Raw genomic sequence first — 40,600 nt, 5'->3', positions numbered from 1 at the left:
CAAGCTGCCCGCGCCCGAGGCGTACCGGCCGCCGCCCAAGCGCAAGCCGGTCCGTCCGTCCACGCCTCCGCGCGCACCGGGCAGGCGCACCGCGCAACTTCCGATCGTCGACGAACGTCGTATGGCTGGACGTTCCGCTCCTCCCTCGGAGTACCGTCGCCGCGAATCGCGGCGCACACAGGGCCGTTCTGAGCAAGGCCGTTCGACCCGTGGTCGCGGGCGATACAACTGATTGATTCAACCAATTCCGGAGGCAAGTCTTGACCGGGCACCCTGCCCCCAGTGGTCCGTGCGTCGTGGTCGCAGGTGGTGGCACCGCGGGACACATCGAGCCGGCACTGGCGCTGGCCGACGCGGTCATGCGGCTGCGACCGGACGCACGCGTCGTCGCGCTCGGCACCGAGCGCGGCTTGGAAAGCAAGATCGTGCCGGCCCGCGGGTACCCGCTGGAGCTGATCCCGCCGGTGCCGATGCCGCGCAAGCCCACCCTCGACCTGTTGAAGCTCCCGCTGAACGTGCGCGGAGCGGTGAAGCAGACGCGTGAGATCCTGGAGCGCGTCGGCGCGGACGTCGTCGTCGGATTCGGCGGCTACGTGGCGCTGCCCGCGTACCTGGCCGCGCGTGGCCGCGTGCCGATCGTGGTGCACGAGGCGAACGCCAAGGCCGGTCTCGCGAACAAGGTCGGCGCCAAGTTCGCGGAGTACGTCGCCGCGGCGGTGCCGGACTCCGGCCTGGCCGACGCGCAGATCATCGGCATCCCGCTGCGCCAGTCGATCACGACGCTGAACCGTGCCGCGTTGCGCGACGAGGCCCGCCGGTTCTTCGGCCTGGACCCGCACGCGCCGACGCTGCTGGTGTTCGGTGGTTCGCAGGGCGCGCGCTCGATCAACGAGGCGGTGGCACCCGTTGCCGCTGAGTTCGCCCGCGCGGGCATCGGCGTGCTGCACGCGCACGGCCCGAAGAACGCCCTTGCCGTGCAACAGGTTCCGGGCGCGCCCGCGTACGTGCCGGTGCCGTACCTGGAGCGGATGGACCTCGCGTACGCCGCCGCGGACGCCGTGCTGTGCCGCTCCGGCGCGATGACCGTCGCCGAGGTGTCGGCCGTCGGTCTGCCCGCTGTGTTCGTGCCGCTTCCGCACGGCAACGGCGAGCAGGCCCTCAACGCCGGCCCTGTCGTCTCCGCCGGTGGTGGCCTGCTGGTGCCGGACGAGGAGCTGACGCCGGAGAAGGTGGCGTCGCTCGTGGTGCCGCTGATGGCTGATCGTGGCCGGTTGGCCGCGATGTCGCAGGCGACGCTGGGCACCGGCCGTCGTGAGGCCGACGAAATTCTCGCGCACGCCGTGCTGGAGGTGATCAAGAAGTGAGTCTCGAACGCGTTCATCTCGTCGGCATCGGTGGTGCCGGCATGAGCGGCATCGCCAGGATTCTTCTCGCGCGTGGTGCGCAGGTGTCCGGATCAGACGCCAAGGACTCGCGGACCGTGCTGGCCCTGCGCGCTCAGGGCGCGCAGATCGCCGTCGGGCACGACGCCGCGAACCTCGACCAGTTGGCGGGCGGTCCGACCGAGGTCGTGGTGTCGACCGCGATCAAGGAGTCGAACCTGGAGTACTCGGCGGCTCGTGAGCGCGGCATCACGGTGCTGCGCCGTGCCGAGGCACTCGCGGCGTTGATGGAAGACCACCGCGTCGTGTGTGTTGCCGGTACGCACGGCAAGACGTCGACCACGTCGATGCTGACCGTCGCGTTGCAGCACTGCAGGCTCGACCCGTCGTTCGCGATCGGTGGTGACCTGAACGAGTCCGGCGCCAACGCGCACCAGGGCACCGGTGGCGTGTTCGTGGCCGAGGCGGACGAGTCCGACGGCTCGTTCCTGTTCTTCTCGCCGTCGGTCGCCGTCGTGACGAACGTCGAGGCGGACCACCTCGACCACCACGGCACGGTAGAGGCTTACACGGCTGTTTTCGACTCGTTCCTGGAGCGGATCGCGCCGGGTGGCGTGCTGGTGTCCTGTATGGACGATCCCGGTGCGGCTCGGCTGATCGCCGAGGCTCGTGCCCGCGGGATCCGGGTGCGCGAGTACGGGCGCACCGCCACGGACGCGCGGATCGTCGACTACAAGCCGTTCGAGAGCGGTGGGCTCGCGTCCGTCGAGATCGACGGTGTGGCGGTCGAGGTCCGGGTCGCGGTGCCGGGCGAGCACATGGCGTTGAACGCCGTTGCCGCGCTTTTGGCAGGCATGGAGCTGGGCGCGGACCAGGCCGGGATGCTCGAAGGCCTGGCGGCTTTCGGTGGCGTGCGGCGGCGGTTCGAGTTCAAGGGCCGTGCCGGTGGCGTGTCCGTCTACGACGACTACGCACACCACCCGACCGAGGTCGACGCACAGCTACGTGCCGCACGTCCGGTCGCGGCCGCTGGTCGTGTCGTCGTGGTGTTCCAGCCACATCTGTATTCGCGCACCCGCACGTTCGCCACCGAGTTCGCCGCCGCGTTGTCGCTGGCGGACGAGGTCGTGGTTCTGGACGTCTACGGCGCGCGTGAAGAGCCGCAGCCCGGTGTGACCGGTGCGCTGGTCGCGGACCAGGTCACGGCTTCCGTGCACTACGAGCCGTCGTTCGACCGCGTGCCCGCGCTGGTCGCCGGGCTGGTCAAGGAGGGTGACCTGGTGGTGACCATGGGTGCGGGTGACGTCACGATGCTCGGTCCCGAGATCGTCAGCGCGCTGTCATGAGCGCCCCGGTTCGTGGAAGGTCCACGCGAGTTCGCCCCGCGAACCGGAGACCGAAGAGCGCTGAGTACCGGGCGCGGCGCAGGGTGATCCTGCGCCGCCGTCTGGTTGCTCTGCTGGCATTGCTTTCCGTGGTGGGCCTCACCTACAGCGTGTTCTTCACGCCGTTGCTGGGCGTCCGCCGAGTGGACGTCCGCGGCTCCGTGGTGCTGACCGAGGACGAGATTCGCTCGACCGCGGCGATCGAACCCGGATCTCCGTTGGTGCGCCTGGACCTTAAGGGCATCCACGACCGCGTCGCCGCCCTGCCGCGCGTCGCCGCGGTCGAGGTCGAACGCCAGCTCCCCGGCACGGTCCGGTTGCTGATCACCGAACGCGTCCCGGTCGGCTCGGTGAAGCTGCCCGACGGCTTCCACCTGGTCGACGCCACCGGCAAGGACTACGCGGTCCTGCCGACGGCGGCGCCGGGCGTGCCCGAACTCGTGCTCGTCGCTCCGTCGTCCGCGGACCCGGCCACTCGCGCCGTGGTCGGGGTCGTGAACGAGCTGCCGGAAAAGCTGCGGCCCGACGTGGTCGTGTCGGCGACGTCCGGTGCGATGTGAAGGTCATGCTGACCGGGAACCGCGTGGTGAAGTGGGGCAGCTCCGACGACACTCCGCGCAAGGCGGCCGTGTTGATGGTGCTGCTGACTCGCCCAGGCCTGGTCTTCGACGTGTCTTCTCCGGACCTGGCCACGGTTTCCTAGTCGTTCGGCCTCAGCCGCGCCATCGCCACCCGCACGAACAGGCTGCCCAGCCTGCTCGTCACGAGTTCCAACACGATCGCCTCGATGACGAGCGAACGCACGGACGCGGGTGCGGGTGCCAAGACGGGCCTCCTCGTGGTGAACGACTACCGTGCTCATCGGACTGATCCGCGCGGCATTAGCCGTATTGGTCGTTGTCACCCGAAGGAAGTACTCATGGCGGACCACGTCGTGGTGGTGGGCGCCGGTCTTGCCGGACTGTCGGCCGCGTTGCACCTGCAGGGCACCGGTCGCCGGGTCACCGTGCTCGAAAAGGCTGATGTCCCAGGCGGTCGCGCCGGGACGGTCCAGGTCGGCGGGCTCACCGCGGACAGCGGGCCGACGGTGCTGACGATGCCGGAGCACCTCGACGAGGCGTTCGGGGCCGTGGGGGAGCGGCTGGCGGACTGGCTGACGCTCGACAGGGTCGATCCGGCCTACCACGCACGGTTCGCGGACGGGTCGCGCATGGCGGTGCACACCGATGCCGAGGCCATGGAGGCCGAGGTCCGCACCGTGGGCGGCGCAAGGGAAGCGGCCGGGTACCGCGAGCTGCGGCGGTGGCTGGGTGAGCTGTACGCGGTGCAGCGCGAGCACTTCATCGGGGCGAACTTCGACTCGCCGTTCGGCCTGGTGAGGCCGGAGCTCGTGACGCTGGCGAAGCTGGGTGGGTTCGGGCGGCTGGAACCTCAGCTGCGGCGGTTTCTGCGCGACGAGCGGTTGATCAGGCTGTTTTCGTTCCAGGCGTTGTACGCGGGGGTGCCGCCGCAGCAGGCCCTCGCGGCGTATGCGGTCATCGCGTACATGGACACCATCGCCGGTGTGTACTACCCGCGCGGTGGGATGCACGCGGTGCCTCAGGCTTTGAGCAGAGCGGCTGAGAAGCACGGTGCGGAGTTCCGTTATGGCGCAACGGTCACGCGGCTGGAGTGGCGTGGTGCGCGCGTGACGGCCGTGCACACGGCCGAGGAGCGCATCGAGTGTGACGCCGTGGTGCTGGCGTGTGAGCTGCCGGACGCGTATCGGTTGCTCGGAAAGAGCCCGCGGCGGCCGCTCGGGCACCGCTGGTCGCCGTCGGCGGTCGTGTTGCACGCGGCGACGAACCGCACGTGGGACCTGGGGCACCACAACATCCTGTTCGGGGCGGCGTGGCGGAGCACGTTCGACGAGATCGTCCACAAGGGACGGTTGATGGCGGACCCGTCGTTGCTCGTCACGCACGCGCAGGACGGGCTGCACTACGTGCTGGCGCCTTGCCCGAACCTGAAGACCGGGCCGATGGACTGGCGGCGGATCGGGCCGAGGTACCGCGACGAGCTCGTGCGGACGTTGGAGGCCCGTGGGCTGGACGGATTCGGTGCGGCTGTCGAGGACGAGGTGCTCGTCACGCCGGTCGACTGGGGCAACGCGGCGGGGACGCCGTTCGGGCTCGCGCACACCTTTGCGCAGACGGGACCGTTCCGGCCGCGCAACGTCGTGCACGGCGCCGAGAACGTGGCGTTGGCCGGCGCGGGGACCACACCGGGCGTCGGAGTGCCGCCGGTGCTGATCTCCGGGCGGCTCGCGGCCCAGCGGATAAATTCGGTGCGGTGATATCGGCGTTCATGCAGGCTGCGCCGCATGACACGAGATGTACCGCCCTTGGTCGCCGATGAGCGTGCGACGTACACGGCCATGCTGGACTACCTGCGTGCGACGATCGAGCTCAAGATCGACGGCCTCTCCGACGACGACGCGGTCCGCGCGGTGCTGCCGTCGAAGCTGACGACGGCGGCCGGTGTGGTCAAGCACGTGCGGTGGACCGAGCACCACTGGTTCGAGGTCGTGCTGGCCGGACGGGAGTCGCGCGCGCCCTACACGATGGAGGACCCCGACGCGGACTGGCGCGTTGAGGAAGGCGAGACGCTCGCCGGGTTCCTGGCGGACTACCGGCGGCAGTGCTCGGTGAGCCGGGAGATCCTCGCCGGTGTCGAGCTGGATGCCGAGGTGCCGTTCCGGGGTGACCGGACGGTCTCCGTGCGATGGGTGCTCGCGCACCTCATCGAGGAGACCGCCCGGCACGCCGGTCATCTGGACGTGGTCAGGGAACTGCTGGACGGAACGACCGGCGACTAGGCCGGCAGCAGCTCCCAGAGCTGCCAGGTGTAGCTCTGGCGCGGGTACAGGAACACCCACCCGGAACCCGGCGTGAGGAGCTGGTCGCCGGCGGCCTGCCGGATGCGGGCGGCGCCGGTCCTGGTCGGTTCGATCGACCACTGCTGCCGGACGTTGTCCGGTGCGCAGTCCGACACCACTTCGAGGTCCATGGGCTGAGTCTCACGGACGGCGACGCACTTGTCGTTGACGACGCTGCGGAAGGCCGTCCGGCCGTCACCGAGTTCGACTCGCTGGAACTTCTGTTCCGGCGTGTCTGCACACGGCACCGGCACGAGCCGGGTGCCGCTCGTCAGGCTGATGCAGCCGTGCTCGACGAAGTTGACCGCGCGGATGCGCACGACCTGACCTGCGGTGTCCGCAGGCGGCGGCGTCGTCCCGACGTTGCGCACCTGCCAAAGCTGCTCGTCGTGCTCCCGGAAGGACGGGTACCACGCGTCGCGCCTGCCGTCCGACCAGGTGAAACCGGTGAGGTACCTGTCGCCGTCCCCGAACTTGATGCGCACGGCGCCGGACGCGTGCGGCAGCACCGCGGCGAACTCGTCGACGCCTTGGTCGTCGCAGTAGTACGCGGCGAACATCTCGCTCAGGCACTCCCTGCTGGCGAGGTTGCGCAGCAGTTGTCTGCCCCCGTCCACCGGAATGACTTCCCAGCGCTGGCTGCTGGCGCCGCTGCACGCGACGACCACAGGGCTGGCGTGCGGCTCCTGCCCGGCTTGCAGGCATTCGCCGTACGCGACGTTCTTGATCTCGACGATGTCGTTCCCGGTCGCGGCGCTCGCGGGCGCCACCGTCACTGCCCCCAGAGCGATCGCGGCCAGCGCGACGCTCAGCATCTTCATCCCCATCTACCGACGGTAGCGAGAGATCACCGGAACATGGTGTGGAACTGACGAAGGTATGGGCGAGACGATCTCTGATTCGAGGTCCGACTACGCTTGTGGTGCACCGTGCTCGGCACCGTGCGTACTGCTTGACTGCACGACCGGGGAGTAGTAGCGCACAGTGTTGGGACCCTACGGCGTGGCTGCTGGACCGACGCACCGCCGGTGCTTACCGTCCAGCAGGAACATATGGGGTTGACATAACTTTGAACCTCGATGAGAGGTTGAGAGTTTCAATCCGGGTGCATCACCACCCAGCACCACAGCACGGACCACGATCAGGAAGGCGGATCCGATGACGCCCCCGCACAACTACCTCGCGGTGATCAAGGTCGTCGGCATCGGTGGTGGCGGCGTCAACGCCGTCAACCGCATGATCGAGGTCGGGCTCAAGGGCGTCGAGTTCATCGCGGTGAACACCGACGCACAGGCCTTGCTGATGTCTGATGCCGACGTCAAGCTCGACATCGGCCGCGAGCTCACCCGCGGTCTCGGTGCCGGCGCCAACCCCGAGGTCGGGCACAGGGCCGCCGAAGACCACCGCGAGGAGATCGAGGAGGTCCTCAAGGGGGCCGACATGGTCTTCGTGACCGCCGGCGAGGGCGGCGGCACGGGCACCGGCGGCGCGCCGGTGGTGGCCTCGATCGCCCGCAAGCTCGGCGCACTCACCATCGGCGTCGTGACGCGCCCGTTCTCGTTCGAGGGCAAGCGCCGCGCCAAGCAGGCCGAGGACGGCATCCAGGCGCTGCGCAACGAGTGCGACACGCTGATCGTCATCCCCAACGACCGGCTGCTCCAGCTGGGTGACATCGGTGTCAGCCTGATGGACGCGTTCCGGTCCGCTGACGAGGTGCTGCTGTCCGGTGTCCAGGGCATCACCGACCTGATCACGACCCCCGGTCTGATCAACCTGGACTTCGCCGACGTCAAGTCGGTCATGTCCGGCGCGGGCTCGGCGTTGATGGGCATCGGCTCGGCGCGCGGCGAGGGCAGAGCGGTTCAGGCCGCGCAGAAGGCGATCAACTCGCCGCTGCTGGAGGCCTCGATGGAGGGCGCGCACGGCGTGCTGCTCTCGATCGCCGGTGGCTCCGACCTGGGCCTTTTCGAGATCAACGAGTCTGCCTCGCTGGTCCAGGAGGCCGCGCACCCGGACGCGAACATCATCTTCGGTACGGTCATCGATGACTCTTTGGGCGACGAGGTCCGGGTCACGGTGATCGCGGCGGGTTTTGACAGTGGCGGCCCGACCCACAAGAAGCTCGAGCCAACGGCGCTGTCCTCGCCGCCTCGGACCGCTACCGGGCCCATCGCCACGGCCACGGCCGCGCCTGCGCACGTGCCTCAGGCTCAGCCGGCTCCGGTTGCTCAGCCTGTGGCCCAGCAGCAGCCTGTTGCTCCGCAGCCGGTGGCGCAGCCTGAGGCTCGGCCTGTTCATCCGCCTACCTCGGTGCCGCCGCAGCCTTCGCCTTCGCATGGGAACGGGTACGTGCCCTCGGTTCCTCGGCCGTTGTCTCAGAACGGGTCGTTGCCTTCTCGGCCGGTGCCGGTCACGGAGGACCCGGATGATGAGGTGGACGTGCCGCCGTTCATGCGGCGGTGAGGGTGGGGCTCGGCTCTGGTTGAGCTCGGCTTTGGCTGAGTTTTCCTCGGTCTGAGCCTGATGGTCTCTTGGCTTTGTGATCTTGTCGGACCCCCTGAGTAGCGTTTGGGCTCAGGGGGTTCTTGTTTTGAGGGGACGCCTGGGGGAGCTTGCGCTGGGGGCGCGTCGGTTTGGTGGGTTGTCTCCCTGGTGCGTTGGCGGCTGTCCGGTTTCGTGTCCGTAGGTGGTTGGGGTGCGTTGTCACCTTGCGGGTGCGTGCTTTTCCTGAGGGCTCTGCCCTCAGACTCCCGACACTCCCAAAAGAGCCCTCCAGCGCCGTTCGTGGGTTGATGGCACGCCTGTTGGTTTTGGCGGCTTGCGGTTGCGTTGGTGGTTGCGGCTGCGGTGTGGCTCCCCCGTCTATCGCACCAGAGGCAGCCACACCCGAGGAGGAGGGTCAAGTCGACGAAAAGCGTGTCGACTTGACCCTCCTCCTCGGGCGCGGCTAAAGCGTCGGAGCGCTAGACGGGGGAGCCACACCGCCAGAGTCGTATGGGGGCGGACTGCTCGGCTGCGCCATCGCGGAGTGCTCGGCTTCGCCATCGCGTGGGCGGACTGCTCGGCTGCGCCATCGCCGCTCGCCGTTGGTTTCGCCGGGATCCGGCGCGGGGGACTTATCCCAGGTTCTTACAGGTGGGCGGCGGCAGCGGGTTCAGCGGGCTGCACGGCCAGCCTGGCGGCGTCGTCGTGGTCGTCGTGGGTGCCGCCGGTGGGGTGGCGGGTTCGGGTTCGTCGCGGCCGGGGGTGGGGTGGTCTTCTTCGGGGTTTGTTGCTGCGTGCTCGGCGTCGAGCTGTCTGAGCTCGGCGGGGCGCTGCTGTCGGGGGTGGAGCTCTCGGGCGAGCTCGGTGGGGTGCCGGGCGTGGACGTGATCCAGCTGGACGACGGGGTCCGGCTCAGCGGTTCGTCGTCGTTCACGCCGTGGATCGCCATGCCTACCAGCACTCCGAGCAACGCGGACCCGAGCACGGCGGAACCACCCGCGGCCCACAGTGCGCGCACAGCAGTCTCCTCAATGCTCACGGTTGGAAGTCAGGCGATCACGCTCCCGGCAGATTACCGGGTAGACCGGTCGCAGGAGAACGCTCACCTGCATGCCTTATCGGCTCTTTGACGGCCCCGGTTGAGTGATCGCTGTCACTGATCTGTGATCCGGGCGAGTACCAAACTGGCCCCGGAAAGGCCTGCCACCAGCACGGTTCCGGTCAGATGCCACGTCGGAGCGTCACCCGTGCAGGTGAACACCTCGGTGAAGCGTTCCGAGGAGCAGGTTACGAACGGGACCGACGACAGGGCGATGGAGGAGGCCGCTACGCCGCCGAGCAGTGCGGAGCCGAACGTGCGCATGAGCGGGAACGCGGCGTTGGCTGTGCCTACTGCTGCGATGGCGAAGAGGAGCGGGACTGGTCTGGGGAACAGGCCCGTCAGGGCGCAGCCGATCATCAGGACTCCGAGCACGGCCTGGCCGATCCTCGCCTGTGTCGCCACGGCAGGACCCTAACAACTCCGTAAGCTCTTTTCGGGCCGGTTTGGACCAGTATTTTCGGTATGCCGCTTCGCCGATTCCTGATCCCCGTCGCTGTTGTGCTGGTCGTCGCGCTCGGGGTCGGGTTGTACCTGTTCCAGCCGTGGCGCCTGCTCACGGTCAGGGAAACGCACGACCCGCTGCTCGTGCCCGCCGCGCCGACTTCCACGTCGGCTTCCGCTCCTACTTCCACGTCGGTCTCAGCGCCTGTGGAAACGGCCAAAGAGGTCGCGACGGGCGAGTGGCGCTCTCTTGAGCATGCGACCACCGGTAAGGCGAGCCTCATCAAACTTCCCGGTGGCGGACATTCGGTCCAGTTCGCCTCGCTGGACACCAGTGATGGCCCTGACCTGTACGTTTACCTCTCGCCGCATCCGTCGAGCTCGTCGGAGAAGACCTTTGGTCAGGGATTCACCAGTCTTGGCAAGCTGAAGGGAAATCGTGGCGACCAGGTGTACGAAATTCCCTCCGGCGTGGATGTCTCCGCCATTCGGAGCGTCGTGATCTGGTGCCAGAGGTTCGCTGCGGGCTTCGCCGTAGCACCGCTGGAACAAGCCTGAAACATCGCGCCAGGCCTGCTCTCTTCGCACTATTGACTTTCCTGGTCTAGACCACATAGCGTTAACGGAACGGACACAACATCGTCCCTTGCCGATGGGCGTGCGGAAGCCCTGTTGGCGAGGAGCACGGCTCACTGGGTGGGCCCACTCCGGCGGTGACGCGGCTCCAACTCTCCCCGGAGCCGCGTCACCGCCGGCGGCGTTTTAGTGTGGTTCGTGCACACCCGGACCGTGGCGATCCACTACGTGCGCGCCGCACTGCGCGCGTGCCCGGAGCCGTCCGTGGTCCTTGCCGGCGCGGGCATTCCGGCGAGCCTTCTCGCCGACGACCGCGCCCGCGTGACACCCGCGCAGTACACGAAGTTCATCCAGACGCTCTGGGAAGTTCTCGACGACGAGTTCATGGGCTTCGGGCCTCGCCCGTCGAAACGCGGCACGTTCGCGATGATGTGCCTGCTCGCCGTCCACTGCCCGGACCTCGAATCGGCGCTGAGACGCGGCCTCGCCTTCTACTCGCTCTTCGACGAGCCGTTGCACCTGTCGCTCGACGACGGCCGTTTCTCGCTCGAGATCCCCGGCGACCCCGACCATTTCCTGACCGAGTCGCTTCTCGTGCTCTGGCACCGCTTCTCGTCGTGGCTCATCGGCCGCCGCATCCCGCTGCAGGGAGCCGAGTTCGCCTACCAGGAACCCGCTCACGCCGCCGAGTACCACCTGATCTTCGGTTGTCCGCTGACCTTCGACGCGCCCGCCACCACGATCTTGTTCGACCCGAAGTTCCTGCGCATGCCGGTCGTGCAGGACGAGGCGGCGTTGCGCAGGTTCCTGCGATACTCGCCAGCGGAGTTGTTGTCGCGGCGGGACCACGGCGCGGACACGGCAGGGCACGTGCGACGGCTGCTCGGGCGCGGTGTCCACCGGACTGGAGGCCGTGGCCGCTCAGCTGGGGGTGTCCGCGCCGACCTTGCGCAGGAGGCTCGCCGCGGAGGGGACGTCGTTCCGCGAGGTGCGGGAGCAGTTGCTGCGCGACCAGGCGGTGGCCTCGCTGGTGCGGGGCGGGGAGTCGGTGGAGGAGTTGGCGCTGCGCCTCGGGTTCTCCGAGGCGAGCGCCTTCCACCGGGCTTTCAAGCGGTGGACCGGGTCCTCGCCCGGTTCCTACCGCGCCTGACTCAGAACCTGTCGCGCTCCCGCAGCGAGGCCGGCGGGCGGAACCGCTCCCCGTACGTGTCGGCGAGGTAGTCCGCGCGCTCGACGAACGCCTGCACGCCGTAGGAGTTGATGAACTGCAACGTGCCACCGCTCCACGGCGCGAAGCCGAACCCGAAGATCGAGCCGATGTTCGCGTCCGCCACCGACGTCAGCACGCCCTCGTCCAGGCACCGCACGGTTTCCAGCGACTGCACGAACAGCAGCCGGTCCCGCACGTCCTGTTCGGAGACGCCCGCGTCGGCCTTCGCGTAACGAGTCGTCAGATCGGGCCACAGGAACTTCTTCGAACCGTCCGAGGGGTACTCGTAGAAGCCTGCGCCGCCGGACTTTCCGGTGCGTCCCAACGACACCATCTCGCGGATCAGGTCGTAGGCAGCGCTTTCCGAGACCAGCGACGGGTCGTCGGCGAGCGTCTGGTCGTGGATCTTCAGCTGCAGCGACAGCGTCACCTCGTCCGACACGGCCAGCGGTCCGACCGCCATGCCGGCCTTGCGAGCCACGTTCTCGATGAGAGCGGGAGCCACGCCCTCGGCCAGCATCGTGATCGCCTCGATCACGTACGTGCCGAAGGTACGCGAGGTGTAGAAGCCGCGCGAGTCGTTGACCACGATCGGCGTCTTCCCGATCTGCCGCACGTAGTCCAGCGCGCGCTGCAGCGTCTCCTCCGACGTCTTCTCGCCGCGGATGATCTCCACCAGCCGCATCTTCGGCACGGGCGAGAAGAAGTGCAGCCCGATGAACCGTTCCGGCGCCGACACCGCGGAAGCCAGCCCGGTGATCGGCAACGTCGAGGTGTTGGACGCGATCACCGCGTCGGGCAACGCCTGCGCTTCCGCCGCGGGCAGAACCTTGTTCTTCAGCTCGCGGTTCTCGAACACGGCCTCGATGATCAGGTCGCAGCCCTCGAGGTCGTCGTCGGAGTCCGTCGGGGTGATTCCGGAGAGGCCCTGAGCGCCCTTCTGCGCCGACTCCAGGGTCACGTCCTTCAGGACCACCTCGATGCCGGCTTTCGCTGACACCTCGGCGATTCCAGCGCCCATCATGCCCGCGCCCAGCACGCCCAGCTTGGCGACCTTGCGGCCTGAAGCGGACGCGCGGCCGTTGACCTCGTTGAGGTTGAACCAGAACGCCGTGATCATGTTCTTGGAAACCTGACCGGAGGCCAGTTCCACGAAGTAGCGGCCCTCGATCTTCAACGCCGTGTCGAAGTCGACGTAGGCACCCTCGACCGCCGTCGCCATGATCTTCTCCGGCGCCGGGTACGCGCCGTGCGACTTCTTGCTCAGCACGGCGGGCGCCGCGGCGAGAAGGCCGTAGCTGTTGGGGTCACCGAACTTCAGGTCCGGCACCCCGGCGCCCTGGACGTCCCACGGCTGCACCGGCTCCGGGTTCGCCAGGATCCACGCGCGGGCCTCGGAGATCAGCTCCTCGCGCGTCTCGACGACCTGGTGCACGATCCCGGCCTGCAGAGCGCGCTCCGGTCGCAGCTGCTTGCCCTCCATGAGCAACGGCAACGCCTTCTGCACGCCCAGCAGCCGCACCATGCGCGTGACGCCACCGCCGCCGGGCAGCAGGCCCAGCGTGGCCTCGGGCAGGCCGACGCGGATGCTGTTGTCGTTCAACACGATCCTGCGGTGCGAGGCCAGCGCGATCTCGAAGCCGCCGCCCAGCGCCGAACCGTTGATCGCCGCCACGACCGGCTTGCCGAGCTTCTCCAGGCGCCGCAGCTGGGACTTGAGCTCCTCGACGCCTTCCAGCGCCTGGGAAGCGTTCTCCGGGGTGATCGCGATCAGCACGTTCAGGTCGCCGCCGGCGAAGAACGTCTTCTTGGCGGACGTGATGATCACACCGGTGATCTCGTCGCCCTCGAGCCGGGAGACCGCCTCGCCCATGAGCTCCTGGTACTCGGTGTTCATGACGTTGGCGGAGCCGGACATGTCCATCGTCAGGGTGACGATGCCGTCCGCGTCCTTGTCGTAGTGGAAAGGCATCTCTCAGACCCTCTCGATGATCGTCGCGATACCCATGCCGCCACCCACGCACAGCGTGGCCAGGCCGCGGCGCAGGTCCCGGCGCTCCAGCTCGTCCAGCAGCGTGCCGAGGATCATGCAGCCGGTGGCGCCCAGCGGGTGGCCCAGCGCGATCGCGCCGCCGTTGACGTTGACCTTGTCCTCGGGGATGTCCATGTCCCGCAGGAACTTCAGCACGACGGACGAGAACGCCTCGTTGACCTCGAACAGGTCGATGTCCTCGACCGAGAGCCCAGCCTTGTCCAACGCCTTGCGCGCGGAGGGCGCGGGCCCGGTCAGCATGATCGTCGGCTCGGTTCCGACCACCGCGACGGAAACGATCCGGGCACGAGGTGTCAGGCCCAAAGCCTGTCCAGCCGCCGCGGACCCGATCAGCATCGCGGCGGCACCGTCGACGATCTGCGACGAGTTGCCGGGCGTATGCACGTGGTCGATGCGCTCGACGGTGGGGTAGCGGTCGATCGCGACGGTGTCATAGCCGAGGTCGCCGTGGAACTGGAAGCTCGGCTTCAACCTGCCGAGTGATTCCACGGTGGACTCGGGACGGACCGTCTCGTCTTCCTTCAGGACGACAGTGCCGTTCTGGTCGATCACCGGCACGACGGACCGCTCGAACCGGCCGTCCTTCAGCGCCTCGAAGGCACGGGCGTGCGATCGGGCGGCCCACGCGTCGACGTCCGTGCGCGAGAAGCCTTCCATCGTCGCGATCAGGTCGGCGGAAACGCCCTGCGGCACGAACGACAGGTCGAAGTTGGTCGCCGGGTCGATCGCCCACGCGCCACCGTCGGATCCCATCGGCACGCGCGACATCGACTCGACGCCGCCCGCCACCACCAGGTCCTCGAACCCGGACGCGACCTTGGCGGCGGCGAGGTTCACCGACTCCAGGCCGGACGCGCAGAACCGGTTGAGCTGCACACCGGCAGGGCGCTGGTCCCAGCCCGCGGCCAGCACCGCCGTGCGGGCGATGTCGCCGCCCTGCTCGCCGAGCGGTGACACCACGCCGAACACGACGTCGTCCACCGCGGAGGTGTCGAGGGAGTTGCGTTCGGACAGCGCGCGCAGCACACCGGCGCCAGCTCGACGGGCCTGACGCTGTGCAGCGACCCGCGCTTGCCCTTGCCGCGCGGCGTGCGCACCGCGTCGAAGATCAAGGCTTCGCTCATGACACCCACGCTAGGCCCGCTCTCTCAAGCTGGCCATGACCGTGAAGGGTGACCGATTAGCTCACCACGAACTCCATGTGCTCGGGTTCTGCCGAGTCGACGAACCCGAGACGCTTGTAGAGCCGCCGAGCAGGCACGTTGTCCTCCCAGACCCGCAGCCGCACGACCTTCCACCCGTGCTCGGCCGCCCACTCCAGCACGGCCTTGACCAGTGCTTCACCGACGCCGCGGCCGCGATGGGAGTCCCGCACCCACATCGAGTAGAGGTAGAGGCCCGCCGGGTGCGACATGGCGCCGACCAGACCGACCGGGCCGGGGTCGAGCGCGACGAGCTTCAGGCCGCCTTCGAGGCGTTCACGCCACTCGTCCTCGCCGTACTCCTGCTCGCGGGCCAGCGTCGAACCGAACTCGGCGGGGTCCGCTGCCAGCGCTTCCAGCCGGACGTCGCGCCAGAGCCGCCACTCGTCGGAGGTCACCTGGTGGATCTGCACACCGAGCAGTCTGGACGATCAAGGTGGTTTTTTCGCTCAGTTTTTCGGGTGACGGCCTGGCGCGCCGGTCATGGCGTGGATCACCTTCCGGTGGTTTCGTGGACCGCATGGCAGACCGTCGATCGCGGTGGATGGACAGCGACCTGGACCAGTTGCGCCAGCTCGCCCGCACGTTCATGGAGAAGGAGGTCACGCCGCACCAGGAACGCTTCGCCGAGCAGAAGCAGGTCGACCGCGACCTGTGGCGTCGCGCGGGTGACGTCGGGCTGCTGTGCCTGAGCATCCCCGAGGAATACGGGGGCGGCGGCGGCACGTTCGCACACGAGGCCGTGCTGCTCGAGGAGCAGGCGCGCGCCGGCGACAGCTCGTGGGGCAACAGCGTCCACAGCGGCATCGTCGCTCACTACCTCAACTCCTACGGCTCCGAGGACCAGAAGCGGCGCTGGCTGCCCAAGCTCGCGTCAGGCGAGTACGTCGGCGCGATCGCCATGACCGAACCCGGCGCCGGCTCCGACCTGCAGGGCATCCGAACGAGGGCCGTCAGGGACGGCGACGAGTACGTCATCAACGGCTCGAAGACGTTCATCACGAACGGCCTGCACGCCGACCTGGTGATCGTCGTCGCGAAGACCGACCCCGCTCAGGGCGCGCAGGGCATCTCGTTGATCGTCGCCGAGAGCAGTGGATCCGAGAACGACTTCCGGCGCGGCCGCGTGCTCGACAAGGTCGGCATGAAGGGACAGGACACCGCCGAGCTGTTCTTCGACGACGTCCGGGTGCCCGTCGCGAACCTCCTCGGCGACCAGGAGGGCCTCGGGTTCGTCCAGCTCATGCAGCAGCTGCCGCAGGAACGCCTGATCATCGGCGTCTGCTCGGTCGCGGGCATCGAGGCCGCCGTCGACGTGACGCTGAAGTACGTGAAGGAGCGCACGGCGTTCGGCAAGGAGCTGATGAAGTTCCAGAACACCAGGTTCAAGCTCGCCGAGTGCGCTACCGAGGCGGCCGTGACCAGGGCGTTCATCGACGAGTGCATCGAGAAGCACCTGCGCGGCGAGCTGGACGTGCCGACCGCGGCGATGGCGAAGTGGTGGGCCAGCGACCGGCTGGGCAAGGTCGTCGACGAGTGCGTGCAGCTCTTCGGCGGCTACGGCTACATGAACGAGTACCCGATCGCACGTGCCTGGTCCGACGCCCGCGTGCAGCGGATCTTCGGCGGCACGAACGAGATCATGAAGGAAATCATCGCGAGGTCCCTGTGACGGGGCCGCTGGCAGGACTGAAGGTCGTCGAGCTCGCCGGCCTCGCACCCGCGCCGTTCGGCTGCATGGTGCTCGCCGACCTCGGCGCGGACGTGATCCAGGTGCACAAACCGGGGAGCCGCTCGACGGTCCCCGGTGACTTCCTCGGTCGCAACCGGCGTTCGGTCGCGATCGACACCCGCAAGCCGGAGGGCGCTGAGCTGGTGTTGCGGCTGGTCGAACGCTCGGACGTGCTGGTGGAGGGCTTCCGGCCGGGCGTCACGGAGCGGCTGGGCATCGGTCCGGCGCAGTGCCTCGCCCGCAACCCGCGCCTTGTATATGGACGCATGACCGGCTGGGGGCAGGACGGGCCGCTCGCCGACCGCGCCGGCCACGACATCAACTACATCGCCGTCGCGGGTGCGCTGGACCCCGTTGGACGTGCCGGTGGGCCGCCGGTCTTCCCGTTGAACCTCCTCGGCGACTTCGGCGGGGGAGGGCTGATGCTGGCCGTCGGCGTGCTCGCCGCACTGTATGAACGTGAGCGCTCCGGGCGTGGCCAGGTGGTCGACGCGGCGATGGTCGACGGGGCGGCGCTGCTGACGACGTTCCTGCACGGCATGAAGCAGGCGGGCATGTGGCGGGGCGGGCGCGGCGAGAACATGCTCGACGGCGGAGTGCCGTTCTACGACGTCTACGAGGCCGCGGACGGGCGGTTCGTGGCCGTGGGCGCGCTGGAGGAGAAGTTCTACGCCGACCTGGTGCGCGTGCTGGGTCTCGAGGACGCGCCGTCACGCAACGACCCGGCGAACTGGCCTGAGCTGCGGGAACGCATCGCGGCGGCGGTGAAGACCCGCAAGCGTGACGAGTGGGCGGACCTCGCGAAGGACACGGACGCGTGCCTGGCGCCCGTGCTGACACCCGAAGAGGCGGCGAGGCACCCGTACAACGCGGCGCGTGCCACCTTCGTGGACGTCTCCGGCTCGCTGCACCCGGCGCCGGCTCCCCGGTTCGACCGCACCCCGACGACGGTTCCGACGCCTCCGGTTCCGGCGGGGGTGAACACCGGGGAAGTGCTTGCCGACATGGGTGTGGCGGACGCCCAGATTATGGAACTGCGGCGGTCAGGAGTAATTGGATGAATGCTCGGGTGCGCATTAATTGCGCCACGACGGCGTGACAGAGTGTGATGCCGGAGGTGCGGCATCCGGGTGAGGCCCGGTGCAACAGTGTCTGGTCCAAGCTGTGGGATGCGAGGGAGTCCGTGTTCACCTCGTGCCCAGGACATCGGCGCTGGACAGAGACCTCTTTAGCCGCCATTCGGGTGACATTCCCCGTCATGTAGGCGTGTGCCGCTGGTGGATCCTGGCACCAGTTGGGCGTGGTCGTTGTTCATCGCATGGGTGAATGAGGGACCATGACGGGTGACATGGGCGGTCCGCCGCCTCACCTGTGAGCGACATGGACGGAGAGGTACCTGTGAACCTCAAGAAGGTGCTAGTGCTGGCGGGCGTCGCGCTGGTGCTGTTCCTCCTGATCACCCAGCCCGAGCAGTCCGCTGCCGCGGTCCAGCAGGTGCTCGGCTGGCTGCGTCAGGGCGCGGAGTCGATCATCACCTTCGTCAGGAGCCTCTTCGGGACGGCGGCCCCCGTCGCCTCGTGACTCTCGGTGATGTTCGGCCATTCGCGTTGGACCGGACGGGTGGAAAGAGGCCGATCACGCACTGGTAACGGGTGTTCTGGGGATTCAGGGTCTGGCGATTGTCGGACCTACCGAATACCTTCCGCTGCAATGGCCGATCCCCGACCGAACGAGGAGGCATGGATGGTCGAGGACTCCGGGGTCCACGAGCTGTTGCAGCAGTGGGCGGCTGAACGGTCTGATGACGCAGAGATGCAGGAGGTGAACCGGATCAAGAACGCGTGGCTCGCGGAGGCTCCCCCCTCGGCGCCTGGCATCCCCGTGCAGCGGGGAGGCAACAAGGGCGGGTCGCGTGGCTTGGTCAAGGTCGACTCGGCGGATCCGGCCTACGTGGCCGCGATGCGCAAGCGGGCGCCGGAGGCACCCGAGGCACTGCTCGCCGCCGCGGCGAGCTACTGGCAGCTGGTTGGCGATGTCGCAGAGGCCGAGCAGTGGTGGGACGCGGGCATCAGCCCGTTGGACCAGCGTGCGCTCGACTACCGCGCGGCGGGCCTGACTCCTGCCGATCTCGGGAGGCGCCTGGGACCGATGACGGTTCTCCAGCACCTTCGCCGCGGTTCTGCCGCGGCCTGGTGCGTCGCACGTCTGCAGAGGCAGCGCCGGGACGGCGTGGCATAGGAAGGTGGACGGGCTCTCGGAGGCGGGAGCCCCGTACCCACCAAGTAGTCTGGAGGCCGTGCGCGGCCTCCTTACACCTCAGCGAGTGTTGATCGGGTTTGCATGCCTGGTCGCACTGATCGCCTGTTGCGGACTCGCGTACTGGCAGTGGCAGCGCTTCGAGTCCGCCAGCGGCACGTTCCAGAATCTCGGTTACGTGCTCCAGTGGCCGCTCTTCGGCCTCTTCCCCGCCTTCATGGTGTGGCGCTTTCGCCGCTTGGCGCGCCAGAACCGTGACGAGGCTCTCGCACCGGAGCCGGTTGCGCCCGCGCCCAAGCCGGTGACTACCGTTGACGCCGTCAAACCCGCGCCCGTTGAGCATTTCGACGACGAAGAAGACGCGGAGCTCGCGGCCTACAACCGCATGCTCGCGGAGCTCAACGCGCGGGACGGTCGTTGAACGAAGGCGGGCAGATGAAGGGTGCGTTGACCCGGTTCCGGGTCATGGCTTACGTGGTCGGTGTCTTCCTCCTGCTCCTGGTCGTGGCCATGGTGCTCAAGTACGCCGCGGACATGGGCCAGATGATGAAGGTCGTCGGTCCGATCCACGGCTTCCTCTACGCCATCTACCTGGTGTTTTCCGTAGACCTGGCGCTGAAGCTGCGCTGGTCGATCAAGGGCACCGCCCTCGTGCTGCTCGCCGGCACGGTCCCGTTCCTGTCGTTCTGGGCGGAGCGCAAGGTGGTCGAGAAGACTGCGCAGGGCGTGCCGCTGTGACGTTTGGCCTGCTAGCGTCTGGGGCTACCAACTGAACACGGCCGTCGATGTCGCGCGGAAGAGACCTCTCTCGAAGAGGCGCCGAAGGAGCAACTCCTCCCCGGAATCTCTCAGGCACAGATACCGCACGACGAAGGCAACTCTGGAAAGCAGGCGTTCGCGCCTCGCCCACGGTGCAAGCCGCGCTCTGCGCGGCGAAGCTCTCAGGCTCATGACAGAGGGGGAGGCTGCTCTGGAAGAGGAGTCTCCGATGGACCGTGTCATTCTGCTGTTGCCTCAGCCGGCCTCGTCCGGCTCTTCGGCGCACCCTGGAGGAGCGTTCTGATGTCCCGCCTCACGCCTCTGAACGCCGAGCACGAGCAGCTCGGCGCGATGTTCACCGACTTCGCGGGCTGGCGGATGCCGCTGCGCTACTCGAGCGAGCTCGCCGAGCACCACGCGGTGCGCACGACCGCGGGCCTGTTCGATCTCACGCACATGGGTGAGATCGTCCTGACCGGACCTCAGGCCGGCGAGGCGCTCGACCACGCCCTGGTTGGCCACATCTCCGCGCTGGCCGTCGGCAAGGCGCGCTACACGATGATCACCCAGGCCGACGGCGGCGTGATCGACGACCTGATCGTGTACCGCCTGGGCGACCAGGAGTTCATGGTCGTCGCGAACGCTTCCAACGCCGCCGTGGTCGCCGAGGCTCTCGTCGAGCGCGCTGCCGGCTTCGACACCGTCGTCACGGACAAGTCGACCGACTACGCGTTGATCGCGATCCAGGGCCCGAAGTCGGTCGAGATCCTTTCCGGTCTGACCGACACCGACCTCTCGACGGTCAAGTACTACGCCTCCTACCCGTCCACGGTGGCCGGCGTCGACGCGCTGCTGGCGCGCACCGGCTACACCGGCGAGGAGGGCTTCGAGCTCTTCGTCGCTCCTGCCGACGCATCGGCGGTCTGGGAGGCGTTGCTGTCCGCGGGACAGGCGCACGAGCTCAAGCCGTGCGGTCTCGGCTGCCGCGACACGTTGCGTCTCGAAGCCGGAATGCCCTTGTACGGCAACGAACTCACGACTTCGTTGACGCCGTACCACGCGAACCTCGGCCGCGTCGTGAAGCTCGACAAGCCGGGCGACTTCGTGGGCCGCGACGCGCTGACGAAGGTGGCGGAGTCCGGTGTGGACTCGGTCCTGGTTGGACTGAAGACCCCTGAGCGTCGCGCCCCGCGCCACGGTTACGCGGTGCTGAACGGTGACGAGGTCGTCGGCGAGGTCACCTCGGGCGCCCTGTCGCCGACCCTCGGTTACTCAGTCGCCATGGCGTACGTGTCGAAGGCCAGCTCCGAGCCGGGTACCCCACTGCTGGTGGACGTCCGCGGCAAGAAGCAGCCGGTCGAGGTCGTCGCACTTCCGTTCTACAAGCGCGCCAAGTAGGGAGTTCTTCCAGATGTCCGACCAGTTCAACGCCTCCCTCGCGGAGTACGACCCCGAGGTCGCCGAGGCCGTTGCCGCCGAGCTGGCGCGCCAGCAGGGCACCCTCGAGATGATCGCCTCGGAGAACTTCACGCCCGTGTCGGTTCTGCAGGCGCAGGGCTCTGTGCTCACGAACAAGTACGCCGAGGGCTACCCCGGCCGCCGCTACTACGGTGGCTGCGAGCACGTCGACGTCGTGGAGCGCCTGGCCATCGAGCGCATCAAGTCGCTCTTCGGCGCGGGCTTCGCGAACGTCCAGCCGCACTCGGGCGCGCAGGCCAACGCCGCGGCGATGTTCGCGCTGCTGCAGCCCGGCGACACGATCCTGGGCCTGGACCTCGCGCACGGCGGCCACCTGACGCACGGCATGCGCATCAACTTCTCCGGCAAGCTCTACAACGTCGTGCCGTACCACGTTTCCGATGGCGACGGCCGCGTGGACATGGCCGAGGTCGAGCGCCTTGCTCAGGAGCACCGCCCCAAGCTGATCGTCGCCGGCTGGTCCGCCTACCCGCGCCAGCTGGACTTCGCCGAGTTCCGCCGCATCGCGGACTCGGTCGAGGCCTACCTGATGGTCGACATGGCCCACTTCGCCGGCCTCGTGGCCGCCGGCCTGCACCCGTCGCCCGTCCCGCACGCGCACGTCACGACGACCACGACGCACAAGACCCTTGGCGGGCCTCGGGGTGGCGTGATCCTGTCGAACGAGGCGGACATCGCCAAGAAGATCAACTCGGCGGTGTTCCCCGGTCAGCAGGGTGGCCCGCTGGAGCACGTGATCGCGGCCAAGGCCGTGGCGTTCAAGCACGCCGCCTCGCCGGAGTTCGCCGACCGTCAGCGTCGCACGCTGGAAGGCGCCCGCATCCTCGCCGACCGGCTGTCGCAGCCAGACGTGTCGGCTGGTGGCGTGAAGGTCCTGACCGGTGGCACGGACGTGCACCTGGTGCTGGTCGACCTGGTCAACTCGGAGCTCGACGGCAAGCAGGCCGAGGACGTGCTGCACCAGATCGGCATCACGGTCAACCGCAACGCCGTGCCGAACGACCCGCGCCCGCCGATGGTGACGTCGGGTCTGCGCATCGGCACGCCGGCGCTGGCCACGCGCGGGTTCGGCGAGGTGGACTTCATCGAGGTCTCCGACGTCATCGCCGAGGCCCTGAAGCCGGGTGCGGCGCTCGACGAGCTGCGCTCCCGCGTCGAGGTGCTTGCAGCCAAGCACCCGCTGTACTCGACGCTCTGAGCGTGAACTGAAAGGGGCGCCACCGGAATTCCGGTGGCGCCCCTTCGTTTTGTGACCCTGGAGCGAAACGACGGGAACCCCGGCCCCTTCCCCAGGGCCGGGGTCTCACCGTGTCAGGGTGTTGTGTGTCTCAGATGGACCGTCCTAACGGGATGCTTTGGGGTTACGCCGCCGGTGCCGTGACGCCAGGGGGCAGGCACTCCACGTTGCGCTTGCCGTCGGGCTGGATCACGAACCAGGTGCCGCCGACACCCTGGCCCTTCCAGGCACCCGGCTTCGGGTCCTGCGAGTAGGCGTACAGCGCCCAGCCGTCGATGGCGACCTGCTTCTTGCCGTCCGCGCGGGTGATCAGCGAGACGAGCTTCGCGTCAATGCCCTCGACCTGCGGGACCGTGTCCGACAGCAGTGGCGGCCACGTCACGGCGCACTGGTTGTTGCAGTTCGACTTGCCTTCCGGCTTCGGCGTGTCCTTGTCGAAGCGGTACATGGTGCGGCCGTCGCCGTCTTGGACGACCAGGCCCATCTTGTCGACCGGCTTGCCGACCAGCTTCAACGAGCTGACCGGAGCGGCCGCGGGAGGCTGTGCTGCCGGGGCAGGTGTTTCCGGTGCCTGCTGCTGAACAGGGGTTTCGGGCGCCTGAGCGGGCTCCTGGAGTACCGGGGGCTGACCCACGTCGCCGTAGTCGCCGAGAACGCCCAGGTCGGTTTCGGTCTGTGCCACCGGCTTCGAGTTGTTCGTGCCACTTCCCGTGGCGCTCCAGACACCCAGACCCAGCACAACTGCCAGCCCCGCGGCGAGCCCGATGGCAATGCGGTTACGTCGGATCACACTCATGTCCTCCTTGTTCCGTCGTTCGCTCTATCGAGGCCATACGGGCGCGGTTGCGTCTCGGTTCAGAAACGAACCGAACCCGCTGCCGTCTCGAACGTCTGGCGGAGCCAGGTCACACAGGAGGTGCGGGGTGATCGTTGCTGGTCAGCTGGCAGGAATGGCCGAGCGGGTACTGGGGTTCGCCGCTGCAGATCGGAATTCGGGCGTGGAGCGGGAGCGTGGCAGGGCCGCAGGACGGCACCATGCTCGTGGTCCGGTCCCGGGACGCGGTGAGGCGGCTCGCCTGGAGCCCGAACGAGTTGGGTCCAGCGCGCGCGTACGTGAGCGGTCTTTCCCGGATCTGGCGGCTCGTTCGGCGCGGTGTGACCTGCCGGCCTCGGATCTCGGAGGTCGTGACACTTGCATTGCAACTGAAAGTGGTGGGTGAGCTGGTGACCCGATGAGCTTCCTGATCAGCTTGGTGACGGTCGTCCTGCTGCTCAGCGGCCTGTTCTTGTACGCGGACGCCCGCAAGCGCTATGACCTGATCGACTCCGCGTGGGCCCTGGTTCGCCGTGATCACGGTGGTCACGTTGCTGTTCGCGGAGGGCGAACCAACTCGGCGGTGGCTGGTGGCGGCGCTGACGGTGATCTGGGGCGTACGCCTGGGTGTGCACATCTTCGTGCGCAACGCTGGCAAGGACGAAGATCCGCGATACCAGGACATTTTGAGGCGTGCCAAGGGAAATCCGCGTCTGCGGATGTATCGCGTCTACCTGATCCAGGCCGCGCTGATGTGGATCGTGTCGCTGCCGGTGCAGGCCGCGCAGCATCTTTCGGTCCCGTTCGGGGTGCTAGATTGGGTGGGCACTGGCGTGTGGATGGTCGGCTTCGCTTTCGAGGCCGTTGGTGATTGGCAGCTCTCCCGGTTCCGGGCGGATCCGGCGAACGAGGGCGCTGTGATGGATCGCGGACTTTGGCGCTACACAAGGCATCCGAACTACTTCGGTGACGCCGTCGTGTGGTGGGGCCTGTTCCTGTTCGCGCTGCATTCGTGGCAGGCCGCGCTCACGATCATCGGTCCGGTGATCATGACGTGGCTGCTCGCGAAGGGCACCGGCAAGCCGTTGCTCGAGAAGGACATCGTGTCGCGCCGGCCTGGTTATGCCGAGTACGTGCGGCGTACCAGTGGGTTCGTTCCCCTGCCTCCGCGAAGTCGCGTGGGCTAGAGGCACGGTCCTCCGCGCACGTCCGGTGTCGCCTCCGCAACCTTCGTCGGGTCTGTATCGCGCCAGGCAGTGCACGTCACAGCACCCGTGCCGCACACGTGCGCGGGTTAGTGTTGGCGGGTGGGCAACGACATCTCCTTCCCGCGCCAACAGGCGCGCACACAGCGGTTCACCGTCGGCGCACCGAGGACCTTCGCGGTGTCGTCGGACGGGGCACGTGTCTTCTTCCTGCGTCCGGCCACGGCCACAAGCCGTGCGAACGGACTCTGGGAGCTGAACACGGCCACCGGCGTCGAAAGGCTGATCGCCGACCCGGCGACGCTGCTGACCGATCCGGAGGACCTGCCCGCGGAGGAGAAGGCACGCCGCGAGCGCACGCGTGAGTCCGGCGCGGGCATCGTCGGTTACACACTCTCGAAGGACGCTTCGGTCGCCTCGTTCGCTCTGTCCGGCCGTCTGTTCGTGGCCGACCTGACGAACGGCGCGGTCCGTGAGCTGCCCACCCAGGGTGGCGTCATCGACCCGCGCGTCGACCCGACGGGTGAGCGTGTGGCGTACGTTACGCGCGGCACGTTGCGGGTGGTCGAGCTGGACTCGGGCGAGGACACCGCCGTCGCCGTCCCGGACGGCGAGGACGTGACGTTCGGCCTGGCCGAGTTCATCGCGGCCGAGGAGATGTCGCGCTACCGCGGCTACTGGTGGGAGCCGGGCGGCAAGCGCCTCATCGCCGCGCGCGTGAACAACGCCCCGGTGCAGCGCTGGTACATCGCCGACCCGGCGAACCCCGGCACGGCGGCCACCGAGATCGCCTACCCGGCGGCGGGTACGACCAACGCCACGGTGTCGCTGCACGTGGTGTCGCTGGACGGCACCTTCGTGCCGGTGCTGCTGGAGTTCGACTACCTCAACGACGTGCACTGGTCGTCCGGTGGCGCCCCGCTGATCACCACGCAGACCCGTGACCAGCGCACGCGCCGGATCTACTCGCTGGCCCCCGACACCGGTTCTGTCACCGAGCTCGCCGTCGAGACCGACCCGACGTGGCTCGAGGTCACCGACGGCGCTCCGGCGTGGACTCCGGACGGCCGCCTCGTGCGGATCGTGGGCGAGGGCGACGAGTACGCGCTCCAGGTCGGCGACGACGTCCTGACGGCCGGCCTCCAGGTGCGCAGGGTGCTCGACATCGCCGACGACTCGATCCTGGTCTCGGCCTCGGCCGGCGACCCAACTCAGGTGCACGTCTACTCGGTCGGTGGCACCGTCGAGAAGCTGTCCACTGAGGACGGTGTGCATTCCGCGATTCGCGGCGGTGACACGGTTGTCCTCGTATCGGCCACTTTGGACAGGTTCGGCGCGCGCGTCACCATCGGCGACCACGAGATCGAGTCGTGGGCGGAGACTCCGGTGCTCAAGGCGTCCCCGCGGCTGCTGACCCTGGGCGAGCGCTCGATCCGTGCCGCGCTGCTGCTGCCGTCCGACCACGTGCCGGGCACCAAGCTGCCCGTGCTGATGGATCCGTACGGCGGCCCGCACGCGCAGCGGGTCCTGTCGTCCCAGAACTCCTTCCTGGCGTCGCAGTGGCTCGCCGACCAGGGCTTCGCGGTCATCGTCGCCGACGGACGCGGCACCCCTGGCCGCGGTCTCGCCTGGGAACGCGCGATCGCGTACGACTTCGCCGGCCCCACCTTGGAAGACCAGGTCGACGCCCTGCACGCGGCCGCGGCCGTCGAGCCCGACCTCGACCTGACCCGCGTCGCGATCCGCGGCTGGTCCTACGGCGGCTACCTGTCGGCTTTGGCCGTGCTGCGGCGCCCTGACGTCTTCCACGCGGGCATCGCCGGCGCCCCGGTCACCGACTGGCGCCTCTACGACACCCACTACACCGAGCGCTATCTCGGCCACCCCGACGACAAGCCCGAGGTCTACGACTCGAACTCGCTCATCGCCGACGCGGACAAGCTCTCCCGCCCGCTGATGATCATCCACGGCCTGGCCGACGACAACGTGGTGGCCGCGCACACCCTGCGCCTCTCCAGCGCCCTGCTCGCCGCCGGTCGCCCCCACACCGTGCTGCCGCTCTCGGGTGTTACGCACATGACCCCGCAGGAACAGGTGGCCGAGAACCTGCTCCTCCTGCAGGTCGACTTCCTCAAGCAGTCGCTGAGCTGAGATCACCCTGGCGCCAGCCCCGTTGCGGGGCTGGCCCCGGTGATTCAGGTAGGGCTCCCCGGCACGCTTCAATGCCATGGGGAGAACAGTCAAGTGGGCTACCGGTCTTGTACGTGCTCTCGGGCCTGCTGCACGTGGGCGTGTGATGGCGAATTCGCGCCCCGAGGCAGGCCCCACCCTCCCAGGGGGCAGACCGGCCAGCGTCTTCAGCTTATTCGCGAAATCGCCGTGTCAAGCCGCCACCGGCCGATCTGTGGACAACTCAGTCGGCGGCTCGGGTTGTCCACAGATCGCCGAACGGCGGCTTGACACGGTGTTTGCGCGTCTAAATTGAGGTTCTGCGGCCGTGGTGGTCAGCCCCCGGGAGGGTGGGGCCGTGCCCTCCACGCGACTCGATCATCGGGCTGGCCGCCACGCCCTGCGCCGCCATCGCCAGGAGACAGCGAAAGGGGCGCCTCCCCTGGAAACGGGAAGCGCCCCTCTCAAAATCGAACCCTCAGGCCAGCGACTGCCGTACCCGGTAGGGCGGAATGCTGTTGCCCAGCAACGCCAGGTCGTCGATCGACTCCGGCTGGTACCCGGCCGTCTTCAACCGCTCGACCATCAGCGCGGTCGGGTCCTCGACGACGTCCGCGCGGCCGAACAGGTATGCCCACTCGTGCTCGTCCGAGCCGTAGTACGCCACGGTGTCGAACACCTCGTTGAACCGCTGCCAGGAGCGGATCAGCGTGGTGTTGCGCCACATCGTCTGGCAGCCGGACTGGTTGACGACGACGCCGCCGGGACGCAGCAGGGCCTTGCACATGCGCAGGAAGTCGGCGCCGTACAAGCGGTTCTGCTGAGCCTCCTCCTCGCGCTCGTCGGGCAGGTCCACCAGCACGATGTCGTACTTCTCCGACGTCGTACGGATGTACTCGAACCCGTCGATGTACTGCACGCGGATCGGGCCGTCGCCCTTCTCGGCGAGTGCCAGCTCCTCGAGCGTGTACCCGTACGGCAGGTGCTCGGCGCATAGCTTGACGGCCTGCTCGTCGATGTCGATGTGGTCGACGACGGTCGCGCCGTGCTGAACGGCCATCTGGCACACGACACCCTCGGAGGAGCCGATGACCAACACGCGCTCGACGGTGTCGGCCAGCAGGAGCGCCGGCACCATCAGGGCCTCGTGGTAGGTCAGCTGGCTGAACTCCGTCGACTGGCGGTCGTCGTCGCAGAACAGCGACACGCCCTGGGCCGTGCGGGCGATCACCAGGTGCTGGAAGTCGGTCTTGGTGTCGACCAGCACCTCGTCCACGCGCCAGTGGCGGGTCATGCCCTCGGCGAGCGGCTCGTTGATGGTGTTCACGCGGCGTGCTCCTTGATGCCACGAGTGACGACGTCCGTGCTCACGTGAGCGGCGCCCAGGGCGTCAGCGAGTAGCTGGACGGCTAGCGCGGGCTTCGCACGAGTACCGCAGGTGAACACGTCGACGAACACCGAACCCACTTCGGGATAGGTATGGATCGACGCATGGGACTCCGACAGCAAAGCCAGCACGGTGACTCCTTGAGGTTCGAACTTCTTGGAGATCACCTCCAGCACCGTTGCGTCGGCCTGCGTGAGAACCTCACCAAGGGCGTGCCGGAGGAACTGCTCGTCGTCGAGCAGATCCGCGCTCACACCCGAGAGCTCTGCAAGTACGTGCTGTCCCGCGAACAAACCGACGGTCTCCTCGGTCTGACAGGGCGCTTCGGACATCAATCACTCCAAACTATGTGAATTACGACGGACTTAGATGCAGTACGTGGCCAACGGCGGGAAGCCGTTGAAGCACACGGACGAATAGGAGGAGGTGTAGGCGCCCGCGTGGAGGATGTCCACGTGGTCACCCGCCTGCAGGTCCAGCGGCAGGTCGTAGCGGGTGTGCTGGTAGATCACGTCGTCCGCGTCGCACGTCGGGCCGGCCAGCACGATCGGGCCGACCTCACCGCCGTCACGCGAGGTCTGCAACCTGTACGCGATCGCCTCGCCTTCGGTTTCGGCGAGTCCCTGGTAGCGGCCGATGTCGATGTAGACCCAGCGGCGTTCGTCCGAATAGGACTTCCGTGACACGAGCACGACGGACGAACGGATCATTCCGGCCTCCGCGGAGATCGCACGGCCCGGTTCGATCATCACCCGCGGACGCGCGGCGCCGAAGTGCCGCGCGATCGAAGCCTCGATGGCAGAGGCGAAATCCTCGAGCGAAGGCGTGGAAGCCTGGTACACGGCCGGAAGTCCGCCGCCCAGGTTGACAGTTGAGGTCTCGATGCCTTCCGCGCGCAGCTTGGCCGCGATCAACGCGGCATCGGCGATGCCGGAGTCCCAGCCGTCGACGGACAGCTGTTGCGAGCCCGCGTGGAAAGCGACACCCAAAGGAACGAGTCCTGAATGGTGCGCCAGCCGCAAGAGATCCGTCGCCATCTCCGGATCACAACCGAACTTGTTGCCGAACGGGTACGTGGAACCCTTGCTGTGTACAAGAATTCGCACCAGTACCGACGAACCCGGCGCGTGCTCGGCGACGAACCGCACGTCCTGCTCGCTGTCCGACACGAACAGTCGCACCCCGCGTGAGTAGGCGTACGCGATGTCCGCGGCCTTCTTGATGGGGTTGCTGTAGGAGATCGACGCCGGTGCGGCGCCGCGCGCCAGGCACAGGTCGATCTCAGCGGGCGATGCCACGTCGAAGTGCGAACCCTCGGAGACCAGGGTGCCGACCACGTCGGACTCGGGGTTCGACTTGACGGCGTAGAAGATGTCGACGGACGGCAGTGCGGCGTGAATCGCCTGGTAGCGCGCACGGATCGTCTCGAGGTCGATCACCAGACACGGTGTCGACGGGTTCTCCTGGTCCAGGAAACGCCGAATACGAGCCTCTGCCTCGTAACGCCGGTCGACGGCGAAGCTCTCGGTCATTTCCCCAGGGTTCCCCCTTCATCCGCCTCGCGGTCCGTACGCGGGCACGGCCGTCCACTCTACGGCCTGGACACCGCAAGTGCGCAATCCCGTTGGGCCGAGTGTGATTTAGCCAGCAGCGCGCAGCTCGATCATCGTGATGTCCGGAGGAGCGCCCACACGCACCGGCGGCCCCCAGAAACCCGCGCCACGACTGACGTACAGCCACGTGTCGTCCACCTTCGACAGCCCCGCGACGCTGGGTTGCTGCAACGGCACAACGAAGTTGAACGGCACCATCTGGCCACCGTGTGTATGACCGGACAACTGGAGGTCGACGCCGTGTGAAGAGGCGTCGCTGACCTGCACCGGCTGGTGGGCCAGCAGGACGACGGGGTTGTTCCGGTTCCTGCCCGCGAAAGCGCGGTCGAAGTCCGGAGCGTCGTCATACGACTTCCCCGTCACGTCGTTCACACCGACGAGCTCGATGCCGCCGGCCACCGTCAAACCCTCGTTGCGCAACGGGTTCACGCCGAGTCTGTCCAGCTCCGAGATCCACTGCTCGTGGCCGGAGAAGTACTCGTGGTTGCCAGTCACGAAGAAGCTGCCGTGCTTCGACGCCAGGTCCCGCAACGGTGCAGCGGCCTCACCCAGCTCGGCGACGCTGCCGTCGACCAGGTCACCGACGATCGCGACGAGGTCGGCCTCCTGCTCGTTGATCATCCGCACGATCCGCTCGGTGTGCGAACGCCCGAGCAGCGGGCCGAGGTGGATGTCGCTCACGACAGCGATCCGGAAGCCCGACAACGAGGTCTGGAGCTTGTCCAGCGTCACCGGCACGTTCAGCAGCTGCGGCGCGCCCAGTGCCTGCGTCATGCCGTAGCCGACCACGCTGCCCGCTGCGATGCCGGAGCCGATCGCGACCGACCGAGAGATGAACAGCCGCCGTGACGGATCCGGCACGACCTCGACGGGCTCGACCGGCTCGGTGCCGGCGCCGACGGCCACCGGTGCGAGTGTCGCTCGCTTCAGCAGGATCCGGCGCGGGATCTCCGCGATGCCGAGCGCGATCGCCAGGTAGAACAGCACGGCGAGCCACACGAACCCGGGCCAGGCGAAGAACTTCCCGTACTCCGGCGGCACCCTGCGCGTCACGACCAGCGCGCTCATCAGCATCACGAACGCCCCGATGACGGCCACCGTGCCGATGCGGCGTCCAAGTGTGCGCGGGCGTGTGGTGTCCACGACCAGCCGGCGCCACAGGTACAGATGGCCCAGCGCGACCGGAACTCCGAGGAGCAACAGGAAAATCACGACATCAGTATGCTTTTCGGCCCGGCGGGCGTGGTCGGTGGAGGGGCCTACGCCGCCGCACTCCACACCACCTGCTCACGTTCGGCACGCGATCCGTCACAGTCGGTGGCACTCTGGATTCATCGTCAGGTTCATGCAACCCGCCAGGCCCGAGGTGGCGTGACTAACCCGGCACCGCAGAAGGGGGAGACCTGATGAGTGATCGGGACGCCGCGTTCCAGGAGTACTTCGCGGCCCGTTCCGACGTCATGCGCGGCACGGCATATCTGCTGTGCGGTGACTGGCATCGCGCGGAAGACCTCGTGCAACAAGCGTTCACGAAGCTGTATCTGGCCTGGCGCCGGATTCAGCGGCACGAGGCACTGGACGCCTACACCAGGCAGATCCTGGTGAGGACGTTCCTGTCCGAGCGGCGGCGCGGGTGGTTCCGGTTCGAGTCGGCGAGTGAGGACATCGCCGACGCGGCCGCTCCGCCAGGGATCTACCCGGAGGAACGGATGGTGCTGTTGGAGGCTCTGGCGAAGGTGCCTCCGAAGCAGCGTGCGTGCCTCGTCCTGCGGTACTGGGAGGACATGTCCGTCGAGCAGACGGCCGTTGTTCTCAAGTGTTCGGAAGGAACGGTCAAGAGTCAGGCCGCGCGGGGGCTGCAGACGCTGCGCGGTCTGCTCTCACAGCAGGAGAGGGTTCGATGAACGAACAGGACCTCAAAAGGGCTTTCGAGGACGTTGTGGTGGCGAGCAGCCCGCCCCCGGCCATGGACCCCGGACGGGCACTCGACGTGGCGCGCAAGGCCAGGTCGAAGCGTCGGTCGTCGGCCGTCGGTGCTCTGGTCGCGGTGCTCGTGGTCGGTGTCGGCCTCGGGTCGGCGTTCGCGCTCAACCCGCAGGGCGCGAAGGAGTACATGATGGGAGCCGGGCCGAGCAGCAGCAGTTCCTGGGCGGGCCAGTGGCCGGACGGGCAGACCGACCGCACGGCCAAGAACGGTCCCCAGGCGGACCGGGCGCAGAAGCTGCTCGACGAGCTCAAGGGCGTGGTGCCGGCCGGGTACGAGGCACCGCAGCTCAAATACAAGGACTCCAAGGGCTACAGCGGTGACATGCAGCGCACCCAGGGGCAGGTGTCGTCCAACAGGGGCGACGAGGTCGAGGTCTGGGAGTACATGGCCCAGACACCGGTGCGCAAGGACGACAAGGTGGGCTGGCTGCTCGCCCAGGTGTCCACGCCCAACCCCGCACTCCCGGACGACCCGTGCGCACTGGCGAAGACGTTCTGGGGCATGGGTGGCGAGTGCAAGGTGTACGACGTCAAGGGCCTCAAGGTCGGCGTCGTGCAGAGCAATCCGAGCGGTCGCGACCAGTTCGACAAGTGGGCGAGCTACAAGGCCCAGGACGGTTCGATCGTGACGATCGCGCAGGACGACAAGTACGCGGGCAGTGGCTACCCGGCGCTCGACGGGCCGCTCTTCACCGAGGACAAGCTGGCCGAGCTGGCGACGGATCCCCGGTTCCGCGTCGGCGGCTGAGTTAGCGCGTTGTTCGGAGGGCGGTCACGTTTGTGGCCGCCCTCTCTCGTTGCTCTGTTCGGGTGTTTTGGCAGGTAGAGTGCTGTCCTGCAATGCGAACCCTGCTCATCGACAACTACGACTCGTTCACGTTCAACCTCTTCCAGCACCTCGCTGAAGTGAACGGAGTCGAGCCCGTGGTCGTCCACAACGACGACCCGCGCTTTCGGCTTGCCTCGTTGCGGTCGTTCGACAACGTGGTGATCTCGCCCGGCCCCGGCCGGCCGGGCAACCCCGCCGACTTCGGCATCTGCCGCGCGGTGATCGACCACGCCGAGATTCCGTTGCTGGGCGTGTGTCTCGGCCATCAGGGACTGTGCCAGTCCTACGGCGCGGTCGTGGGGCCCGCGCCCGTGCCGCGCCATGGGATCGTTTCCCCGGTTACACACACGGGCGTCGATGTGTTCGCTGGGCTGCCGTCGCCATTGGACGTCGTGCGGTACCACTCGTTGGCTGTCACGGAGTTGCCTTCGTCTTTGGAAGCCATCGCGTGGAGTGATGACTCTGTGCTGATGGGTGTGCGCGCTCTCGACAGGCCGGCGTGGGGTGTGCAGTTCCACCCCGAGTCCATCTGCACCGACTTCGGACGCGAGATGCTCGCCAACTTCAGCGCGCTGACCCCGACGCGAACGGCCGCGGTGCCGGAGCCGGTGGTGGTTCGGCCAGAGCCTCAGAAGCGCCCTGTGCACGTGCGGAGGCTCGCCGTAGTCGCTGGTGCCGAAGAAACGTTCGCGGCGCTGTACGGGGCCTCTGAGACCGCGTTCTGGCTGGACAGCGGGACCGGCGGGCGGTTCTCGTTCATGGGGGACGCTTCGGGGCCCCTGGCACGCGTTGCGCAGTACTCCGTGCAGCACCAGATGCTCACGCTCGACGGCTCGAGCCTGTCCTGTCCCTCGTTCTTCTCGTGGCTGGACGAGGACCTTTCGTCGTGGGGCGTCGAGCAGCCCGACGTGCCGTTCGACTTCGCGCTCGGGTGGGTGGGGTACCTCGGCTACGAGCTGAAAGCGGAGTGCGGCGGCGACTTCGCACACCGCGCGGAACAGCCAGACGCGTCGTTCGTCTTCACGGACCGTGCCGTGGTCATCGATCACGTTGATGATTGCGTCTATTTGCTGTCGCTGACCGACGACTCCTGGTTCGACGACGTTTCCGCCGTTCTGACGCATCTGACGCCTTTGGGCGAACCTGCGCGTCCGGTCGTGTCGGACGTGACGTTGCGGCATCCGCGCTCGCACTACCTGAAGCTGATCAGCGCGTGCCAGGAAGCGATCACGGCGGGGGAGACGTACGAGGCGTGCTTGACGAACATGATGTCGTGGCGTGCCTCGCTCGACCCGTGGGGCACTTATCGGCTGCTTCGCGCCGCTAATCCCGTTCCGTTCGGGGCGTTGCTGCGTTTCGGTGACCTGTCCGTGCTCAGCACGTCACCCGAACGATTTATCCGGTCGACCGAGATGGCGTCGTGGAGTCTTCGCCGATCAAGGGCACACGCCCCCGAGGTGTTGATGCGCAGGACGACGAGATGCTGCGCACAACGTTGGCCCGTTCGGTCAAGGACCGGGCGGAGAACCTGATGATCGTGGACCTCGTCCGCAACGATCTCGGCACCTGCGCGGAAGTGGGTTCGGTCGAGGTGACGCGGTTGTTCGACGTCGAGACCTACGCGACCGTACACCAATTGGTGAGCACCGTGCGGGCCAGACTTCGGCCGGACAGTTCTGCTGTCCGATGTGTTCGAGCCGCGTTTCCCGGTGGATCCATGACCGGTGCACCGAAGATCCGGACCATGCAGATCCTTGATGGGTTGGAAGCCGGTCCACGTGGGGTGTACTCGGGAGCGCTCGGTTACTTCTCGCTCAACGGAGCAGCCGACTTCAGCATCGTCATCCGAACGCTGGTCGCGAACGGCGACCGGGTCAGTTTCGGTGTCGGCGGAGCTGTCATCTCGCTGTCCGACCCTGACGAGGAATTCGAGGAGACAGCGGTCAAGGCCACTGCGGTGTTACGCCTGTTCGGAGCGGACTTTCCCGGTCGTTGATCCCACGTTCCGGGGATAGACACGAGTGTGAACGAACAAGACCGTGTTTGATCCTTGGCGAGGTTGATCCTTGGTTAACACGTCGGCCGGTGGTCCGGCCGACGTGTGGAAACCTCGCGTGTTTTAGCAGGTCAGGAGGCGTGTGCTTCCTGGAACTGCACGACCAGGTTCTGCGGAATGCGACCGCGGTCCGAGATCTGGTGCCCCTGTGCACGAGCCCAGTCGCGAATGCGCTGTGCCTCAGCCTTGTCGGTGGCCTTCACCGTGGACTTGCCGGTGCCCTTGCGCTGCTTGCGGCCACCCGCACGACGAGCCTTCGCGACGAAGTCCGCCAGCGACTCGCGAAGCCGCTCCGCATTTCCCTTCGACAGGTCGATGGCGTACTCGACACCGTCAAGTGCGAAGGTCACGGTCTCGTCGGCTTCTCCGCCGTCGAGGTCGTCGATGAGTTGGACGACGGTCTGCTGTGCCACTGTTCCTCCGTTGGGTACTCACATAGCACGCGGATCCTCGACGTAACCACGTGCTCCGACAACACCATAGTCCACAAGAGGAAAAACGGCGAACCTTTCGCCGCTAAAATGTGACCCCAACCGCCCGGTCGGGTCATTTACCCGCTGAAACCGCACGGGTGTTATGGGTCCAAAATGTGCAGCTAGTCGTCTCACTTCGACCCGTTGCTGGGCTTGCTGGCCCCTTCCCCATTCCCGCTGACGGAGCAGCGTCGCACATAACGCACCCCCATCCGGTGCAGGTATCCTCGACATACCCGCCAGGGGTAGGGAAGGTCAGGAGCCGATGCACGGGTACACCGCGGACAAGGACGCATACCTCAAGCGACTGCGCCGCATCGAGGGACAGATCCGCGGCCTCCAGCGCATGGTCGAGAACGACGAATACTGCATCGACGTCCTCACTCAGATCTCCGCGGCCACGAAGGCCCTTCAGGCGGTGTCGCTGGGACTGCTCGACGAGCACCTGAAGCATTGTGTGGCCCAGGCAGCGGCAGAAGGAGGCCCGGTGGCAGAGGAGAAGCTGGCGGAGGCGTCGGCGGCCATCGGCCGTTTGGTGAAGTCCTGAGGGTCCCCGCGCGTAACTCGGTGGCGAGATCCGCTAGAGTTCAACGCGCTACGCCCCCGTAGCCCAATCGGCAGAGGCAGCGGACTCAAAATCCGTCCAGTGTGCGTTCGAGTCGCACCGGGGGCATCGAAGGTCGAAGGGCGAGGTGTGTCCGCAAAAAGCGCGGACCGCCTCGCCCTTCGAGTGTTTTCTGGGGGCCGAGCCCCCAGACCCCAGCCGGGGTGCTGCGCCCCCGGACCCCCGCTTCGGGTCTTCGCTTCGCTCGACCCGCCCCCGGACCCCGCTTCGGGTCTTCGCTTCGCTCGACCCGCCCGCGGCGTTGGTCTTCGCTTCGCTTGACCCGTCGGTGGTTTGAGGGCCTGGAATCCACATTGGAATCGTGGGCTTGTTGTTGCCTGGTGGGGTGTTGGGTGCGAGGCTGCCTGGGATTGACGTTCTGCGTGTTGTCGGGGGCACGCGCGGATCTTGGGGGCTTCGTCTTGGCAGCTCGTTTGGGCTGCGTGTGGTGGCGGCGTTGTCGCTGTTGCAGGGGGTTCATGCTTCGGCTGCTGTTGCTGCGCCGGATGCGCCTTCGTATTCGTTGTTCTTGAGCAGTTCGCCCCATACGGGCGAAGGTGCTTGAGACCGGCCAGGGGTTCACGGTGTCAGCACGGGTTCGTCTCACCGACGACACGGTGAACCGCACGGTGGTGAGCCAGGAGGGGTCGGTCGAGTCGGCGTTCCGGCTCGGTTATGACGCGGCGGTGAACCCGTCGAAGTGGTGGCGGGCAAAGGCAAACGCGGTCGCGAACAAGTGGATCCACCTCGTGGCCACCTACAACGCGAGCGCGCACACTCAGGCTGACGGTCGGCTATCAGGACAGCGCCGACACGCAGAAGGACGCCACCGCCTGCGTGGTCGGCTGGAGCTTCACCGGTGTGCTGTCGATCGGTCGCGGCAGCACGGGTGAGTCCTTCAACGGCAACATCGACTACCTGTTCGAGGCGAGCGTCCCGCAGGACGCCGCAGCACAGCTCACGTTCAACGGAAGGCAGGTGGCCTGACGTGAACAGAAGACTGAGATCGCTGTGCCTCGCCGCGGCCACGCTCGCGACGACGATCACCGCGATCACCGCCGGGGCGGGCACCGCCGCCGCGGTGGCGCCGACGTGCAAGCCGGTCGCCAACATCTTCACGATGCAGGCGGACGGCGACCTGTGGAACTACCAGCACTCGGGCCCGGCCACCGGGTCGTTCAGCTGGGCAGGCGCCAAGCAGGTCGGCTGGGGGTGGGGTGGCAAGACGTTCGCGGGACCGAACGGCTGGCTGTTCAACATCACCACGGGTGGTGAGCTGCGCAGGCTGCGGTACAACGGCAGCGGCTGGGACACGTTCCCAGGCGGTGGCCAGTACGAGACCTTCGGGTGGGGCTGGCAGAAGTTCACCGAGACGGCCAACCGCAGCAAGATCACCGTGGACGCCGACGGTTCCTTCTACACGCTTGAGGGCGACCAACTGCGGTGGTGGCACTACGAGCAGGACGCGCGTCGGTGGGCGCCGGGCAGCGGCCGCGTGCTCGACGTGGGCTGGAGCCGGTTCGACGTGATCGCCGCGAGTGGCAGCGGTGGCCTGCAGGCACGGGACAGCTCCGGCACCCTGCACCGGTTCCGCTACCACCGCGACACCGAGCGGTTCGTCGCCTACGACCTGAACCCGTCGACCAAGTGGGCGGGCCAGACCAAGTTTTTCTCCGCGGGTGGCGACGTCTACTACGCGGTGCGGTCCGACACCGGACAGCTTCTGTGGAACCGGTACGACGAGTACTTCGAGTTCGGTGACTGGCAGACGTCCGGCGGCACGGTGATCGGTTCCGACTGGGGCACCGACGTCGACATCACGGCCACCACGAACGATTGCGTGGCGCACGGCCTCAAGGCACCGGCCCCAGTGGGCGGCTGGAGCAGCAGCGTCAGCCCGCCCGCGATCGTCACGCCCGCGTCGGGCGGCACGCATCTGGTGGACGTCAACAACGACAAGGAAGTCGTCGACACCTACTCGACCGGGTCAAGCTGGACCACCCGCGTCGTCGGCGGCCGGTACGGCGGTGTTTCGTCGCCGGTGTTCGACGACGACGCCGGTACCGCGGTCGTTGGCGTCACCGAGTACGAGACGGGAGACGCCAAGCTCCTCACGCTGAGGAACGGCCAGTGGGAGGCGCCGCTGTCCCTCAAGGGCAGGCTGGCGTCGACGCCGGCGGTCGTGCGCAGGTCCGACGGCACCATCGCGGTGTACGGCACGGGCCAGTACAACGATTCGGCGCGGCGCGGCACGGGTCTCGTCCGCGAGCAGTTGCCCAGCGGCGAGTTCGTCGCGTGGCGACCGTTCGGCGACGTCCACACGAACTACGTCGGCACGCCGTCGGTGATCAGCCGGGGCGACGAGACGACGATCGTCGTCGCCATCGAGCGCTCGAAGGAGTGGTTCCGGCACACGCCGCGCACCACCCCCGTGCGCAAGGGCACGCTGAACAGCGACGCCACCCAGGTCACGTTGACCGGTGACGGGCAGGACGGCATCCTCGCCGTGGGTCTCCACTTCGTGAACGAGAAGTGGCAGGTCGGTCTGCTCCGCGAGAAGGCGGACCGCTCGGGGTTCGAGAACACCTGGGAGCTCGTCGGCGGCCCGATTCCCGGAACGGTCGACAGCAACCTGGCCGGCGCCCAGGTGCTGCCGAACGGTTCGGTGGCCGTGACGGTGCTGGGTGACAACCGTCGGCCACTGGTGACGACCTCGACGGCCGCGGGCGGCCGGGAGTTCCACGCGTGGAAGAGGATCGTGCCGGACGGCTACCCGCACACCTTCTACAACCCGCCGAGCCTCGGACTGACGCGGTCGGGTGACGTCGCGATCGCCGCGAAGAGCGACGACAACTTCCACCACCTGTGGAGGGCGTCGGTGTCCGGTGATCCGGCGACGCCGCTGCAGTTCACCGGTGGCAAGATCGGCTGACCTGAGGCACGACAACGCCCCGGCACCTCGACGAGGTGCCGGGGCGTTGTCGTCGGAGTGCCCGGAACGGTCGTTTTCGCCGGTTCCCCATTGACAGTCGATACTGGTTTACACCAGTATCGAACACGTCGGTTGACCAGGGGGAGTGGGCATGGCGGGGGTACATCTGCGTGTAGACAACCGGTTGATCCACGGACAGGTGACGGTCGCGTGGACGGGAGGTCTCGGCGTGCGGCGACTGGTCGTCTGCAACGACGAGGTTGCCGGTGACGATCTGCAGCGGATGTTGCTTCCGCAGGCGGCGAGGGGGCTGCCGACCGAAGTGCTCACGGTCGCCGAGGTGGTGGAACGCGTCTGGGGAGAGGACGTGATGCTCATCGCGAAGCATCCGGCCGACGCGTTCCGGCTCGTCGAGGGCGGGGTGCGGCCGAAGGTGGTGAACGTCGGGAACGTCGCACCCCGCGCCGGCTCGAGCTACACCATGGTCACCAGGTCGATCGCGGTGACCACGGAGGACGCGGTGGGCTACCGCCGGATCGCGGCGGCGGGGATTCCTGTTGTCGCGCAGCAGATGCCGCGGGACAAAGCGGCTGACTTCACCGCACTGCTAGACCGGAAAGGACTGTAGGCGCTGATGATCGTGGCACTGGCATTGACGCTGTGGGCGGTCATCTGCACCTACGACGTGCTGGGGCCGTTCCTGCTGTTCGCGGGACGCCCTCTGGTGGCGGGCTCAGTGGCCGGTCTCATCACCGGTGACCCGTTGCTCGGCATGGCGATCGGCGCGACGCTGGAACTGGTTGCATTGGGGGTCTACCAGTACGGCGGCGCGACGATTCCGGATTACCAGACCGGAGCCATCGTCGGCACCGCGCTCGCGGGGAGTGCGGCCGGACCACTGAGCGCGCAGGTGGCGGTCGGTATCGCGGTGGCGCTGCCCGCGGCGATCCTGCTGTCCACTTTGGACCCGGTCGGCAAGATGATCACAACGGGCCTCGTGCACCGCGCCGACCACTACGCGGCCTCGGGCAACGCACGTGGTCTGGCCAGGATTCACTGGCTCGGTCTCGTGCCGTGGTGCGGGGTCCGGGCGATTCCCACGTTCCTGGCCGCCCTGACCGCTTCCAGCGGTGTCGTCGAGAGACTCACCAGGGAGATTCCGGCCGGGTTCGTGAACGGCATGACGCTCGCCGGGGCACTGCTGCCCGCGGTGGGGTTCGCGTTGCTGCTGTCCATGATGCAGCTGTCGAAGTACTGGTACCTGTTGCTCATCGGGTTCGTGGCGTTCGCGTACATGGACGTTCCGGTGCTGGGCATCGCGTTGCTGGGCGTCGCGATCGCGTTCCTGGTCGTCGGCCGCGCCGAGCGGCCGGAGCCGGAGCCGGGGCCTGCCGAACCGTCCGATGTGGACAGAAGGCTGACGGACCAGGACCTCAGGAGGTCGTTCCGCCGGTACTTCTGGTCCAGCCAGGTGTCGTGGAACTACGAGCGGATGCAGGGGCTCGGTTTCGCGTACGCCATGGAACCCGCGTTGCGCAGGCTGTACCCGGACGACCGGGAGTACGCGCTCGGTCTGCAGCGGCACATGCAGTTCTTCAACACCTCGGTGCTGGTGGGCGGGCCGTTGATCCTCGGGTCGGCGATCGCGATGGAGGAGGCGCGGTCGCCCGAGTCCGCCGAGGGCACCAAGGTCGCGTTGATGGGACCGCTCGCCGGTATCGGCGACACCCTCGTCTTCGCGCTGTACAACAGCATCATCTTCACCATCGGCGCGTCGCTCGCCTTGCAGGGCAACTGGTTCGGGCCTGCTTTCACCATGGTCATGGTGCTGGTGCCGTACGCACTGGTGCGCCGCTGGCAGTTCCGCTTCGCCTACCGCGAGGGCAAGAGGCTGGCCGCCCGCTTCGCCATCGGTGCGCTGGACCGCCTCTCGCAGGGCGCGACCGTGCTCGGGTTCGTCGTGCTCGGCGGGTTCATCCCGTCGATCGTCAAGGTCGTCACCACGCTGACCTATCGGCAGACGACCACTGTCGACGGCCGGGAGGTCACCCAGACCGTGCCGATCCAGGAGCGGCTCGACGACCTGCTGCCGCACCTGCTTCCCGTGCTCGTCACCGCGGGGGCGTACCTGCTGCTGACCAAGGCGAGGCTGAAGCCCGTGCTGGTCATCGGCGATCGTCGTCGTGGGTGGGCGTTGACGCTGGGCTGGCTCCGGCTGGTTCGCGCCTCCCGCACCCAAGAGTTAGGAACCGTCGATGACCGATCCCCGTCGTCCTGGCCGGGCACGGCGCGCTGCCGTCCGGCATCGCCGACGCGG

General features: G+C 67.7%; 40 protein-coding genes, 1 tRNA gene, 1 pseudogene and 2 riboswitches. Of the genes and pseudogenes, 29 read left to right on the top strand and 13 right to left on the bottom strand.

The window, feature by feature from the left end:
- Window positions 1-260 precede the first annotated feature (260 nt).
- The 4 genes from murG to FXN61_RS18050 are packed head-to-tail and all read left to right on the top strand — an operon-like array spanning window position 261 to window position 3,470.
- On the top strand, window positions 261-1,364 hold the full coding sequence (murG, locus tag FXN61_RS18065) for an undecaprenyldiphospho-muramoylpentapeptide beta-N-acetylglucosaminyltransferase (RefSeq protein ID WP_167975234.1): 1,104 nt from the start codon (window positions 261-263) through the stop codon (window positions 1,362-1,364).
- Window positions 1,361-2,728: a UDP-N-acetylmuramate--L-alanine ligase gene (murC, locus tag FXN61_RS18060; RefSeq protein ID WP_312877820.1), complete on the top strand. Its 1,368-nt coding sequence runs from the start codon at window positions 1,361-1,363 to the stop codon at window positions 2,726-2,728. The genes murG and murC overlap by 4 nt, the downstream gene beginning before the upstream one ends.
- Window positions 2,725-3,327, top strand: a complete 603-nt coding sequence (locus FXN61_RS18055; protein WP_167975233.1) for a cell division protein FtsQ/DivIB — start codon at window positions 2,725-2,727, stop codon at window positions 3,325-3,327. The genes murC and FXN61_RS18055 overlap by 4 nt, the downstream gene beginning before the upstream one ends.
- Before the next feature lie 5 nt (window positions 3,328-3,332).
- Window positions 3,333-3,470: a hypothetical protein gene (locus FXN61_RS18050; RefSeq protein ID WP_167975232.1), complete on the top strand. Its 138-nt coding sequence runs from the start codon at window positions 3,333-3,335 to the stop codon at window positions 3,468-3,470.
- On the opposite strand, the gene FXN61_RS54335 is transcribed toward FXN61_RS18050, so the two are convergent.
- Window positions 3,467-3,592, bottom strand: a complete 126-nt coding sequence (locus FXN61_RS54335) for a hypothetical protein (protein WP_281360511.1) — start codon at window positions 3,590-3,592, stop codon at window positions 3,467-3,469. The two genes, FXN61_RS18050 and FXN61_RS54335, sit on opposite strands and share 4 nt — an antisense overlap.
- Window positions 3,593-3,686: 94 nt before the next feature.
- Here FXN61_RS54335 and crtI point away from each other — a divergent pair, with 94 nt between their 5' ends.
- Both crtI and FXN61_RS18040 read left to right on the top strand, forming a co-directional pair.
- Window positions 3,687-5,102, top strand: a complete 1,416-nt coding sequence (crtI, locus tag FXN61_RS18045; protein ID WP_167975231.1) for a phytoene desaturase family protein — start codon at window positions 3,687-3,689, stop codon at window positions 5,100-5,102.
- 27 nt (window positions 5,103-5,129) lie between these two features.
- Window positions 5,130-5,624, top strand: coding sequence for a DinB family protein (locus FXN61_RS18040; RefSeq protein ID WP_167975230.1), 495 nt, complete (start codon window positions 5,130-5,132; stop codon window positions 5,622-5,624).
- Here the strand turns inward: FXN61_RS18040 and FXN61_RS18035 are convergent.
- Window positions 5,621-6,511, bottom strand: coding sequence for an RICIN domain-containing protein (locus tag FXN61_RS18035; protein ID WP_167975229.1), 891 nt, complete (start codon window positions 6,509-6,511; stop codon window positions 5,621-5,623). The genes FXN61_RS18040 and FXN61_RS18035 overlap by 4 nt on opposite strands.
- Before the next feature lie 331 nt (window positions 6,512-6,842).
- Here FXN61_RS18035 and ftsZ point away from each other — a divergent pair, with 331 nt between their 5' ends.
- Window positions 6,843-8,147: a cell division protein FtsZ gene (gene ftsZ, locus FXN61_RS18030; RefSeq protein ID WP_167975228.1), complete on the top strand. Its 1,305-nt coding sequence runs from the start codon at window positions 6,843-6,845 to the stop codon at window positions 8,145-8,147.
- A 691-nt stretch (window positions 8,148-8,838) separates the two neighbouring features.
- Here the strand turns inward: ftsZ and FXN61_RS18025 are convergent.
- Window positions 8,839-9,186 (bottom strand): hypothetical protein, encoded by a 348-nt coding sequence (locus tag FXN61_RS18025; protein ID WP_167975227.1) that lies wholly within the window; start codon window positions 9,184-9,186, stop codon window positions 8,839-8,841.
- Window positions 9,187-9,321: 135 nt separating this feature from the next.
- Window positions 9,322-9,672, bottom strand: a complete 351-nt coding sequence (locus tag FXN61_RS18020; RefSeq protein WP_167975226.1) for a hypothetical protein — start codon at window positions 9,670-9,672, stop codon at window positions 9,322-9,324.
- Between the two features lie 96 nt (window positions 9,673-9,768).
- On the opposite strand from FXN61_RS18020, the gene FXN61_RS18015 reads away from it, so the two are divergent.
- Together FXN61_RS18015 and FXN61_RS56955 are read left to right on the top strand one after the other, a co-directional pair.
- Window positions 9,769-10,269, top strand: coding sequence for a DM13 domain-containing protein (locus FXN61_RS18015; RefSeq protein ID WP_223165493.1), 501 nt, complete (start codon window positions 9,769-9,771; stop codon window positions 10,267-10,269).
- Between the two features lie 216 nt (window positions 10,270-10,485).
- Window positions 10,486-11,508 carry an AraC family transcriptional regulator gene (locus FXN61_RS56955; RefSeq protein WP_446684941.1) on the top strand — a complete coding sequence of 341 codons (1,023 nt, stop codon included), beginning with the start codon at window positions 10,486-10,488 and terminating at the stop codon, window positions 11,506-11,508.
- Here the strand turns inward: FXN61_RS56955 and FXN61_RS18005 are convergent.
- From FXN61_RS18005 to FXN61_RS17995, 3 genes and pseudogenes are all read right to left on the bottom strand, one after another.
- Window positions 11,439-13,469 (bottom strand): 3-hydroxyacyl-CoA dehydrogenase NAD-binding domain-containing protein, encoded by a 2,031-nt coding sequence (locus FXN61_RS18005; protein WP_167975224.1) that lies wholly within the window; start codon window positions 13,467-13,469, stop codon window positions 11,439-11,441. The genes FXN61_RS56955 and FXN61_RS18005 overlap by 70 nt on opposite strands.
- A gap of 3 nt (window positions 13,470-13,472) precedes the next feature.
- A pseudogene (locus FXN61_RS18000) lies at window positions 13,473-14,674 on the bottom strand (acetyl-CoA C-acetyltransferase).
- Between the two features lie 56 nt (window positions 14,675-14,730).
- The gene (locus FXN61_RS17995; protein ID WP_167975223.1) at window positions 14,731-15,165 is read right to left on the bottom strand and encodes a GNAT family N-acetyltransferase; all 435 of its coding nucleotides are present in this window, start codon (window positions 15,163-15,165) and stop codon (window positions 14,731-14,733) included.
- A 107-nt stretch (window positions 15,166-15,272) separates the two neighbouring features.
- Here FXN61_RS17995 and FXN61_RS17990 point away from each other — a divergent pair, with 107 nt between their 5' ends.
- From FXN61_RS17990 to glyA, 8 genes are all read left to right on the top strand, one after another.
- A complete protein-coding gene (locus FXN61_RS17990; protein ID WP_167975222.1) occupies window positions 15,273-16,424 on the top strand; it encodes an acyl-CoA dehydrogenase family protein in 1,152 nt (383 codons plus the stop codon).
- Complete coding sequence (locus FXN61_RS17985) at window positions 16,421-17,545, top strand: CaiB/BaiF CoA transferase family protein (protein WP_167975221.1); 1,125 nt, start codon at window positions 16,421-16,423, stop codon at window positions 17,543-17,545. The genes FXN61_RS17990 and FXN61_RS17985 overlap by 4 nt, the downstream gene beginning before the upstream one ends.
- A 337-nt stretch (window positions 17,546-17,882) precedes the next feature.
- Window positions 17,883-18,065, top strand: a complete 183-nt coding sequence (locus FXN61_RS17980; RefSeq protein ID WP_376770671.1) for a hypothetical protein — start codon at window positions 17,883-17,885, stop codon at window positions 18,063-18,065.
- A 162-nt stretch (window positions 18,066-18,227) separates the two neighbouring features.
- Entirely contained in the window at window positions 18,228-18,722 is a 495-nt protein-coding gene (locus FXN61_RS17975) for a helix-turn-helix transcriptional regulator (RefSeq protein ID WP_167975237.1), read from the top strand.
- 85 nt (window positions 18,723-18,807) lie between these two features.
- Complete coding sequence (locus tag FXN61_RS17970; RefSeq protein ID WP_312877819.1) at window positions 18,808-19,161, top strand: hypothetical protein; 354 nt, start codon at window positions 18,808-18,810, stop codon at window positions 19,159-19,161.
- 14 nt (window positions 19,162-19,175) lie between these two features.
- Window positions 19,176-19,478, top strand: coding sequence for a DUF3817 domain-containing protein (locus FXN61_RS17965; protein WP_167975218.1), 303 nt, complete (start codon window positions 19,176-19,178; stop codon window positions 19,476-19,478).
- 45 nt (window positions 19,479-19,523) lie between these two features.
- Window positions 19,524-19,614: riboswitch (glycine riboswitch) on the top strand.
- 1 nt (window position 19,615) lies between these two features.
- A riboswitch (glycine riboswitch) is annotated at window positions 19,616-19,703 on the top strand.
- A 99-nt stretch (window positions 19,704-19,802) separates the two neighbouring features.
- Window positions 19,803-20,897, top strand: a complete 1,095-nt coding sequence (gene gcvT, locus FXN61_RS17960) for a glycine cleavage system aminomethyltransferase GcvT (protein ID WP_167975217.1) — start codon at window positions 19,803-19,805, stop codon at window positions 20,895-20,897.
- Window positions 20,898-20,910: 13 nt separating this feature from the next.
- Entirely contained in the window at window positions 20,911-22,176 is a 1,266-nt protein-coding gene (glyA, locus tag FXN61_RS17955) for a serine hydroxymethyltransferase (protein ID WP_167975216.1), read from the top strand.
- Window positions 22,177-22,339: 163 nt separating this feature from the next.
- On the opposite strand, the gene FXN61_RS17950 is transcribed toward glyA, so the two are convergent.
- Complete coding sequence (locus tag FXN61_RS17950; RefSeq protein ID WP_188135192.1) at window positions 22,340-23,011, bottom strand: COG4315 family predicted lipoprotein; 672 nt, start codon at window positions 23,009-23,011, stop codon at window positions 22,340-22,342.
- Between the two features lie 551 nt (window positions 23,012-23,562).
- Here FXN61_RS17950 and FXN61_RS17945 point away from each other — a divergent pair.
- The gene (locus FXN61_RS17945; RefSeq protein ID WP_312877818.1) at window positions 23,563-24,216 is read left to right on the top strand and encodes a DUF1295 domain-containing protein; all 654 of its coding nucleotides are present in this window, start codon (window positions 23,563-23,565) and stop codon (window positions 24,214-24,216) included.
- Between the two features lie 120 nt (window positions 24,217-24,336).
- A complete protein-coding gene (locus tag FXN61_RS17940) occupies window positions 24,337-26,385 on the top strand; it encodes a S9 family peptidase (RefSeq protein WP_167975214.1) in 2,049 nt (682 codons plus the stop codon).
- Between the two features lie 496 nt (window positions 26,386-26,881).
- Here the strand turns inward: FXN61_RS17940 and FXN61_RS17935 are convergent, their stop codons facing one another.
- The 4 genes from FXN61_RS17935 to FXN61_RS17920 all read right to left on the bottom strand — a co-directional run bounded on the left by FXN61_RS17935 (window position 26,882) and on the right by FXN61_RS17920 (window position 30,615).
- Complete coding sequence (locus FXN61_RS17935; protein WP_167975236.1) at window positions 26,882-27,697, bottom strand: spermidine synthase; 816 nt, start codon at window positions 27,695-27,697, stop codon at window positions 26,882-26,884.
- A 29-nt stretch (window positions 27,698-27,726) separates the two neighbouring features.
- Window positions 27,727-28,122 carry an adenosylmethionine decarboxylase gene (speD, locus tag FXN61_RS17930; RefSeq protein WP_167975213.1) on the bottom strand — a complete coding sequence of 132 codons (396 nt, stop codon included), beginning with the start codon at window positions 28,120-28,122 and terminating at the stop codon, window positions 27,727-27,729.
- A 33-nt stretch (window positions 28,123-28,155) separates the two neighbouring features.
- The gene (locus FXN61_RS17925) at window positions 28,156-29,322 is read right to left on the bottom strand and encodes a type III PLP-dependent enzyme (protein ID WP_167975212.1); all 1,167 of its coding nucleotides are present in this window, start codon (window positions 29,320-29,322) and stop codon (window positions 28,156-28,158) included.
- 108 nt (window positions 29,323-29,430) lie between these two features.
- Window positions 29,431-30,615, bottom strand: a complete 1,185-nt coding sequence (locus tag FXN61_RS17920) for a metallophosphoesterase (protein ID WP_312877817.1) — start codon at window positions 30,613-30,615, stop codon at window positions 29,431-29,433.
- Window positions 30,616-30,809: 194 nt separating this feature from the next.
- On the opposite strand from FXN61_RS17920, the gene FXN61_RS17915 reads away from it, so the two are divergent.
- The 4 genes from FXN61_RS17915 (at window position 30,810) to FXN61_RS55430 (ending at window position 34,214) form a co-directional block, all read left to right on the top strand.
- Complete coding sequence (locus tag FXN61_RS17915; protein WP_167975211.1) at window positions 30,810-31,307, top strand: SigE family RNA polymerase sigma factor; 498 nt, start codon at window positions 30,810-30,812, stop codon at window positions 31,305-31,307.
- Window positions 31,304-32,137, top strand: coding sequence for a hypothetical protein (locus FXN61_RS17910; protein WP_167975210.1), 834 nt, complete (start codon window positions 31,304-31,306; stop codon window positions 32,135-32,137). The genes FXN61_RS17915 and FXN61_RS17910 overlap by 4 nt, the downstream gene beginning before the upstream one ends.
- A gap of 92 nt (window positions 32,138-32,229) precedes the next feature.
- Window positions 32,230-33,750 (top strand): glutamine amidotransferase-related protein, encoded by a 1,521-nt coding sequence (locus FXN61_RS17905; protein ID WP_312877816.1) that lies wholly within the window; start codon window positions 32,230-32,232, stop codon window positions 33,748-33,750.
- Window positions 33,639-34,214, top strand: a complete 576-nt coding sequence (locus tag FXN61_RS55430; protein WP_312877815.1) for an anthranilate synthase component I family protein — start codon at window positions 33,639-33,641, stop codon at window positions 34,212-34,214. Before FXN61_RS17905 ends, FXN61_RS55430 begins: the two co-directional genes overlap by 112 nt.
- Before the next feature lie 131 nt (window positions 34,215-34,345).
- Here FXN61_RS55430 and FXN61_RS17900 read toward each other — a convergent pair whose 3' ends face one another.
- Window positions 34,346-34,687: a histone-like nucleoid-structuring protein Lsr2 gene (locus FXN61_RS17900; protein WP_053737894.1), complete on the bottom strand. Its 342-nt coding sequence runs from the start codon at window positions 34,685-34,687 to the stop codon at window positions 34,346-34,348.
- A 325-nt stretch (window positions 34,688-35,012) separates the two neighbouring features.
- Here FXN61_RS17900 and FXN61_RS17895 point away from each other — a divergent pair, with 325 nt between their 5' ends.
- The 6 genes from FXN61_RS17895 to FXN61_RS17865 form a co-directional block, all read left to right on the top strand.
- Entirely contained in the window at window positions 35,013-35,294 is a 282-nt protein-coding gene (locus FXN61_RS17895; RefSeq protein ID WP_030466675.1) for a metal-sensitive transcriptional regulator, read from the top strand.
- Window positions 35,295-35,346: 52 nt separating this feature from the next.
- Window positions 35,347-35,420 (top strand) — tRNA-Leu (locus tag FXN61_RS17890).
- Window positions 35,421-36,188: 768 nt separating this feature from the next.
- Entirely contained in the window at window positions 36,189-36,338 is a 150-nt protein-coding gene (locus FXN61_RS17880) for a hypothetical protein (RefSeq protein WP_167975206.1), read from the top strand.
- A gap of 1 nt (window position 36,339) precedes the next feature.
- Entirely contained in the window at window positions 36,340-38,283 is a 1,944-nt protein-coding gene (locus tag FXN61_RS17875; RefSeq protein WP_167975208.1) for a tachylectin-related carbohydrate-binding protein, read from the top strand.
- Between the two features lie 151 nt (window positions 38,284-38,434).
- Window positions 38,435-38,911 (top strand): PTS sugar transporter subunit IIB, encoded by a 477-nt coding sequence (locus FXN61_RS17870; protein WP_167975207.1) that lies wholly within the window; start codon window positions 38,435-38,437, stop codon window positions 38,909-38,911.
- 6 nt (window positions 38,912-38,917) lie between these two features.
- Window positions 38,918-40,600: PTS system mannose/fructose/sorbose family transporter subunit IID (locus FXN61_RS17865; RefSeq protein ID WP_246291692.1), on the top strand; the 1,683-nt coding region annotated here is incomplete at its 3' end.

The sequence above is a fragment of the Lentzea indica genome (genome assembly GCF_012184385.1).
Classification (GTDB): Bacteria; Actinomycetota; Actinomycetes; order Mycobacteriales; family Pseudonocardiaceae; genus Lentzea; species Lentzea indica.
The sequence above is the reverse complement of the archived record's forward strand: the minus strand, read 5'-3'. Positions and strand labels throughout refer to the sequence as shown.

What these genes read in the sequence shown, in the direction of transcription:
- FXN61_RS18055 (WP_167975233.1), top strand. Translation starts at nt 2,725, where the DNA reads ATGAGCGCCCCGGTTCGTGGAAGGTCCACGCGAGTTCGCCCCGCGAAC.
- FXN61_RS18050 (WP_167975232.1), top strand. Translation starts at nt 3,333, where the DNA reads ATGCTGACCGGGAACCGCGTGGTGAAGTGGGGCAGCTCCGACGACACT.
- crtI (WP_167975231.1), top strand. Translation starts at nt 3,687, where the DNA reads ATGGCGGACCACGTCGTGGTGGTGGGCGCCGGTCTTGCCGGACTGTCG.
- FXN61_RS18040 (WP_167975230.1), top strand. Translation starts at nt 5,130, where the DNA reads ATGACACGAGATGTACCGCCCTTGGTCGCCGATGAGCGTGCGACGTAC.
- FXN61_RS18035 (WP_167975229.1), bottom strand. Translation starts at nt 6,511, where the DNA reads ATGGGGATGAAGATGCTGAGCGTCGCGCTGGCCGCGATCGCTCTGGGG.
- ftsZ (WP_167975228.1), top strand. Translation starts at nt 6,843, where the DNA reads ATGACGCCCCCGCACAACTACCTCGCGGTGATCAAGGTCGTCGGCATC.
- FXN61_RS18005 (WP_167975224.1), bottom strand. Translation starts at nt 13,469, where the DNA reads ATGCCTTTCCACTACGACAAGGACGCGGACGGCATCGTCACCCTGACG.
- FXN61_RS17990 (WP_167975222.1), top strand. Translation starts at nt 15,273, where the DNA reads ATGGCAGACCGTCGATCGCGGTGGATGGACAGCGACCTGGACCAGTTG.
- FXN61_RS17975 (WP_167975237.1), top strand. Translation starts at nt 18,228, where the DNA reads ATGGTCGAGGACTCCGGGGTCCACGAGCTGTTGCAGCAGTGGGCGGCT.
- FXN61_RS17965 (WP_167975218.1), top strand. Translation starts at nt 19,176, where the DNA reads ATGAAGGGTGCGTTGACCCGGTTCCGGGTCATGGCTTACGTGGTCGGT.
- gcvT (WP_167975217.1), top strand. Translation starts at nt 19,803, where the DNA reads ATGTCCCGCCTCACGCCTCTGAACGCCGAGCACGAGCAGCTCGGCGCG.
- glyA (WP_167975216.1), top strand. Translation starts at nt 20,911, where the DNA reads ATGTCCGACCAGTTCAACGCCTCCCTCGCGGAGTACGACCCCGAGGTC.
- FXN61_RS17950 (WP_188135192.1), bottom strand. Translation starts at nt 23,011, where the DNA reads ATGAGTGTGATCCGACGTAACCGCATTGCCATCGGGCTCGCCGCGGGG.
- FXN61_RS17935 (WP_167975236.1), bottom strand. Translation starts at nt 27,697, where the DNA reads ATGACCCGCCACTGGCGCGTGGACGAGGTGCTGGTCGACACCAAGACC.
- speD (WP_167975213.1), bottom strand. Translation starts at nt 28,122, where the DNA reads ATGTCCGAAGCGCCCTGTCAGACCGAGGAGACCGTCGGTTTGTTCGCG.
- FXN61_RS17925 (WP_167975212.1), bottom strand. Translation starts at nt 29,322, where the DNA reads ATGACCGAGAGCTTCGCCGTCGACCGGCGTTACGAGGCAGAGGCTCGT.
- FXN61_RS17915 (WP_167975211.1), top strand. Translation starts at nt 30,810, where the DNA reads ATGAGTGATCGGGACGCCGCGTTCCAGGAGTACTTCGCGGCCCGTTCC.
- FXN61_RS17910 (WP_167975210.1), top strand. Translation starts at nt 31,304, where the DNA reads ATGAACGAACAGGACCTCAAAAGGGCTTTCGAGGACGTTGTGGTGGCG.
- FXN61_RS17905 (WP_312877816.1), top strand. Translation starts at nt 32,230, where the DNA reads ATGCGAACCCTGCTCATCGACAACTACGACTCGTTCACGTTCAACCTC.
- FXN61_RS17895 (WP_030466675.1), top strand. Translation starts at nt 35,013, where the DNA reads ATGCACGGGTACACCGCGGACAAGGACGCATACCTCAAGCGACTGCGC.
- FXN61_RS17870 (WP_167975207.1), top strand. Translation starts at nt 38,435, where the DNA reads ATGGCGGGGGTACATCTGCGTGTAGACAACCGGTTGATCCACGGACAG.